This is a genomic window from Cobetia sp. LC6 (assembly GCF_030264805.1).
In the GTDB taxonomy this organism is placed as follows: Bacteria; Pseudomonadota; Gammaproteobacteria; order Pseudomonadales; family Halomonadaceae; genus Cobetia.
In genome coordinates this window covers 57,672-115,342 of the sequence record NZ_JASSPL010000004.1, presented here as the reverse complement: position 1 = coordinate 115,342, position 57,671 = coordinate 57,672, and the positions used below count along the sequence as shown (strand labels likewise).

Sequence of the window (57,671 nt, the reverse complement as noted above, 5' to 3'; positions counted from 1 at the left end):
CCTGCTGCATAACGGTGTCAGCTGGCGTCTGGATTGCCTGGACGACGATCAACATGCCCATGGCGTGGTCAGTCAGGATGGGCAGCAGGCCCTGTTCAGCATCAGCCAACTGGCCATGCCACGCCACGCCGTACCCGCCGCCCAGCCGCTGGCCGGCCTGCAAGCCGACACGGCCTACCGGCTCGAGCTGCTGGAACTGCCGGAGCACCCGGAGCGACGCATGAAGCAGCTGCCCGCCTGGATCAGCCGACAACAGGCCGGCGAGCCGGTAGTAGTCTCCAGTGAGTACCTGATGCGTGAAGGCCTCGCCCTGCCGGTGCTGGACCCCGACCAGGCAATCCTGATTCACCTTCAGGCGGTTACGGCATGACGCGTACCACGCAGGATGTCATTGCGTGCGCCGCGCTCGCTCCCCATTTTCAGCATCAAGGATGAACCCCATGCAACTCGGTGTCTGTTATTACCCGGAACACTGGCCACGTGATCGCTGGCCGCAGGATGCTCGCGACATGATGGAAGCCGGCATTCGTGTCGTGCGCATCGGTGAATTCGCCTGGAGTCGCCTGGAGCCCAGCGCGGGTGACCTGCGCTTCGAGTGGCTGGATGAGGCCGTCGAGATTCTGGCGGCGGCCGGTCTCAAGATCGTGATGGGCACGCCCACGGCGACACCGCCCAAGTGGCTGGTGGATGCTCATCCGGAAATTCTGGCAGTCGATGAGAATGGCGACACACGCGGCTATGGCTCTCGTCGTCACTACTGCTTCTCTTCGCCGACGTTCCGCACCTTGAGCGAGCGCATCGTGCGCCTGATGGGCGAGCGCTACGCCCACCATCCCGCGGTCATCGCCTGGCAGACCGACAACGAGTACGGCTGCCATGACACCATCCTCAGCTACTCCGCAGCCGCCCGCGCCCGCTTCCCGCAATGGCTCGAGGCGCGCTATGGCACGGTCGAGGCCCTCAATGAGGCCTGGGGCACGGTGTTCTGGAGCATGGAAGTCAGCGAATTCTCCCAGGTCGAGGCGCCCGTCGGCACTGTGACCGAGCCGCATCCGGCCATCGTGCTCGATTATCGACGCTTCTGCTCCGACATGGTGGTCGAATACAACCGCCTGCAGGTCGATACCCTGCGCGCCGCGGGTGTCAGCGGCGACATCGTGCACAACTTCATGGGCCTGTTCACCGAATTCGATCACTTCGATGTCGCCCGGGATCTGGATATCGCCAGCTGGGACAGCTATCCGCTGGGCTTTCTGGAGCGCGGTGCCCACGACGACGCCTCCAAGGCCCATTATCGCCAACAAGGTCATCCGGACTTTGCCGGCTTCCATCACGACCTCTACCGCGCCATGTGCAAGGGCCGCTGGTGGGTGATGGAGCAGCAACCGGGCCCGGTCAACTGGGCGATCAGCAACGCCGCGCCCTTGCCCGGCATGGTGCGACTGTGGAGCCACGAAGCCTTCGCGCATGGCGCCGAAGTCGTCTCCTACTTCCGCTGGCGTCAGGCGCCCTTCGCCCAGGAGCAGATGCACGCTGGCCTGCTGCGCCCGGATGGCTCGCCCGCCTCGGCCTGGCCGGAGCTCTTGCAGGTGCGCGATGAACTGGCGACACTCGCGGAACATGACACGACGACTGCCCAGCAGGCGCCCGTCGCACTGATGTTCGATTACGCCTCCATCTGGGCCTGTCAGATCCAGCCCCACGCCGAGAACTTCAACCCGCTCGAGCTGTACCTGAGCTGGTACAGCGCGCTGCGGCGGCTCGGGCTTGATGTCGATATCGTCTCACCGCACGATGCGCTTTCTGGCTATTCACTGATCGTGCTGCCCTGTCAGGTAATTGCCGATGAGGCGCTGGCGGCGCGTCTGAGCACGGCGCGCGATTCAGGCAGTCGCGTGGTGATCGGCGCCCGCTCCGGCTCGCGCACGCCGGAGTTTCAGATACCCGCGCAGCTGGCACCCGGCGCACTCAGCGAGCTGACGGGCGTCACGGTCGATCGAGTCGACGGCCTGCGGCCAGGTGCCGAGCCGGCCGTCACGTTGAGCAATGGTGTACACGGCCATGCCCTGCGCTGGCGCGACCTGCTCGACCATCAGCGCACCAGTGCCCAGGTGGTAACGCGCTTCGAGGATGGCGAACCCGCCATCCTGCATCATCGAGGTGTCAGCTATCTGACCGCCTGGTTGAGTGAAGACAGTCTGGTGGCGATTCTACAGGCGGAGTGTCAGGTCTGCGGCATCACCACTCATGCCCTGCCCGACGGCGTGCGCCTGCGGCGGCGCGGGCCGCTCTGCTTCGCCTTCAACTATGCCCCCGAGCCGCGCTGGTTGCCGGAAGACCTCGTCAATGACAGCGGGCTGCTCACCGGTAGCCGGGTGCTGGCACCCGCTGATGTCTGTATCTGGTTCAGTGACGAAAAGCGCCCCTGAGTGAGGCGGCTCCTGCCCCCTCATTCAACGCGAAGATCGACTTTGCTTGAAAGCAGGACATCTCTCGGATCTCGCGACCGGCAGACTGTTCGATCACTTGTCGCGGCGCCTTCGGGCGCCGTTTTTCAGGGCCCTATTCTGGACATCCATGTCATTGGCCCAGACTTCATGAGTGACTACACTGGCGAGCCGACACAATCCCCGCCCACCGGACGACTGATAGTTCAAGATTGGTTGATTGAAAACAAAGCAAGATAACGGTATATTTTGAATATAAGACGACTCTCTATTCGCTTGACGAGACAGGTGGCATCCAGTCGGTACAGCGCTCACAGACCGCACTTCGCTGCCACTTAAGGCGCATTGTTCTCATGTCAGACAATCTCTAATGTGCTGGATGTCTCTGTATATAAGCCAATAAATAGCAAAAACAACAGGCCACGCACCTGTAAACAGGACAACCGTCGTCAATGGCAGACGACTCACGACTACGATAACGCCAACTACGAGATACCCCCATGAGTATTCTTGCCATTCTGATATCGCTCGGGCTGCTGATGTTCCTGGCCTACCGCGGTATCACCGTTCTCTTGCTTGCCCCTCTGATGGCTGCCCTCGCTGTCGTCCTGTCAGGAGATGCAGCCGCCATGCTGCCCAGCTACACCGTGACTTTCATGAGTCAGCTGGGCGGCTATCTGGCCAAGTTCTTTCCGTTGTTCATCCTCGGTGCCCTGTTCGGACAGCTGATGGCTGATTCCGGGGCTGCGCATGCCATCTCCGAGGGCCTGGTCAAGCGCCTGGGCACACGCCATGTGATCCTGACAGTGGTGCTGGCCTGCGCACTGCTCACCTACGGGGGCGTCTCGCTGTTCGTGGTCGCCTTCGCCGTCTATCCGATTGGCGCTCAACTCTTCCAGCGTACCGGCACACCCAAACGGCTGCTGCCCGCGGCCATCGCCCTCGGCTCCTTCACCTTCACCATGACGGCACTTCCCGGCACGCCGGCCATCCAGAACGCCATCCCGATCCCCTACTTCCAGACCAACAGCTTCGCGGCGCCGGGGCTGGGCATCATCGCGGGCCTGATCATGCTGGGGCTCGGCACCTGGTGGCTCAAGGGACGTGCCAGCAAGGCTCAGGCACAGGGGGAAGGCTACGGAGTCCACAAGGACGAAGCGCTGGAGGAATCCATGGCGCCCACCGCACAGATGGGCATGATCACGGCGCTGATTCCGCTGGTGATGGTCATCGGCCTGAATGCCCTGCTGACCTACCTCATCTTCCCGCGCATCGATTTCTCCTACCTGAGCGAGTCCTTCCCGGAGCTTGACCCGGCGGGTGCCACCGGAATGTGGTCGATCCTGATCGCGCTAGCCTTCGCCTCCACCTGGCTGGTCATTTCACGCTGGAAGCAGTGGGCCGACCTGAAGACCACCGTCAACAATGGCTGCTTTGGCGCCATGCTGCCGGTCTTCAATACCGCCTCAGAGGTGGGATATGGCGCGGTGATCGCGAGCCTGGCCGGCTTCGCGATGGTCAAGGAGGCAGTGCTCGGCCTGTATCCGGCCAACCCGCTGATCTCGGAAGCGGTGGCAGTCAACGTGCTGGCCGGCATCACCGGCTCATCATCCGGCGGCATGAGCATTGCGCTTTCGACTCTGGGCGAGACCTACCGCGAGATGGCCGTCAATGCCGGCATCGACCTGGAGCTGATGCATCGCGTGGCGGCCCTGGCGGCGGGCAGCATGGATACCTTGCCGCACTCCGGCGCGGTCATCACCCTGCTGGCGATCTGCAAGCTGACTCACCGCCAGTCCTATGGCCAGATGTTCATGATGACGGTCGCCTTCCCGATGCTGGCCCTGATTTCCGTCGTCACCCTGGGCAGCCTGGTCGGCAGTTTCTGAGCTACAACAGCTGCTGAACGGTGGCAGCTTCTGGCCATGAGTGGAACAAGGTAACGCCATAGCAAAGACAATAAGGCCACCCATTCGGGTGGCCTTATTGTTGAGCAATCATGCTGGCAAGCAACGTGCTGACATCTCAGTAGACGTGGTGAACCCGCTTCGGGTCCAGCGTCTCATGACGTGCCCGCGTCTTGATCCAGAGCGTCAGATCATCGCGGTCGGTGCCGGGATTCTCGGCGACCCACTCGACGATGCGCGAGGCAATGAATTCGGCATGAAACTCATCATCGAACTGCAGCAGCATGAGGTCCTCGCCCCCCTGGGAGATGCGCAACAATACCTCGCTTGCCGGCAATACATAGAGATTCAACTCATGCAGATATTGCGTCGTGAAGGTCACGCGCCGAAAACGTTCGGGAACATTGCGCCCACTGTTGCTGATATCGTTCATGAAAGCCATGGCTCTCTCCTACAGTAAGGCGCTAATACATTTCGCTCATTCTTGAGCTGACCTTCTTATCATAGCGCAGAAGATATGCTGCGGGCCGATTTACAAGAACATTTTGTTGGAATCTGCAAGTCACTCTCATTAACGCTATATCAGCTGTGTTGTATCAGCTGTGTTGGCGCAGGGCATCACTTTGCAAGGTTAGCTGAACTCGTGTCAGCCAGCCCGCCAGCAGCGCCTGCTTATGCCGACTCATGGTGCGATGTTGCTCGATCACTTCGCATAATCGGTCGCCGGCCACCCGCATCCTGGTGGGACTCTCTCCCCGGGCACAACACTGATAGTCATCCGCCAGCGCATGGATCAATTCGCGCAAGGCATGCAGTACCGGACGTGGCACATCATTGCCCAATTCCCGCCGCACGAAGCCTATGCCGCGTCCGATATCCATCCCCGTCAGCCCCAGCGTTAGTAGCGGCATGCCGATCACTTGCTGCTGTGCAGCATCAGGCTGACCACTTGCACTCTCGCCACTACGGTGCGCTTCCTGTTCACGACTGCGAGTCTGTTCATGACGGGCGAGACGCAACAGCCTGTCTCCCATGCGCCCACCGAACCAGCTGTCTAGGCGCTCGGTGGAGCGTTCCGCCAGCTCGCGAATATCACTCGCCGTGGCGCGAATCAGTTGGCGCTTGTCCCAGCCAGGGCCCGGTACGGGGATCAGGCGGAAACCGATGATGGTCACAATCAGGCCGATCCCGGCCGCCAGGCTCCGATTGAGGGTATAGGCGACATCGAAGGTCATGCCGTTGTCCGGCATCACCAGCAGAATATTGAACACCACGAAGGGCAAGGCGATTCCCGCCAGCGCAGGCACCACGGAGCCCATCAAGCCGAGGAACAGCGGAATACTGAAGATGATCACGAAGGGCACGAAATGCTGGGCGTGACTGAGCATGACATTGCCGAACAGCAACACGCTCGGCACCGCCAGCAGCAAGCCCTTGAGCACCATCGGAATGATCGGAGCTGGATCACCGCGACTGACGAAGATGCCCGAGAACAGCGTGCCAAGCAGCATGGCTACCGCACCGTTGTCCCACGCCGTCGCAAGCCAGAAGATCGCCGTGACACTGAAGATGGCCATCGCGCGCAGCGCATCGATAGCAGCGCGGCCGTGATCGCGGTGCCAACTCATGCTCGGCTGCCGCAGCTGATGACGGCCGGGATGGTTGATGACCTCACGTGCCTGCAGGATGACCAGCGCATGCCCCAGTACCTCACGAAGACTGAACAACAATCTGGCTTCCAGCGCGGTAAGGCTTCGCTGGCCGCGTGACAGGCGCAGACATTCCCCGCGCAGCTCCTTGAGCGTCTTGCGTGCCTGGGCCGTGCCCTGATTGTCGGCCATGCTCTGAAAGGCCGCGCCCAGACGTTGCATCAGATCCTGCGTCGGCTGGCTGAAGCGTTCGGCTTCCTGTCTCCGGGCCTGATTCAGCTCAGGGGTCTGTGCGCTCACCTCGCCATCTTCGCTCCGTGCAGGCACAAAGAACTCAGGATGACGTAGCTGGTGGAGGGCCTTGAGGGTCGCGTAGAGACGCATGCTACGCCGCGTCAGCAGGTGTACACCGCGAATGCGCCCCTTGCCCTGAGGGCCTTCATAGCGCGCTGAATGGGCATCGATCTGGAGATTGTTGAGCGCATCCAGCCCGGTCATCATCTGCTCGAGCATCGCCATGCGTTCCTGATGCTGATCCTGTTGCCGACCTGTGACCCTGCCTCCCTCTGGCGGCATCGAGAACGCCAGCGCCATATAGCGGAAGGTGGCATTCACCGCCGTGTCCGCCAGCTGGCCGAGATGATCACGCACACGAATCGGCCAGACCAGCGCACTCACGACGACAGCACACAGCGCGCCGAGACTCAGCTCACTGAGACGGGCCAGCGCCACCGAGAAGAAGTCATCCGGCGCCGAGGACGTCAGCACCACGATGATCATGCAGGCCACCGCCGCCATCACACAGCCATAGGACAGATTGTTGTGCGTCAGCGAGGCGCCATAAATACACAGCCCGATCCACAGTGTGACCGAGCCCAGCGCCAGCTCGGGCACCTGGGCAAAGCAGCCCATGATCACCACGGCCACACAGGTACCGACGAAGGTACCCGTGACCTGACAGATGCCCTTCTCGACCACCATGCCCGACATCGGCCGTGTCTGCAGAAACGCCGCCGAGATCAGCGCCCAATAGGGTCGATCGAGGTCGAAGAAGAAGGCGGCGTAGAGGGCCAGCGCCATTGCCAGAACCCCCTTGGTGGCGAACTTCAGGGCAAACGGCGAAGGCCTGAGGAAAGCGGCCAGAGCGGGAGACATGGATCAATGCTTCCCGTCTGCGTCTTGGACAGCCTGATCTGTCTCGTCAGGTTCCGCTTTGGCATGACTGGTCTCATCCTTGCCATCTTCGGCAGTGATCAGCCTGACACTCGCCGTCATGCCGGCGGCAAGATTGACACCTGAGGCACGTACCGCCTCGATATCATCGAATTCCACCCGTACCGGAACGCGCTGCGCCAGACGCACCCAACTGAAGGTGGCGCTGACCTGGGGCAGCTGCTGGGCATTGGTCGCGGTATTGTCATCGGCGATGCCCTGACCGATCCCCACGACCCGCCCCTTGAAGTCTTCATTGCCGCTCATCAGCGTGATCTGGACCGGATCGCCCGGACGCACATGCTGCAGCTTGGTCTCCTGGAAGTAGGCGCTCAGGTAGAAGGAGTCTTCCTTGATCAGCGCCATCACCGCCGTGCCTGCCGTGACGTAATTGCCCTGACTGAGGTGCATGTTGAGAATGCTACCGTCGGCGGGTGCCACCAGACGCGTACGATCGAGATCCAGCTGCGCGGATTGCACCGCGGCTTCGGCCTGTTGCACGTCGGCGCGGGCGACTTCGGCTTCCAGACGCGCACTGTCGCGCTCTTCCTCACTGATGGCACGATTGGTCAAGCGACCACGACGATTGGCTTCATGCTCCTTCAGACTCAGGGTCGCCCTGGCACTGGCGAGACTGGCCTTGGCCTTGGCGAGCGCGGCCTCATAACGCGCACGGTCGACCTGAAGGATGACGTCCCCTTCCTTGACGCGCGTGGTATCCGCCACGTTCAGCTCACGCACCCAGCCGGAGACATCCGGGCTCAACGTGATCACCTCGGCGCGCACCCGGGCGTCGCGCGTCCAGGGACTGTACATGTAGGTATTCCACAGCCACACCGCACACCAGGCTGCAGCCGCCACCAGACAGAGAGTGATGATCCATTTGACGGCTTTGTGTCGCAGGTTGCGCATGCGGTTTCCTTGGAGAATAGAGGGGCTGGGGAAAATGGGTGCCACGAAACGGGGCGCGGAAAGATCGGGATCACGAATGGCGTAACGCTGAAGGAATGGCGCACGTCACGTCACGTCACGAGGGCGACCACCGCCGCCAGACAGATGACAAACAGCGAAATATCGAACCAGGCCTCGAACCAGAGCTCGTGATTGGCCAACAGACGATGCAGCAGCGTGCGTATGAGACCCGCCGCCAGCAAGGCGACCAGCGCATAGACCAGCATCGGGCTGATCAGGAATTCCCCGACCACCATTTCATGCAGCGCATTGAAGCCAGGCGCAACATCATTGCCTGCAGCGATTTCCTTCATCGAGATGTCCTAATCCTGTGTTATGCGAGATCTGGCTTGCGTCATGCGAGAGCTTGGTCCCACCTGACAGAATCCCGACTGACATGCGTACAATCATCGTTCAACGATGGTGGCAGCCTCGTGCGCATTCAAGGTCTGCGAGTGGACTGTTCCACCCTGCGGATCTTGAGGGCAGCGTCGTCGCTGAGAATATATGCAGGCTAACATTTTTTGCCGTCGCGCACCGTTGCGTCAGAAGAATCACCCCATTCCTCGCACAGCGGGCGACCAGAATCCGCTCTCCATTTGGCTGAGCGCTAATTGGAACAACCAGCCTGGACGCCAGGTATTCAGGTAGTAGCAGAGTACAAGGTGCCCCGAAACGCAAGACGGCTTACCCAGAAGGCAAGCCATCTTGTTTTTTCCACTCCCTGCTTTCTGAGGATTACTACACTGCGTAGCCGAGCACGCGTGGCAGCCACAGGGCGAGCTCAGGGAACAACATCACCACCGCCAACGCTGCCAGCATCGCCACCACGAAGACCATCGCCCAACCCACCGTCTTCTCCAGCCGTACCCCGGCCACGCTGCTGGTCACCATCAGATTGACTGCCACTGGCGGGGTGAACTGCCCGATCGCGATGTTCATGGCCAGCAGAATCCCGAACCATACCGGATGCCACCCGAAGTGCTGCATCACCGGAATCAGCACCGGCATCAGGATCAGGTAGATGGAGACCGCATCCAGCAGCATCCCGGCGATCAGTACCGCCACCATCACCAGAATCAGCAGCACCGTGCCGCTATCGGACAGCGTGATCAACCACTCGGCGAGATGGCGGAAGGTACCCAGCATGGTGCCGGCCCAGGCGAATATGCCCGCCAGCGCGATGATCAGCATCACCACACCGGAGATGACGGCCGCCTCCCTGAGCAGCTCCCACACCTGAGAGAGCTTGAGCTCGCGAGTGATGAAGAGCCCGACACACAACCCATAGGCAGCTGCGACCACCGCCGCTTCCGTGGGCGTGAAGAGGCCTGAACGCAGCCCGCCGAGGATGATCACCGGCGCCAGCAGGGCCGGGATCGCTGAACGAAACGCCGGACCCAGCGCGATACGCTCTACCTGAGTCGGGTCTTCCCAGCGATAGCGTCGCGAGAGGAACCAGGCCGGCAGCAGCAAGGCCACGCCCACCAGCAAGCCCGGAATCAGGCCCGCGGCAAACAGCGCACGTAGATCCACCCCGGGCACCACGATGGAATAGAGGATCAGCGCGATGGACGGCGGGATCAGGATCGCCGTGGAGGCCGAGGCCGCAATCAGCGTCGCCGAGAACGCCCTGGGGTAGCCCGCCCGAGTCATGCTGGGGATCATCACCATCGCCACCGCGGCCGCATCCGCCGGGCCGGAGCCACTCATGCCGCCCATGATCAGGCATACCAGCACCGCCACCAGTGCGAGCCCCCCGTGACGCGGACCGATCAGCGCCTGGGCAAAGCGCACCAGCCGCGCCGCCACTCCGGCACGCTCGAACACCAGCCCCGTCAGGATGAACAGCGGAATGGCGATCAGCGGATACTTGGCGATGCTGTTGTAGGTATTGGTGCCGAGGGTGGCCAGCATGCTGACCGGCAGCCCCGCGACGATACCCACCGCCCCCGAGAGCCCCAGCGCGAAGGCCACCGGCACGCCGAGTATCAACAGGGCGGCAAAACTGGCGAGCAACCAGAGATCAGGACTCATGATCTGACTCCTTGTGCTCTGACGACGCATTCTGACCGGGCCCCTGCCCAGACCCTTGCGAAAGACGCTCGACACACAGCTGCAACTGACGCCAGGCCATCGCCAGCGCCAATATCGGCAGCCAGATCACGTACCACCAGTTGGGCAGACCCAGCCCCGGTGACAGCGAGTCCCACTGATATTCCTCCAGCGCGAAGGCCCCCCCGAACCACACCACCAGCCCCAGCACGACCAGCACCGCCAGGGTCTGCACGATCACGACCAGTCGCCAGAGCGGCAACGGCAGCACGTCTTCCAGCAATGCGATACGAATATGCGCCTGACGGCGAATCGCCACCGAGGCGCCCGCCAGCGTCAACAACACCAGCAGGAAGACCGAGAATTCCTCGGTAAAGGCAAAGGAGGCATCGGTGGCATAACGCACCACCACATTGGCCAGACTGATGATACCGATCAGTCCCAGCGCCAAGGCCGCCAGCCAGGACTCCGGCCGCACGCGTGGCGGTGGCCTGTCCGTGGGGGCAGGCGCTCCATTGGCGCCGTCTTGCAGAGCTCGTTGCGACGTTTGAGGTGATGCTTGTTGAGAGGATTGTTGCGACTTTTGCGACATGACACGCGATCCACACGAACGCCGAGGCTGTCAGGCCCCGGCGTGGTTCTTCACTCAATAACGCGCATAGACCGCATTATTCCCGATGTCATCTGCTCTATGAGCAGCGGCGATCATGGCCAGGCTCAGCGCGAGGCCTCGACCTCGGCACGTGCCGTCTCGACCAGCGCCTCACCGATCTTCGGTGTCCAGCTTTCGTAGACCGACTGGGTAGCATCCCGGAAGGTCTGCATCGCATCCTCATCCAGCTTGACGACATTCACGCCGCGCGCCTCGATGTCCGCCAGCCGCTGGGCATTACCTTCACGACTCATGGCGATCTCCCAGGCACCCGCTTCCCTGGCGGTCTCGGTCAGCAGCGTGCGCTCCTGTTCACTGAGCGACTTCCACACGCGCTGGTTGGCGGCGAAGATCAGCGGGTCCGCCATGTAGTGCCAGAGCGTCAAGTGACTCTGACCGACCTGATCGATGCGCGCGACATCGAACACCGACAGCGGGTTCTCCTGGCCATCCACCGCGCCGGTGGTCAGTGCCGGCTTGGCATCCGCCCAGCTCATCTGGGTCGGGTTGGCACCCAGCGCCGTGAAGGTGTCCTGGAACAGCGGCGAGCCCACCACACGAATCTTCAGGCCCTTCAAGTCGTCCGGCGAGGTGATCGATTTCGACGAATTGGACACCTCACGGAAGCCGTTCTCGCCCCACGCCAGCGGCTTGATGCCCTTGGACTCGATGGCGGCGAAGACCTGCTTGCCCGACTCGCCCTGGGTCAGGGCATCGATGGCGGCGTGGTCCGGCATCAGGAACGGCAGCGAGAACAGGTTGAGCTCCGGCACCTGGGGCGACCAGTTGATGGTCGAGCCCACCGCGAGATCGATCAGCCCCTGACGCATGGCCGAGAACTCCTTGGTCTGGTCCCCCGCCACCAGCTGAGCATTCGGATAAACGCGCAGGGTGAGCTCGCCACCGGAGCGCTCCTCTACCAGTTCCGCCCACTTCTCGGCCGCCTGGCCCCACGGGAAGGCATCCGACAGCACAGTGGAGACGGACAGCTCTCGCGCCTCGGCATCACTCGCCATCAGCGGTGACAGCAGAGCCAGGCCAAGCACGCCAGCCATTAGGGCGGAGCGACCCGTGGCAGTGACACGCGGGCGCGCGGTCTGGCTTTGAGAAAGAGCTGGAGAATGATCCGAAGTGCAGTGACGCAGATGACGAGGGGCGGGGCCAGCGTTGGCGTGTACAGCGGTCAGGGTCATGAATAACCTCTTGATTATGATGTTGTTGAGTGTGTCCAGAGGCAGATTCGCATCTACTTTGGTCGCTGACCATTCGACCATGCGACAGATCGGCGCTTTTTCGACGCTCAGATGCTGACTCGCTGCATTACCGATTACTGTATATTTATCCACCCTACGGGTTTTTCGAGACCTCTTGCGTACGAAACTCTCGACCATCGGGTGTCATCAGCGCGTGTCGCCAAGGAGTGTATCCAGCGATGCAGAAGGGCCAACCCTCGCGCAGACCCCGCCAGCAGGGAGTTTGACGATATTTCCCCTTTGCATGATGCCGTGCCTTTTACATCGCCAGCGTGTCCCGAGTCGTGTCGGGTCATGATTTCATGAGGGACTGTATATTCATCCACCCTATTACATCCTTGAGACAAATTTCACGATATGTCGTCTTTCAACCACGCAATGGCGCGCCACGGGTCGCAGACACTGGATTCGGTCGGTAGACTGAGCGCCGTTCCCGCAAGGACCAACCACGACTGACCAACATCACGCACGCAAGTGTCGTACCTGACATCTCGTCGGCACCGCTCACACGGTCCCGACCCCGACCGATGAGGCCCCTTCCATGCCGCACCCCCAGCAGGAAGCCGTACCCACTCCCACCTTCGAGACCGAGCCTCTCGACACCACGCGCAAACGACTGCAGCCGACCAGCAGTCTCGGCGCAGCAGTCGTTCTGTGGTCGCTGCTGCTGGGAATGGGGATGCTGATGCTGGCCAACGGGCTACAGGGCAGTCTGCTGGGGATTCGCGCCTCCTCGGAAGGCTTCAGCAACACCATGACGGGCATCATCATGTCGGCCTACTTCGCCGGCTTCCTGCTCGGCTCGACGCTTGCACCACGCAAGCTGCGCCGGGTCGGCCATGTGCGTACCTTCGCGGCGCTGGCCTCCATCACCTCCGTGTGCATCCTGATCCATGCGCTCTATGTGGTGCCCGAGGTGTGGATCGCGATGCGCTTCATCACCGGCTTCGCCTTCGCCGGCCTCTACGTGGTGGCGGAGAGTTGGCTCAACAGCCAGGCGACCAACCAGATGCGTGGCCGTCTGCTGGCCATCTACATGGTGATCACCTATCTGGGCATGGGCGGCGGCCAGTTGCTGCTCAACGTCGCCAACCCGAATACCTATCTGCTGTTCATCCTGGTGTCGGTGATCATGTCGCTGGCGCTGGTGCCGATGCTGCTGTCCGCCTCACCGCAACCGGAAGGCGCTCAGCCGGAGGCCATGGGGCTGGTACGTCTGCTGCGCCTGGCACCGCTGGGCACCCTGGGCGGCTTTGCCACCGGTATCGCCAACGGCACCGTCTTCGGCATGGGCGCAGTGTACGCCGACCGCGCCGGCTTGCCGGTGCAGGAAGTCTCCTGGTTCATGGGCGCCTTCATCCTGGGGGCCGCCCTGCTGCAATGGCCGCTGGGCAAGCTCTCCGACAAGCTGTCGGCCAAGAAGGTGATTCTGGGCTGCAGTCTCGGGGCGATCGCGCTGTCCATCGGTGGCGTGCCGTTCAGTGGCGGTAGCATGATGACCATGGCGCTGCTGGGTGCAGGCCTCGGCGGGCTGATCCTGACCCAGTACTCGCTGTTCCTGGCGGCGGCCAACAATCTGCTGACGACGGCCCAGATAATCTCCGCCAGCGGCACGCTGGTGCTGATGCATGGTGCCGGCGCGATTCTGGGCCCGCTCACCGCGGGGCTACTGATGGAGCGCTTCGGAGCCGTCGGCTTCCTCTATACCCTGACTGCCATCCACGTGCTGATCGTGATTCTCGCCGCCAGTGTCACCAGCAAGCCGCGTCAGGAGCTTGAGGCCGAGGAAGGCGATCACCCCGGCCACTATGTGGTGGCGCCCTCCACCACCAGCCCGCTGAGCGCTGCCTGGGTCGAGGAGGCCATCACCGAGCCGGAAACCGGTCAGCTGGAATTCGACTTCGATGCCGAACCTGAGCCGGAGCCGAGCGAGGAAGAACTTGCCGCCCAGCAACAGGAAGCGGCCTCTGAAGCAGAAGAAGGCGTCGTGCAGCAGGTCGACAATGAGGAAGGCGTGATGAACGACCGCGTCACCGGCATGGAAGACGACTGGCACCTGGATGGCCATATCGACGAGCAGGCACAGCACCTCAGCGAAGAGGAACGTCGCGTCAAGTCAGAGCCGGAGCGCGAGAGCTATTGATCACGTCTGATGGCATGCCGAAATTGACAATAAGATAAGAGCTAAACAAGAACACCGCCCTGAGAGGCGGTGTTCTTGGTTGGGGCGGGCAAAATAGCGGCGGGCGAAACAGAGACAGGAAGTTCAAGGGCAGGCGTAACAGCTAGACGGTTCAGCCGAGGGGGTAAAGACTGGGGAAACGAAGAAGGCTCACAACGATAGAGACTCAGGATAGAGGCTCAGCGACGACGCTTGCCCGCACGCGCCACCAGATGCGGTGCCAATACACCCTGCAACCGGCGCACCGCCTGGGAATGCAGCTGCGAGACACGCGACTCGGTGACATCGAGTACCGCGCCGATCTCCTTGAGGTTGAGCTTCTCCTGATAATAGAGCGCCATCAACAGCTTCTCGCGCTCCGGTAGCCGCGCGATGGCCTCATTCAAGGCGCGGCGCGTATCGGCCTCTTCCAGGGCGTCATGCGGCAAGGCAAACGGCGTGGTGAAGGGCGTCGCCTCGGGCGAGGCATGACCGCCCGCCAGCCCGCCTTCCTCATCCATCATCTCGTCCAGCGACATCACCATGCCGTTGTTGGTATCCAGCAGCAGGCGTCGATAGTCCTCCAGCTCAAGCCCCATGGCGGCGGCGATCTGGGTCTCCTCGGGCGGATAGCCCAGGCTCTGCTCCAACTGCTGGATCACGCTCTCAAGCTCACGCCCGGCCCGGCGCACACTGCGCGGCAACCAGTCACGCGAGCGCAACTCATCAAGCATCGCGCCACGGATGCGCTGACTGGCATATGTGGCAAAACTGGCGCCGTGGCCCTGCTCATAGCGGCCCACGCATTCACACAACCCCAACATGCCGGCCTGAATCAGATCCTCGAGATCGACACTCGCTGGCAAGCGCACCTGCAGCTGCAGCGCGATGCGGCGCACCAGCGGCTGATACTCGGTGTAGATATCCTGCTGGGCCATGCGCCCATTGGCGGTATACATCGGCGTCCTGGTCCTCGCTTGCATCCCTCGGGGTCGTTTGACTCAGGGTCATATCCCCATCCTCGGGACTCCTGTTCCCAGCGTATTGTCGCGCCCCCGCCACAAACCATTCGCTCGAATAGCTACCCTCAGCGACGGCTTTCCTGCCTTACGTCGCAACTCCCCCTTGGGGAGGCGGACATGAAGGCACATAGGAAGAGACAGTGAGAGAAGACGAGACACGCACAAAGCCCGCCAGCCGGTCGACAGAATATCGCAAAGGTGGAGCGAGGACGTCACGAGGAGCGCCCATAAGGAGAGCGCGTAAGGAAAGCCAGTGGGACAGCAAAAATGAGAAAGGTCAAAAGGCTGCAAAAAAATTCTAAAGTTCTGTCGCGCCGCGACGATAACTGAAGCAACGGCACAGGAGTCGTTACTGGCGACACGCCATCTATCTCCCCATTACGACAGGAAGTGACACATGGCTTCAGTGATCAATACCAACACCCTTTCCATGGTGACTCAGCAGAACCTGAATCAGTCCCAGAACGCCCTGAACACCTCCATGGAACGTCTGTCCTCCGGCATGCGTATCAACAGCGCCAAGGACGACGCCGCCGGCCAGGCCATTGCCAACCGCATGGACTCCCAGATCACTGGCCTGTCCCAGGCGCAACGTAACGCCAACGACGGCATCTCTGTCGCCCAGACCGCTGAAGGCGCATTGAATCAGGTCAACGATAACCTGCAGCGAGTCCGTGAGCTGACTGTCCAGGCACAGAACGGCACCAACAATGCCGATGACCTGAGCTCCATCCAAGATGAAATCACCATGCGCCTTGAGGAGATTGATCGTATCTCCGAGCAGACAAGCTTCAATGGTGTAGATGTTTTGAACACCAATGATTCTTTGAGCATTCAAGTAGGTGCCAATGATGGCGAAACAATTGAGATTAATTTACAGAAAACCAATAGCTCTACCCTGGGACTAGATGGCTTTTCTGTTAGTGGAAACTCTCTCAATATAAGCGATGAAATCACACAAGTTACAAATAATGGCGGCACACCTGCTGATGTCAACTTAGATGCTGCGGCCACCTCTTTAGGAGTAGAAGCTGGCTCTCTTAGCTTGCATAACGTAACAGATGCGAACGGCGACGCTACCAGTGAATTTGTAGTAAAATCTGGTGACGACTTTTATGCAGCTTCTGTTAATGATGCCACTGGTGATGTTACATTGAACGTCGCTGACGTTGATTATACTGACGAAGATAATGGAGTAAGCACTGCAAATGCAGTCACCCTTTCGAATCAGCTGGTCAAGGTAGGCGTAGATGATTCTGGAGCTGCAACTGCATACGTCGACATCCAGGGCGGTAGCTATGCAGTCGGCTCAGGCGCGCTTGCCAATGGCGGCGCTACTGCCACAGACTTCGATAATACCGGCACAGACATTGCACTGAGCGGTACAACTCCAACTGCACAGTTCGAAGGAGTATCAACGACCGACCCATTAGAGAAACTTGATGCAGCACTTAAGCAAGTAGACAGCATGCGTTCCGACCTCGGTGCCGTGCAGAACCGTTTCGATTCTGCCATCACCAATCTGGCAACCACTGAAACCAACCTGGCGTCTGCCCAGTCGCGCATCCAGGATGCCGATTACGCAGAAGAAGTGTCCAGCATGACCACTGCACAGATTCTGCAGCAGGCGGGGACTTCCATGCTGACTCAGGCCAACCAGGTGCCGCAGAACGTGCTGTCACTGCTGGGCTGATCTCTGGCTCACATGCTGCATAGGCCTGTCACTCAGCATGAGTGGCAGGCCCGCCGCTGGCAGAAGATAGTGGTCTTGTTGATATTGGCCCTTTTAGTCAACAGCGCTCTTGCATTTCAACCTCCGCCAGCGATATCAATCAGCAGCAAACAAAAAAGGGCAGACGCACCGCGTCTGCCCTTTTTCATTGGAATGCGGGTTTTAATCACACCGCCATATTCATGATTTCCTTGTAGGCGCTGAGCAACTTGTTGCGCACCTGCACGGTCATCTCGAATTCCAGTGAGGCCTTCTGGCCTGCCACCATGACCTGATCGAGGCTGACATCCGGGCTGCCCAGCTCGAAGGCCTTGGCCTGGCCTGCCGCGACCTGCTGTGACTGGCTGACGCGCGCCAGCGAATCCTTGAGCATTCCGGCAAAGCCCTGTGCATCAGTGCCGCTGGCCTCTGACACTGCGCCCACCGACAGAGCGTTGCTTCCCGCCGCCTGCACCGCCATCTGATCGAGCTGCTGCAGACTGCCCATCATCGCGGATGACATCGCCGCGCCGACTGCCTCAATTGCCATCTCGCCTCTCCTTTCTCAACGCGCGCCATTCATCTGCCGCTTTCAGTGGAGCACAGACTATCAGTCAGTCGAGCGGCTGAAAGTGACTAATACCTCTGTTTTGCGACGCTATTCGTCTGATTGGATGTGCGCCCAGCTTCGATAATGGCCAGCCTACGCAAGAAGGCGCTGCGAAACGCGACATTGTTGATCCATCGTTTTCATGTTTCGCCCTGCTTGCTGGAATCACCCGCTGCGACTTCAGACCACGGCGCTTATCGGACATCTGCATGAGTACACCCAGCCAGACAGCGCCCCAGTCGGGCACCTCGACGACGTCACAATCATCAGACAAGCCAGCCAATCCCTTGCTGGCGCGCCTGGCGGCATTGCCACGTCTGCCGCTCATCATGGCAGCTGCCTTCAGCGTGGCCGTCATTGTCGCGTTACTACTATGGGGCGCTGGCACCCAGTGGAGTGTGCTCTATCGTGATCTGCCCGCCAGCGAAGGCGGCGAGATCGTCGCGCAGCTGGAGCAGACCGGCGTGCCCTATCGGCTGAGCAATGAAGGCGCCACTGTCGAGGTACCCAAGGAGGATGTCTATCGCCTGCGTCTGGCACTTGCCCAGCAGGGCCTGCCCAGCCAGGGCGGTTCCGGCTTCGAGCTGATGGATACCCAGGCCTTCGGCATCAGCCAGTTCACCGAACACGTCAATTACCAGCGCGCGCTGTCCGGCGAACTATCGCGCACCATCGCCAGTCTCGAGCCGGTGTCCAGCGCCCGTGTGCACCTGGCGCTGCCGGAGGATTCCATCTTCGTGCGCGAACGTCGCCCAGCGACGGCCTCCGTGGTGGTTGAACTCAAGGGCGGCCAGCAGCTCAAGGCGCGTCAGATCCAGGCCTTCCAGCATCTGGTGGCCGGCAGCGTGCAGGGCCTGGCGAGCGAAGACATCACCGTCGTCGATCAGGACGGCAATCCGCTGTCGCGCCCGGCAGGCGATGCGCTCAACCTCGATGGCAGTGCGCTGGAATATGCCCAGGCACTGGAGCGCCGCTATCAATCGCGCATCAATGCTCTGCTGACGCCGTTGGTGGGACGCGACAACTTCCGCGCCGAGGTCAGCGCCCAGCTCGATTTCTCCCACGCCGAAGAGACCGAAGAGCTCTACACGCCCAATCAGCAGCCGGGCAGCGCAGCGGTGCGCAGTGAACAGCTCAACAACACCGGCGCTGGGGAAATGCTCGGCATCGGCGGCGTGCCGGGTGCACTCTCCAACACGCCCCCGGGAATTGCCGCCTCGCCCATCAATGCCGATGACGCGGTGAATGCTGACGGCACCACACAGACTGACGATGTGGGCAGCGGCCTGAGCAACTATCAGCGCAGCAGTACCATCAACTATGAAGTCAACAAGCGCGTGCGTCATACCCGCGCGCGCCTGGGCCGCCTCGACAATCTCTCGGTGGCGGTGGTGATCAATCACCGTCGCATCATGGACAGTGACGGTAACCTGACCAGCGAACCGCTGGCAGACGACCAGCTGGCACAGATCGATTCGCTGGTGCGCGAGGCGATGGGCTTCAATGCCGAACGTGGCGACAGCCTGAGCGTGATCAATGCGCCCTTCATGACCGCCGAACAGCAGAACGCCGGGCCGCCGCAGCAGTGGTGGGAGAAGTGGCTGAACAATCCCGAGATGCAGGCGCTGTCCATCGAGCTTGGCCGCTACCTGATCATCAGCTTCATCGCTTGGCTGCTGTATCGCAAGTTGCTGCGCCCGCTGTTGCAGCCGCTGCTGCGTCCGCAGGAAGCCTACCAGACCATCGGTCAGCCGCCAGGCACACAGGCAGCCGGCAGCGCCGCGGGTGGCATCGGCGGCATGGAGTCTGGCCTGGCAACAGCCAATGGCGACCTGGGCAGCATGATGGCGAACCAGACAGCTCCGGTCAGTGGCCCGCGTATGCCTACCCCCTATCAGCAGAACCTCAAGGATGCACGTGACATGGCCCGCGATGATCCGCGCATGGTCGCCATGATCCTCAAGAACTGGATGAGTCACCATGAGTAAGACACTGACGAACATGGAACGCAGTGCGGCCCTGATCATGAGCCTCGACGAGGACAGCGCCGCAGAGGTCTTCAAGTTCCTGTCTACCCAGGAGATCCAGCAGCTCAGCGCGACGATGACCAACATGCCGCAAGTCACCCAGGAGCAGATGGCGAAGACGCTGGAGATATTCCACGCCGACAGCGAGCAGTTCAGCGCCGTCAATCTGCTCTCCACCGACCATATCCGCTCGGTGCTGGTGAAGGCGCTGGGTCAGGAGCGCGCCAGCTCCCTGCTGGAAGACATCTACGAGAGCTCCGGTCAGAACAATGGCATCGAGACGTTGAACCTGATGGAACCGCCATTGGTGGCCGAGATGATCCGCGACGAACACCCGCAGATCATCGCCACCATCATGGTGCACCTGGAGCGCCATCAGGCCTCGCAGATTCTCGAGCACTTCTCCGACACCCTGCGCAACGATGTGCTGCTGCGTATCGCCACCTTCAGTGGCGTGCAGCCGGCGGCCCTGCAGGAACTGACCGAAGTGCTGAGCAACATGCTCAGTGGCCAGAACCTCAAGCGCAGCAAGATGGGCGGCATTCGTACCGCGGCCGAGATACTCAACCTGATGCCGGGACAGCAGGAAGAGCAGGTCCTCGAGGCGGTGCGCAACCACGACGAGAGTCTGGCGCAGCAGATCATCGACGAGATGTTCGTGTTCGAGAACCTGGTCGGGCTCGAGGACCGCTCCATCCAGCTACTGCTCAAGGAAATCGACAACGAGACGCTGGTCACGGCGCTAAAGGGCTCCCCCGAGGCGATCATCCAGAAATTCCTGCAGAACATGTCGCAGCGTGCTGCCGAGATGCTGCGTGATGACATGGAGGCGCGTGGTCCGGTGCGTGTCAGCCAGGTCGAGGCCGAACAGAAGAGTATCCTGCAGACGGTACGTCGACTGGCCGACAGCGGCGAGATCGTGATCAACAGCGGTGGCGAGGACTATGTCTAGTTCTGATCCGCATCATGACGCGCCTGCCCCGAGGGCCGAGCACGACGTGGCAGGCAGCCACGACATGCATCAATGGCAGCCGCTGGAACTCGACGCGCTGGATGGCAAGCCCACAGCGTCTCAGTCGGGTGGCGGCTTTCAAGCCGGCATGCCGCACACTGCGGCGCCGGATGTCGGCCTGATTCGGCGCATGGCGCAGCGTGCCCGTTCGACCTTAGAGCAGGAGACGCTAGAGCAGCAACAGGCGGCACGTTATGAAGGCTATGCCGCGGGTGAGAAAGCCGGTTATGAAGCGGGTCTGGCGCGTGCAAGGCAGGAAGCCGCCGAGCAGGCGGCGCGTCAGGCCGAGGCCGCCCAGATGGCTCTCGAACAGCAGGCTGCCCAGCTGGCACCACTGATCGAGAATCTGCAGCAATCACTGGCGTGTCTGGATGAGCAGATCAGCGATGAGCTGGCGGCACTGGCCATCAGCGTCGGTCAGCATCTGGCCCGCGAGGCATTTCGGGCCCACCCGGAGCACATCATCGACAGCGTGCGCAGCCTGCTGGCGGCGGATCCGCCGCTTATCGGCCGTCCGCGCCTGTATCTGAATCCGGACGACCTGCCGCGCGTCGAGCAGGCGATGGGCGAACAACTCACCAGGCTGGGCTGGCAATGTCTGCCGGACGCCAGCCTGAGCCTCGGCGGATGTCGCGCTGAAGCCGACAGCGGCTGTCACGATGCCAGCCTCGAGAGCCGCCTGGAGATGCTGTCACGCCAGCTGCGCCATCGCGGCAGCGCCGACGGCAGCCTGCATGGCAAGGATGAGGCCAGCAGTTCGCGCATCGTGCAACGCCAGTCGTCAGGACATGTATCGCCAGATCAGGCACGCACCGAGCTGGCAGGAGATCGCGCATGAGTGACACGCCATGAGCACCTCTTCCGCACAGCAATGGCGCAGCGCGCTGGGCGCCATTCGTGAGCGCGTTGATAGCCTCGAGCCCCAGCGCAGCAATGGCCGCCTGGTACGCGCGACCGGCCTGGTGCTGGAAGCGGTCGGCCTGCGACTGCCGGTGGGCGCCAGCTGCCTGATCGAGCTGGGCGCGAAGCTGCCGCCGGCCGAGGCCGAGGTGGTCGGCTTCGCCGATCAGACCCTCTACCTGATGCCCATCGACCCACTCAGCGGCGTCGCACCGGGCGCGCGGGTGTTCCCCCTCGGGCATGGCAATGTCGGCGAGCGACGCTATCCGGTCGGCGAAGCGCTGCTCGGGCGAGTCGTCGACGGTGTGGGTCGCCCGCTGGATGGCCTCGGCCCGCTGGAAGATGTCGAACATGCGCCGCTGGAGAGCCCTCCGCTCAATCCGCTGGAGCGCGCGCCCATCGACACGCCGCTGGATGTCGGCATACGTGCCATCAATGCCTTGCTGAGCGTTGGCCGTGGTCAGCGCATGGGGTTGTTCGCCGGTTCTGGCGTCGGCAAGAGTGTGCTGCTGGGCATGATGGCGCGCTTCACCGATGCCGATGTGATCGTGGTCGGCCTGATCGGCGAGCGTGGGCGCGAGGTGCAGGAATTCATCGAGAACATTCTTGGTGAACAAGGCCTCAAGCGCGCCGTGGTCGTGGCCACGCCGGCCGACATGACCCCGTTGCATCGCCTCAAGGGCGCCAGCTACGCGACGCGCATCGCCGAGTCCCTGCGCGACAAGGGCCAGAATGTGCTGCTGATCATGGATTCGCTGACCCGCTACGCGATGGCCCAGCGCGAGATCGCCCTGGCCATCGGCGAGCCACCGGCCACCAAGGGCTATCCGCCCTCGGTATTCGCCAAGCTGCCGGCGCTGGTGGAACGCACCGGCAACGGCCGGCGTGGCGGCGGGTCGATCACCGCCTTCTATACCGTACTGACCGAAGGCGATGACCAGCAGGACCCCATCGCCGACAGTGCCCGCGCGATTCTGGATGGGCATATCGTGCTGTCGCGACGCATTGCGGAAAGCGGCCACTATCCAGCCATCGATATCGAAGCCTCGATCAGCCGCGCCATGTCGGCGGTGGCGCCGGAGCGGCAGCTCACCCGCGCCCGTCGCTTCAAGCAGTTCTATTCCAGTTATCAGCGCAATCAGGACCTGATCGCCATCGGCGCCTACCAGCCCGGCAACGACAAGGTGCTCGACGCCGCGGTGCGCCTGCACGAGCCGATGGGACGTTTCCTGCAACAAGGCACTACACAGCACACAAGTCTTGCCGATAGTACGAACATGCTCGAACAATTGCTGGCTCAGCCATGATGGCCGCCTTCACCTGTCATTGATCGGGAACCCTCACTGAATGGCCATCTCAACGTCACGTTTCGACACCCTGACCCAGCTGAGCGAGCGCCGGCGTGATGGCGCTGCGCGCCAGCTCACCAGCCAGCGTCAGCGTCAGGAAACCGCCGCCCAGCAACTGGTCACCCTCGAGCAGTACCGTCTCGACTACTGCCAACAGATGCAGGCACGCCTGACTCAGGGGCTGGACCCGGCCAGCTGGCACAACTATCAGGCCTTCATCGCCTCGCTGGACAAGGCGATTGCCCAATGTCGCGCTCGGGTGGCCCAGGAACAGACCCAGACGCACCATCAGCATCAGCGGCTGGTGAAGGAACAGCAGACCCACGCGGCCTGGCAGGGCCTGGCGGATCGCGCCAGCCTGAGCGCCGCGCTGCAGGCGCGCACCACTGAGCAACGCCAGAGTGATGAACAAGCCACCCAGGCCTGGTTACGCCGTGCCAATGGCTGAAGACGGCCAGTCAGAGGAGTGACACCATGACGGACACTGCACGCATCTCGATGTTGTCGGCCACCTCGCCAACCAGGGCGCCGACCAGCGCCAAGGCCTCCACTGAGGAGACTCGCTCGCGCGACGACGTCAGCTCGGCTTCCTCTGAGAGCGCCTTCGAGGCACAGCTGTCACGCGCCCAGCGCGAGGATCGCCAGCAGGATAGGCAAGCGATGCAGACGCAGGCGCAAGAGGCACAGCAACAGCGTGTCGAGCGTCGCGAGGCCGCCGAAGACAAGCATGCCCAGCACCTCGAGCAGGCGCAGGCAGCATCATCAGACACCTCACCCACTCAGGGCCCGGCCGGTGCCGCCCTCCAGAGCGGCAACCTCCCGCCTGCCCAGCCCTCATCGGCAAGTCAGACCGCAGGACAGCCCTCAGCGCAGTCACTCGAGGTCTCACGACTGGATAGCAGCGTCGAGCGCGGCATCTCGCGCATGCAACAGCTGCAGCAACTTGCGCAAGGCGGCCAAGGCACCTCCGGCAGTGACGAGGCGGTACTGAACGCGACAACTGCCACAACAGCGGGCAATACAGCGGTCAACACGGCAGGCGACACGGCGCTGCAAGGTGACTGGCTGGCCGCGCTGCGCAATCCTGCAGCGGCGGGACTGGACGGCGCCATTGCGGATCACGCGCCCACCAGCAGGACCTCCCCGGCAGCGGCAGGCAGCCTGAGCGCGGATGCGCCCTCCTCGCTGATGGATGGCGCGCTGGGCCCGCTGACCGAGGAGGCCGTTGAAGGCGTCACCGCCAAGGCCGACGGCGCCCTGCTTGATGCCAACGGCTCACGCGCCGGTGGCGATCCGTCCCAGCTCTCGGGTGCGTCATCTGCTGGCGTGTCAGTCGGCGCACCGAGTTCGGCCGCTGCAGGCAGCGGCACCATGCTCAATGGTTCAGGCATTCCAGCAGCCAATCCAGCGGGCATGGCATCACAGGCGGGAGCCTTGATCCCCGCAAGCGTCGGCACTCAGGCCTGGCAACAGGCACTCAGCGAGCAGGTAGTACGTATGCAGTTGAGCAAATCGCCGCAGGCCGAGATCGCGCTCAATCCAGCCAATCTGGGCAAGCTGACCATTCGCCTCAACATCGGCGAACAGGGCACCAGTGCGCACTTCGTCGCGGGCCACCAGCAGGTTCGCTCGGCGGTCGAGTCATCCCTGGGTGAGCTGCGTCAGGCGCTGGAATCCCGGGGGCACGAGCTGACGGCGATCAGCTTCAGCAGTCAGGACGACATGCAGCAGGACGATGCCCGGGACGAGGCGCCGGGCAACTCGCCCAATCAGGGTCAGTTCGCCCAGCACCTCGAGGGTCAGCCGGCGAGTGGTGCCAGCAAGAGCGCTGACGCCATGGAGGGAAGCCTCGCCGCGAGCAACCTCACAGGCGAGCTCACAAGTGCATCCCAGTTAGCCTGGGGACGGCGTGAATGGCAGGCATGACGGGCCTGGCGCTTGCCAGGTGCTTGTGTCAGCGGCTCCCGTCAGGTGGCTGTCAGATGAGCCCGCCTGGCGCGTCATCATTCAAGTAAGCGCTCGCACGTGGCGTTATTCCGCCGTTCGATCACCACGCCTTCGGTCATACTGGCCCCGCCACCGACTCCAGGGACACCGCACCACGATGTCAACGATTATCACCACCCCCGCCAGTCAGCGTCGCTCCTGGCTGCTGATCGGGGTCATCAGCCTGATGAGTGCCGTGATCGCGGCGCTAGTGGCCGTCTATTTCGCACTGCCGATGCTCAGTGATCAGAAGGCCGCACAGGACGCCGAGCCGGAAGTCGTGGTCGTGCCACCGCCGGTCTTCATGCCGCTGGCGCCCTTCACGGTCAACCTGGAAAGCCCGCGCGGCAATCGCCTGCTCTATATCGGCATCACGCTCAAGATGGCCGATCAGGACGCGGTGGCGCGCGTGGAAGAACTCAAGCCCGAACTCAAGAGCCGTCTGCTGCTGTTGCTGTCGGGCCAGAGCCCGGATGAGCTGATCACCCAGGCCGGCAAGCAGACGCTGCAGAGCACCCTGACCGAGGCGCTTTCGCGCCCCTACAGTGAAGGCGGCCAGCCACTGGCCATCTCCGGCGTGCTGTACAACGACTTCATCGTGCAATAACTGGCCATGGCTCAAGACGATCTGCTGTCACAGGACGAAATCGATGCTCTGCTCTCCGGCGTGAACGGTGACAGCGGTGCAACGGCTGACGCCTCGAGCACGCCCGGCGAAGCGCGCATTCGCCCCTTCGACCCGGCGAGTCAGCACCGCATCATCCGGGATCGCCTGCATGCCCTGGATATCATCAACTCGCGTTTCAGTCGCCAGTTCCGCATGGGGCTGTTCAACCTGATCCGCCGCGGCGCCGATATCACCGCCGGGCCGGTGCAGTTCCTGAGCTACAACGAATTTTCCCGCAACGTGCCGGTGCCGACCAATATCAACCTGTTCACCATGAAGCCGCTGCGCGGTACCTCGATGCTGGTGTTTCCGCCCAGCCTCGTGTTCATGGTGGTCGATAGCCTGTTCGGCGGTGACGGTCGCTTCGTGACCAAGTCAGAGGGCCGCGAATTCACGCGCACCGAACAACGCGTCATCCAGCGCCTGATGCAGCTGGCCTTGAATGCCTACCGCGACGCCTGGTCGGCGGTCTACGCCGTGGAAACCGACTATCTGCGCAGCGAGATGCAGGTCAAGTTCGCCAATATCACCAGCTCTCCCAACGAGATCGTGGTGTGCACCAGCTTCCATCTGGAGGTCGGCAATCACAGCAGCGACTTCCAGATCTGCCTGCCCTACTCGATGATCGAGCCGCACCGCGAGCTGCTCTCGAGCCCGCTGCAGGAAACCAGCGCCGAGGGTGACAGTCGCTGGGGCGAGCGCCTGCGCAAGGAAGTGCGCGCCACCGATGTCGAGCTGCACGCCGACTTTGCCAGCATCACCACCACGCTGGGCGCGCTGGCCGAACTTGCCGTGGGCGATGTGCTGCCCATCGAGAAGCCCGAGCGCGTCAATGCCTACGTCAACAATGTGCCGGTGCTCGAAGCCGGTTTCGGTCGCGCCAATGGCCACCGCGCCCTGCGCGTGACCCGTATCATCAATCATCCGATCAACACTGCCAGCGAGGACAGCGGCGATGAGTGAGCCCAATTCGCCAGACGCGCCCGCGCCCAAGGCCACCCCGAATTCCCCGACATCCGGCACTGACGACCCCTGGGCCGATGCGATGACCGAGCAGATGGGCGACGAGTGGGCCAAGGCGCTGGAAGAACAGCAGAGCGAGGCTGCCCCGCAGGGCGGCGAAATCTTCGAACCCCTCGATGGCAGCGGTGGCGGCGCACGTCCGCGTGAGCTGGACATGATCATGGACATCCCGGTCAAGATGACCGTGGAGCTGGGGCGCACGCGCCTGACCATCAAGCAGCTGCTGGAGCTGTCGCAGGGCTCGGTGATCGAGCTGGATGGCCTGGCCGGTGAGCCGATGGACATCCTGATCAACGGCTACCTGATCGCCCAGGGCGAGGTGGTCGTGGTCGAGGACAAGTACGGTATCCGCATCACGGAAATCATCACCCCCAATGAGCGGGTACAGAAGCTCAACCGCTAAGGCTGTTCCTGTCATGACCTCCGATGCCCCTGACGGCGCGATCTTGCTGCCGGATGCCAGCCCCAATACCAATACCAGCGCCACTACCCAAGCGCCGTCACCGGCCTTTCTCGGTAGCGACGCAAACCTGAATGCCGACACATCCAGCGGCTCACCGCTGGGGGCGGCCAGCCTGGTCAATACCGGGCTGGCGCTTGCCGGCGTGATCGGCGTGATCCTGCTGCTGGCATGGCTGATGAAGACACTCGGGGGTGCCCAGACACTGCGCGGCAATCGCATAGCCCTGCGCCCGCTGGCGCGGCTGGCGCTGGGTCACAAGCAGAGCCTGGTGGTGGTAGCGGTGGGCAACCAGCAATTGCTGCTGGGCGTCGGGCCGGCGGGCATCACCTCCCTCGGTGAGCTGACGGCCGAGAATGGCGGCCTGGTGCCCGCATACGATGGCAGCACTCCGAACAACGCATCGCTGACCTCGCCCACCTCCGCAACCGGCGGGAGCGGTGCCGCGGCCGGCTTTGCCGAGTTGCTGCGCGACCGTCTCGCCAGACGCTCGCCGGCTGCCACGTCCGCCACGATGTCCTCTGAAGCGCCCAAGCGTGACACTCCAGACAAGACAGATGATGCGGAGCCTCGCTCATGACGGGCCTGGTGAGGTTGTCGCCGGGCATGAGAGCAAGAGGACTGAAGACAAGAGAGCTGCTGACAGGGCTGTTGGTCGCATTGTTGACATGCCTGCTGACGAGCCAATCGGCACACGCCGATGTGCTCAGCGGCCTGACCAGCCAGCCACTGCCGGACGGCGGCGAGTCCTGGTCGCTGAATATCCAGACATTGATCCTGCTCAGTGGCCTCGCCCTGCTGCCGGCGGCCTTGCTGATGATGAGTGCCTTTACCCGCATCATCATCGTGCTGGGCCTGCTGCGCACCGCGCTGGGCACCGCGTCTGCGCCGCCCAATCAGGTGCTGGTCGGCATCGCGCTGTTTCTGACCTTCTTCGTGATGTCGCCGGTGCTGGAGCGTATCTACGACGAGGCCTGGCAACCCTATGACAGCCAGGCCATCAGTCTGCAGGAAGCCATCGAACGCGGCGGCGATCCACTGCGCGACTTCATGCTCGGTCAGGTGCGTGAGCCGGATATCGCCCTGTTCGCGCGCCTGGCCAAGGTCGAGGAAATCCAGACCCCGCAGGACGTGCCGTGGCGGGTGCTGCTGCCGGCCTTCGTCACCAGCGAGCTGAAGACGGCCTTCCAAATCGGCTTCAGTCTGTTCGTACCCTTCCTGATCATCGATCTGGTGGTGGCGAGTGTGCTGATGGCGCTGGGGATGATGATGGTGCCACCCGCCACCATCTCGTTGCCCTTCAAGTTGATGCTGTTCGTGATGGTCGATGGCTGGCAGCTGCTGCTGGGGTCGCTGGCCGAGAGCTTCTACTGAGAGAACTTCTTCTTGGAGAACTTCTTCTGGGAGAGCTTCTATTGAGCCAGGCCCTGGCGTCACCCCATTACCGGGCTTTCCAGCCGTGACTCGCGACCGTGCCGCGCCACCGTGCACTGCCAGCCTCGACAGCTCATATCTGCCCACCTGCCCATCGAGAACGCGCCGCCATGACCCCTGAAGTCATCACCAGCCTGGCCTCGCATGCCATGTACATCATCCTGTTGGTGGCAAGCCCACTGCTGGCCAGCGCCCTGTTCATCGGCCTGATCGTCAGCCTGTTCCAGGCCGCAACCCAGATCAACGAGATGACCCTGTCCTTCATCCCCAAGATTCTCGGCGTGTTCGGCACCCTGGTATTGGCCGGCCCCTGGTTGCTGGAGACGCTGATGGACTTCACGCGCAGCGTCTTCACCAGCTTCCCGCACCTAATCGGATGAGCGATGCACCGATGAGCGTCACCGCAAAGCCCGACGCAAGCCCGGCGGGAGGTCGCTCCATTGCCGAATGACCTGCTGTCCCCCGAGCATCTCCAGGCCCTGCTGCTGAGCGTGATGTGGCCCTTCGCGCGCCTGTCCGGCTTCATGATCAGCGCGCCGCTGTTCGGTCACCGCAGCCTGCCAACGCCGGTGCGCCTGTTGATGGCCTTTGGCCTGGCGCTGATCATCGCACCGCTGGTCGAGAGCCCGCCCCCGGTGGATGTGCTCGGCCCGGCCGCCGTCTGGCAGCTGGTATTGCAGATGGGCGTCGGCCTGGCACTGGGACTGGTGATGCGCATCACCTTCGCCATCGTCGAGGCGGCCGGAGAATTCATCGGCTTGCAGATGGGGCTGGCCTTCGCCAGCTTCTTCTCGGCCGACACCGGCACCAATACCCAGGTGCTGTCGCGTCTGCTGGGCATGCTGGCCATGCTGCTGTTTCTGGCCTTCAATGGCCATCTGCTGGTGCTGGAAATCCTGGTCACCCACTTCCACGAGATTCCCCTCGACCTGCGCCGCATGGGGCCCGTCGGGCTGGAGAATCTGCTGCTGTGGAGTGCCAGCCTGTTCAGCGCCGGCCTGCTGCTGGCCTTGCCGCTGGTGGCCTCGCTGCTGGCGATCAACCTCGCGATGGGCGTACTCAATCGCTCGGCGCCGCAGCTGTCGGTGTTCTCGATCGGCTTCCCGCTGACCCTGCTGCTGGGCATCGCGATGCTGTGGCTGATGATGCCGGGCATGACGGACTGGCTGTCGCTGCTGTTCCGTCAGGCGCTGGGCGCCTTCCAGGCCGTGCATGAAGGCCTGGGCACGATGCCATGACATGCAAGCAGTGACCTGAAAAGCAATGACCTGAAAAGCAAAGATCTGAAAAGCAACGACCAGGACGCAAGAGCCGCACCGGATGCCATCGCGAGAGCGAGTATCCAGTGCGGCTTTTTCATCATTCCTCGAACGCAGTCACGCCATCACTCAGCGCAGATAGTCGAACAACGACATGCCCGAGATATCCGAGAACGCCTGCTGTGAGGCCTGCAGTCCCACCTGGGTCAGCGAGTAGTCGGAGATCGCCTCGTTGTAATCCAGATCGATCAGGTCCGAGCGGGTCGAGGCATAGTTGAGCTCACGGTCATCCCCGATGATATCCAGTGAATCCAGCTCGTTGAGCTTGGTGCCGACATCGGCACGCACCGTCAACACATTGTCGAGACTGTTGCTGAACTGGCGACTGGCGGTCGAGATGGCGTTGTTGAAGGCGGCCTGATCGGCCTCGCTCTCGATCGGCGTACTCAGTGCAGTGATCAGCTCATCCAGATTGGCGAACACATCGGCACTGGCCTCACCCTCCTCGACCACCAGCTGCGTTGCCTTGCCTTCTGCCTGAGCTTCAAGCACCTGTTGCTCAGCACCGGACAGCGTCATCGACAGGCCATTGAACGCAAGGGTCATGCCATCGCTGAACGCCACAGGCGATGGCAGCGGCTCACCTTCGTCGTCGAGGATAGGGAGATCATTGCCTTCAGCATCGGTGCCGCTGATCGTGACACCGGCGGCATCAATGCTGACGCTGTAGGCCGCGCCATCGACCCGCGCCGCGGCGTCGACGACCTCCGGCCCCTTGAAGGTGATCGGCAGTGACGACTCGCTCTCGCTGGTCTGGCGGGCCAGCTGCTGATTGCCGGATGCCACGCCGCCAAAGATCTGGCTGCCGGTATGATTGACCTCCATCAGACGCGAGCTGTCGACGCGTTGCTGGCGCTGCTCATCATCGCCGCGATAGCTGCCATCCTCGCCAAAGGGAGCCGTGTCACCGCTCATGCCGCCGAACAGATAGTTGCCATTGCCGTCGGTGCTGTTGGCCAGCCCCAGCAACACTTCGCGACTGCCTTCAATCTCGGTGGCCAGCGCATCGCGGTCGCTGTCACTGAGAGTGCCGTTGCCCGCCTGCACGATCAGACTCTGGACTCGCGTGATGGTGTCGGTGACCTGATTGAGCGCGCTTTCCTCGATGGAGAGGTTGTTGCGCGCCGTGGTGCGGCTGTCACTGAACTGTTCGTTGACGGCCTGGGACTGCGAGATCGTCACCGCCTGGCTGGCCGCACTCGGGTCATCCGAGGGATTGACCACGCGCCTGCCGCTGGCCAGCTGCTCGGACACCTTGGAGAACGCCGCCTGCTGATCCAGCATCGAAGTGACGCCCTGGGCATAGAGGGTTTGGGTACTGATGCGCATCACGGCCTCGTTAGCGGATATTCAGAATGGTATCCAGCACCGTCGACGCGGTCTGGATGACCTGGGCGTTGGCCTGGTAATACTGCTGATAACGGATCAGATCCGCGGCTTCTTCATCCAGATTGACCCCCGAGATCGACTGGTCTGCCGCCGACAGCTGCTCGGTCAGACCTTGCTGAGCTTCCAGATTGACCTGCACCTGACGGGTCTGGTTGCCGACCTGACTGACCAGCGACGCGTAGTGATCATTGAAGCTGCCGGCGCTACCCAGGGCGTCGCTGCTCTGCAGTGACTGCAGGGCGAGAATGTTGCGGTTGTCGAGACTGGCGCCGCTTGAGCCCGCGGCGATCTCGGCGCCTTCGTCGATCGCGACCCCGAAGGTGTCGGCGATATTGCGCGTCGGCTGGATGGTAAAGCTGTCACCGTCCGCCATGCCGGTGGCGGTGAACACCAGGCCGTCCTGGCGCATCACGCCTTCTCTGTCCGGGGTCAGGGTCTGCACGGCGCCGCTGCTGAGGTTCTCCAGCTGGTAGGTGCCGCCGTCAAGACTCAGGCGGTAGTCATCGCCGGTCAGCGCGACGCTGTAGAAGTCGTCACCTTCCTGCTGGGTGGCGGGGGCGAATGTCACCTCAAGGTCCGCTCCGGCGGCATTGCTGCTGACCGGCAGCACCTCCGGATCGCCGAGAGTGAAGAAGTCGCCCCCCGTGTTGCCATTGGCGTCGACACCGTCGGCGTGCTGGGCATTGAAGGTCAACGCCAGACCCGCTGCCAACTGGCCGAGCTGATTCTGAGTCGGCTCGAGGCTGTCGACGCGGAAGCTCAACAGCCCGCCCAGGGTGCCGCCTTCGAGCTGTTCCTCATCGATGGCGCTGGTCACGCCCGGCGCCACGCTGTAGGTAACCATCGAACGACTCATGTCCTGCGGGTCGGGCTCCACGGCCAGTTCATGATTGCTGCTGCCGTTGACCAGCAGCTGGCCATTGCCGAGGCTGACGCTCAGCCGACCATCCTGCTCCTGCACCTCGACGCCGACCAGCGTCTGCAGGTCGGTCACCGCCTGATCGCGCTGGTCCATCAGGCCCAGCGGCTCTTCGCCGGTACGCGCACGCGTCAGGGAAATCTGCTCGTTGAGCGAGGCGATCTGGCTGGTGGCAGTGTTGATGTCGCCGACCACATCGCCGAGCCGTGAATTGACCGCAGCGTCCATGTCATCCAGATAGGCGGAGAAGGCATTGAACTGCCCGGCCAGGCTCTCGGCGCTGCCCAGCAGGCTCTCGCGCGCCGCCGGGTCGCTCGGCTGACTGGCCACGCCTTCGATGGCGCCGAAGAACTCCTGCATCAACGGCGCCAGGCCCGCCTCGTCATCGGCGAGCAGATTGTCGATCTGGCTGATGTTGGCTTCGTGGGTCTCAAGCGCCGTGCTGGCGCTCATGGCGCTGTCCAGCTGCGCCGAGAGATAGCTGTCGGTCTGACGGCTGATCGACGCCACGCTGACACCGCCACCACTGCTGCCACTCAGTTCGACCGTTTCACGGCTATAGCCCGGCGTGTAGACGTTGGCGATGTTGTTGCTGTTGGTGGCAAGCGCCGTCTGGGCGGCTTGCAGACCGCTGACACCGATACTCAACATGCTGCTGGCCATGGCGTTTACCTGAAAGGAACAATGGATAGAGGGGGAGGATTAATGACGCCACATCGCGGCGTACGGATGCTGTAAATATCGGCGCGTCAAACGCCAACTTGAGGCCGTAGGCAGCAATAGTTGCCAGCCATTCATCAACAGGGATTCGTCATCAGCGACTCTAGCGGAACAGCGGCTCTGAACGGCCCATCGCCACCTGAATGGCCCCTGATGCAGTGCCTTCACTGCCAGCACCGATCTCTTTATTCGTCGCAGCCGCCATATCCGACGCAGACGCCACACCCGGCGTAGACGCCGCATCCTTCGCAGACGCCAGCTCGACCAGCGGCTCAGAATCGCGCGCATCGAGGGCAAACAGCGGCGCGGAGGCCTCAAGCAACCCACGCGGGGAGCTTGAGTTGTCGGTAGCGACAGACGATGACGCAGGCACGGTATCGCGTGTCGCCAGGCGGGTCTCCGCTGTCTCGAGAGACCCGCTGGCCTCCAGCGGGCCGACACGGCTCATGATCGAGATCAGCTTGTCGGCATAGTGCGGATCAGTGGCGTAGCCCGCCTCCTGCAAGGCACGCGCGGCACTCTCGGGGTCCGGCGACCGGGTCACGTGGGCATAACGCTGAGCGCCGGTCAGCAGCGCGGCATGATCACGCAGCGCACTGGCCTGATCGGGATAGACGCGGAAGCTGTCCTCGAGACGCATGCGCCGACCATCACGGTATTCGGTGGTCAGCACCGTGGTGCTGTCGCCCTGCCAGCTGCTGCCGGCCTTGATGCCGAACAGATTATGGCTGTCGGTGCCGGCCTCGGTGTGAATGCGTCGCTGACCCCAGCCTGTCTCCAGCGCGGCCTGGGCCAGAATCAATTCTGCAGGCAGCCCGCTTTCACGACTGGCCGCCTGAGCGGCGGGGCCAAATTCCGCCACGAAGCGCTGTACATTCTCCGGCTGACGACGTTGTTGCTCGCTGAGCGCTGCCATGTCGGTCACTGTCTCCGGGCTGACGGTATCAGACACATCATCCTTGCCTGTCGTCGCCATCGGCAGCTCGGCGTAGACGCCTCGCGCCGTGTCGCCGGGCGCCAGCGTATCGAGCATCGCCATGAAGCCGGTGACCTCGTCTGCAGGGTGTGTCTCCACCGCCGCCTGCCAGTCATCTTCGCGAGCCGCGCCCATCTCCGGGGTCAGGCCCACCGCCGACAACCAGCCGTCGGCACCCTGTTCATCAACAGACTTCCCATCGGCTGCTGCGCTTGGGGAGATTACGGTGCTGCTATCCGTGTTCGTGCCCATCCCCGAGCTGGAAGACAACTGCTGAATCAGGATCTTCGACAGACCGACACCGTCGCCGACACTGGCCAGTTGCTGGGAGAGCTGCTGGTCCAGCATCGAGGTCATCATCTCTTGCTGCTGGGAGCCGGTCAGCGCTGAATTCTCGGTCGCCGAGCGCATCTGCTTGAGCATCATGTTGAGCATCAAGGCCTCGAATTGGCGCGCACTCTCTTCCAGCGCTTCCTGCTGGCGTTCACCGCCACTGCTGGCCGCCCCCTTGAGACTCGCCAGTCCCTGGGTGTCGAAGGCCAGACGACCGGCGTCCACGTTGGCACCGCTACCAAGCACACTCATCAGATCACCTCGAGATCAGCACGCAGCGCACCGGCTGCCTTGAGCGCTTCCAGAATCGAGACCAGGTCCTGCGGCGTGGCGCCCAGCGCATTCAGGCCATCGACGACCTCCTGCAGGCTGGCAGTCCCCTCGACCATGCGCAGCGCACCGCCCTGCTGGTTCAGGCTGATATCGGGGTCGTTGACCACTGCCGTCTGTCCCTGGGACAGCGGCGCGGGCTGACTGATCACCGGATTGGCGTCGATCACTACCGACAGGTTGCCGTGGGTGACCGCAGCGCGCGCCAGGCGCACTTCGGAATTCATCACCACCGAGCCGGTCCGTGCATTGACCACCACACGCGCACGCGGCACGCCCAGGGCGACCTCGATGTTCTCGAGCCTGGCGATGAAACCAACACGTTGACTGAGATCACGCGGCGCCTGCACCACGATATCGCGACTGCTGAGCGGCGAGGCCAGCGAGCCCCCGAAGTCGCGGTTGATGGCGCTGGCGACATTCTGGGCATGATTGAAATCGCCCTCGAACAGATCGAGATGGATCATGCCATTTTCATCTCCGAGACGCGTCGGCACGCCGCGTTCCACCGTCGCCCCACTGGGGATGCGACCGGCGGTCAGCTGGTTGACCTGCACGCTGGAACCGCCGGCCTGGGCACCGGCGCCGCCGATGATCAGATTGCCCTGCGCCAGTGCGTAGACCTGACCATCCACGCCCTTGAGCGGCGTCATCAACAGGGTGCCGCCGCGCAGGCTCTTGGCATTGCCCAGCGACGACACCACGACATCGATGGGCTGACCGGAGCTTGCAAAGGCCGGCAGGCTGGCGGTGACCATGACCGCCGCCACGTTCTTGAGCTGCATGTTGGTGCCCGACGGCACCGTCACGCCCAGTTGGGAGAGCATGTTGGTCAGGCTCTGGCCGGTGAACGGCGCCTGGGTGGTCTGATCCCCGCTGCCATCCAGCCCCACCACCAGGCCGTAGCCGACCAGCGGGTTGTCGCGCACGCCGCGCACCTGGGCGAGGTCCTTGATGCGATCGGCCTGCGCCGATTGCAGTGTCAAGGTCAGGCAGCTCACCAGCATCAGACAGGCGGCCAGCGCAGCGCGCCAGCGTGGAGAAGGAAGCATCTCAAGCATCGGATAGCGACTCATGATGGGACAGCGTGGTGAGGAATCGGGACGAGGCATTCAGAACAGGGCAATTCTCTACAGAACATTGCACGGCAATCGCCACGCCAGGCTCAGAACGGCGCCAGATTGAGGAAGAAGCGCTGCATCCAGCCCATGTTCTGCGCCTCGTTGATATAGCCATCACCGACATATTCGATGCGTGCACTGGCCACCTGGGTGGATTGCACCGTATTGGCCGAGGAAATCGTGCGCGGATTGACCACTCCGGAGAAGCGAATCGACTCGGTGCCCTGATTGATCGCGATGCGCTTCTCGCCGCGCACCTCCAGATTGCCGTTGGGTTGCACCTGACTGACCGTCACGGTGATGGTGCCGGTGAAGCTGTTGTTGGCATTCGAGCCACCGCTGCCGGTGAAGTCATTCTCGCCCTCGATATCGGCATCGGTGCCATCCAGCAGGCCCGTCATGAAATCGGGAATGGCGGTCAGCGAGAAACCGAGGCTGCCGTCACGACTGGCATTGCTGGCCGAGCTCTTGCTGGCGCTGACATTCTCGTCGAGCAGGATGGTGATGATGTCGCCGATGGCACGTGGGCGGCGATCCTCGAACAGCGGCTGGTTGCCATACAGCGGCTGGAAGATGGCGCCATTGGCCATCGGTTCCGGGCGCGGCTGCATCGCCGATTCCATTGGTGTGGTATCGACCAGCGGCTCGCTGGGGATATGGGCACACCCGGCGCCTACCAGCGTCACGGCCAGCAATGCCAATCCAGCCAGCGCGCGGCACATGCGATGCCAACCAGGCAACGCCAATCCAAGCATCGCCAAGCCAATCTGGCGTTGGCAAACAGCTGACAGGGATGGCAATGCCACCACCGGGAAATCACGCGAAAGCGACATGCGACAACCCTTACATCTGGACCAGACGCTCCAGCATCTGATCGGTGGTGGTCACGGCCTTGGAATTGATCTCGTAGGCACGCTGGTTCTGGATCATGCCCACCATCTCTTCCACCACGTTGACGTTGGAGGTCTCGACGAAGCCCTGATAGAGAGTGCCCGCACCATTGAAGCCCGGCACGTTGTCACTGCGCGGCCCCGAGGCATCGGTCTCGGAATACAGATTCTCGCCACGACTGAACAGCCCAGCCGGGTTGATGAAGGTAGACAGCTGCAGCTGACCGACCTCGGTGCTGTTGGTGGAGCCGGGCTGGGTGACGCTGACCACGCCATCGGAGGCGATATCGACACTCAGGGCATTGGCCGGAATGACGATCGCCGGGTCCAGCGGGTAGCCACTGGCGGTGACCATCTGGCCGGTGCTGTCGAGCTGGAAGGAGCCATCGCGGGTATAGGCATTGGTGCCATCCGGCAGCATCACCGCGAAGAAGCCCTGACCATTGATCGCGACATCCTTGGAGTTCTCGGTCTGTTCCAGATTGCCCTGGATGTGCAGACGCTCGGTTGCCACGGGGCGCACCCCGGTGCCCACCTGCAGCCCCGAGGGCAGCTCGGTGGTGGCAGAGGATGCAGCGCCGGGCTGGCGCATGTTCTGGTAGAGCAGATCTTCAAACACCGCGCGCGACTGCTTGAAGCCATTGGTCGAGACGTTGGCCAGGTTGTTGGCCGTGACGTCCATCTGCATCTGCTGAGCTTCAAGGCCGCTCTTGGCTGTCCATAGGGCACGAATCATCAGGGGGCTCCGCCGTGATTACGGGATCAGTCGGTACCAAGCAGGCTGTTGCCACGCTCGGCCATGCGCTCTGCCGTGTCGATGCTCTTCATCTGCATCTCGAAACTGCGCGCGTTGTTGATCATGGCGACCATCGCGTCGGTCGCCGAGACGTTGCTGCTCTCCAGGGCGCCGGAGACGACCCGCACCAGCGGGTCGGCCGCCAGCGGTGGCGCGGCCTCCCCTGCCGCCGTCGGCGGCTGACGGAAGTAGCCGTCCTCGCCGCGCACTAGCGCCGGGCTACCGGGAATGGCCTCGGGATTGACCAGCTTGAGCTGGGTCTGCAGCACCATGGTGTCAGGTGCATCCGCCGCCGAGCGTGCACTCACGCTGCCATCGGCGGAGATATGCACGATGGCGTTGAGCGGCAGCTCGATCGGCCCGCCATCGCCCAGCACCGGCAAGCCGCCGGAGGTCAGGACACCATCGGCATCGATCTGCAGCGCACCGTTGCGGGTGTAGAGCTCCTCGCCATTCGCGCCCTGCACGGCCAGCATGCCGGGGCCGTCGAGTGCGACATCCAGCGCGCGATCCGTTGTCTGGATCGTGCCCTGAGCCATCGAGGCTCCCGCGGTGGTCAGCTGACTGGAGACGCGTGTCGCCAGCCCTTCGCCCTGCACATCCACCGCCCGCGACAGTGTCAGCATCTCGCGAAAGCCGGTGGTCGAGAGGTTGGCCAGGTTATGACTGGCGACATCCTGAGCCGCCAGGCTGCGCTGGGCGCCGCTCATGGCGGTGTAGAGCATTCTGTCCATCCGCTATTCCCTCACACCTTGCCGTGTTGCCGTCAGAGCCCGCCTCTCAACGCCCGCTCTTGATGCGCTGGTCCGTCGCCTGAATACTGACGCTCAAGGCGACGCGGTTATCCCCGACATCTCTGCTTTTTCAATGCAGAAGACGCGCCGCGTCACATGCCAGGAGTGGCATTAGCGCATGTTGATGACGCTCTGCTGGACTTCATCCTGGACCTTGATGGTCTGGGCGTTGGACTGATAATTGCGCTGAGCGATGATCAGATCGACCAGCTCAGTGGTCAGGTCGACATTGGAAGCCTCGACGACTCCGGACTGGACCTCACCGAAGACACCCTCGCCCGGCACACCGACCAGCGGAACACCTGAGGAGGCGGTGGCGACCCAGCCGTTGTCGCCATTGGGCTGCAGACCCTGCTCATTGGCGAAGTTGGCCAGCGCAATGGTGCCCAGTGTCTGCTTGAGCTCATTGGAGTAACTGCCGATTACGCGTCCATCTTCCTCGAAGGACACGCCGACAAGACTGCCGGAGGTATAACCATTCTGGGACAGGGTGATGACTTCAAAATCATTGGCATATTGGGTGCTGCCGGTGAAGTCGATACTGAAGCTAAGATCGCTCGCACCATTGGCCAGGGCGTAGGTCTGGGCCGTCTGACTGTAATCAAGCAGCTGACCACCCGTCCCAAAGGTGATCACCTCTGTCTGAGGGTCAAAGTCGACAGAAGGATCAGCGACGCCTTCGTCGATCTGTTCCTGCAATTCCGCAGCCTTGCTGGAAAAGTCCATCACGTGATGGACGTTCCAGGTGTTGTTTTCGGTCTTGGCATAAAAGGACGTCACGACATGCTCATCGCCAAGACTGTCATACACCGTCATCGCCGAAGCGTAGTTGTAGGTCGCGGCATCAGTCGGATCAAAATCGGCAGTGGCCGGCACAGGGTCCGCGGCATCCAGATTGAGCGCGACTTCAGCGCCATAGACCTCGAGAGCAATGTTGTCCTGCGTCGCTTTTGCCGCCAATGGGGCTGTCGGAATCTGCAATACCACGGGTTCCCCGGTGACACCTTCACCGGAATAACCTGTCAACTGGGCACCCTGGGCCGTGACGATATAGCCCTCGGCGTCAATGTTGAGCTGGCCATTGCGTGAATAGACGATCTGACCACTGGTATCCGAGAAACGCAGGAAACCATCTCCGGAAATCGCCAGATCGAGATCGCGTCCGGTGGATTCCAGCGAGCCGGAAGTGAAGTCCTGAGCAACGGATGCCAATTGCACCCCGATCCCCGCCGCCTGTGATCCGGCATAGATGTCGGAGAATTGCGCCTCAGAGGATTTGAAACCCACCGTCTCAGAGTTGGCGATGTTGTTGCCGATCACATCCAGGTTGGTAGAAGCCGCACTCAAGCCGCTCAATGCCTGTGAAAACGCCATGGTCTGTCCCTTTGATCGCGATGAAGATGAAAGCCCGAGACCTGTCAGCGAGCTCGGGGGCGGCCAAACGGCCTGAAACTGGTGGCCCGTCCGGCGGGCTCGCTGGCGTTATCCCGACGCCATGGGCTCAGCTCAAAGCACCTGACGCACGGCGTCCAGACTGACGACACCCAACACCGGACCCAAGTCCAGCTGAGCACCGCTGTCGGTCTGATTGACTCCACTGACCACGCCATAACTCAGCGTCTGCAGGTCGTCATAGCGCTCGCCTGCCCGCTCGGCCGTCACGGCCAGCTGGTAGGAGCCATCGGCGGCTTCAGTGCCATCATCCAGCAAACCGTCCCAGACGAAGCCATGAATACCCGCCTCCAATGCGCCCAACTCGAAGGTCTTGACCACACTGCCATCCGCACCCAGCACCTCGACGCTGGCGTTGTCGACATCGTTGGCCAGTTCAAGGCCGAAGGGTGTCGAGGTCGCGTTGCCCACCAGCACCGCATTGCCGCCGACCAGCACGCCCTGATCGAGCAGACTGGCCGCCTGCAGCGCTTCACTGCTGGAAATCTGCGCCGTGATGCCCTCAAGCGTGGTGTTGAGTTCTTCGATACCACTGACGGTGCTGATCTGGGCCAGCTGTGCGGTCAGGTCGGAATTCGACACCGGGTCCATCGGGTCCTGGTTCTGCATCTGCGCCACCAGCAGGGTCATGAACTGATCATTGAGCTCCTCGGTACTGCTCACCGACTGCGTGCTGTCGGTGACGCCGGAGGTGGTGGTCTGGTTGATGCTGTTGAGCACACTGGTGTCTAGCGTCGCCATGCGGTTACCCGAAATCAGAAGAAGCGGTCATAAGGCCAAGGCCCTGAGCAAGGGTCATTCCCCCAGTGTCAGCGTCTTGCGCAACAGGGACTTGGAGGTATTGAAGACCTCGACATTGGCCTCGTAAGACTTGGAGGCCGCGATCATGTCGACCATCTCGGCGACCGGATCGACATTGGAGAAGGTCACATAGCCCTGCTCGTCGGCGAGGGGATGATCGGGACGATACTCCTGGCGCGCCGGGGCATCGCTCAGCTCCACCGAGCTGACCCTGACACCGCCTACTCCGGCACTGCGCGACGCCATCTGTGTCGCCAGGCCGCCACCGGCCAGGTTGGCCGTCGCAAGCGACGCATTGGCCTGACGCGCGAGGGGCGCGTACTCGAACACCACCTGACGCGCCTGATAGGGCTTGCCGTCCGGGCCCGCCACGCTGTCGGCGTTGGCCATGTTGCTGGCCACGGCATTGATGCGCTGCGACTGGGCCGCCATCGCGGAACCCGCGACGTTGAAGATGCTGAACGCTGCCATCAACTGTTCTCCGATTGCATGGCCAGACGCAGGCCCTGGATCTTGCCGGTCAGAAGCTCAAGACTGGCCTCGTAATGCAGACTGTTGTCCGCGAAATTGACCCGCTCCACATCCATGTCGACGGTATTGCCGTCCAGACTCGGCTGTGTCGGCACGCGATAAAGCAGGTCCGCACCCAGCGACAGCCCGGCCCCGCTGGCTGCCTGGTGGCCTGGCTGGGTCGTGTTCAGCGCAAGCGGCCCTGGCGCGGCATTGCCCGCCGTCGCCTTGGCCAGGGTGGCGGAGAAGTCGATATCGCGCGCCAGATAGCCCGGCGTGTCGGCATTGGCGATATTGGTGGCCAGCACCTGCTGACGCTCGGCACGAAGGCCCAGCGCCTGCTGGTGAAAGCTCATGAGGGAATCAAGTCGGTCAAACATGGAAGTGCCCCGCTGTCGGCACCTCGCCCTGATGTGAGCGAGGGAACATCCATCGATCAGCTCACGCGTAGGGGAGCATGACGGAAAGCAGGACTGAGAATAGTCAGCCAGCGCCAGGATGAAGGTAAGAACAAGCCACTTTATCGCGGCTATTTCTGGCCATGCCGGTGTCGGGGGCGGCTTACAATCTCTCGCGGTACTGATCCAGCACCCTGAACCTACGCCCTGAGCCGAGGAGCGCTTGTTCCCGCCTTCCGCCCCGGACGCCACTCGCGATGAGAGACTGCATGCCGAAAATCTGCGTAGCGAAGGGCCTGTCTGTGGCAAGAGGACTGTCTGTGACTAGAGGACTGGCGGTGACAAGAGGACTGTGGCGCACCATCGCCAGCAGCGGGCTGTTGGCCCTGCTGCCCGTGGCCGCCGTTGCCCATGCCAACACCTCAGACACGGTGAGCTCTGCCATTCAGTCGCCTGCTGCTCAGGCATCAGCAAGAGCCTCAACAACAGCGCCTTCAGCCAAAGACTCGCAGACACGCGCCGTCGAGGCCCTGCGCTGGCAATTGAGCGACTTCTTCACTGCCGAAGACAGCGGTCCCGTCAGGGTGCGCATGCCCGACGAGCCACCACTGGGCGCGCCCAGCGAGGCCTCCGTGCAACTCGAGCTGCGTCGCCTGCCCGCCCGCCTGAAAGACTGCTCGGCGCCCCAGCTGAGCCTCAATGCCGCGCGCAGTGACCGCCATGCACCGGGACTCAAACGTCTGCAGCTGCTGTGCGCCAACGGTCAGCAACACATCGTCAGCGTTCGCATGGAACGCTATGCCTGGCGCCAGAGCACGCCACAACCGCTTGCCAGCGGCACCCCGCTGGCACCCGCGAGATTGACGCCGGTACTGACGCCATTGGGCAAGTTGCGTGGCAATGGCTTCGAGAGCGCTGCGGCACTGTCAGGTTTCGAGGTACGCCGCCGCCTTCGCGCCGGCGAGGTCATCACCCGCAACAGTGTGCGCGCCATCCCGCTGGTAGACTTCGGCGATACCGTGACCTATCAGGTCAGCGGCACAGGCTTCAGCATGCAGCGCAGTGCGCGGGCGCTGGAGACTGGGGGGCTCGATGAGCGAATCCGCATCGAACTCGCTCCGGGCGACTGGGTGCGCGCCCGCATCATCGGGCCACGACTGGTAGCGCCATGATGACTTCAGTTGAGTTGAGATTAGCCGCACCGGGCCAACCCGAGTCATCCTGTTGACTGTGCACGCCCAGCCACGACACGCTGACGCACCGGAGAGACATGCTGACGCTCAAAGGCCGACAAGCTTGGTACTGCAAGCCGCCACCCACACCAGATACCTCATTCCTGAGGGACCATATTGCCTGTGTGGGGTAAAGCTTGGGCTGGCATGGCCGATAGTCGATTCAAGCGCGCAGATGACGCACGCAACCCATCCATGACAGGCTCGTCGTCGAGCCCGGCCCTACGGCCAGAGAGGACAGTCAATGAAGATTGAACATGGCGGCCCGATACAGCGCAGCGACACTCAAGCCCCGCGCGAACTGCGCCCCGAGACGGCCAAGGACACCACCGCCACTACGGCGGCGACCTCCACGGCCGACTCCACTCAGGTCGAGCTTTCCAGCAGCGCGGTCGATGCGAGCCAGGACATCGACCAGGCGCGCGTCGACAGCCTCAAGCAAGCCATCGCCGATGGCAGCATCAAGATCGATGTCGACCGCATCGCACAAGGGCTGATCGATGCCTTCGAAGGTGACGCATGACACTCGATGACGCCTCGACGGCCTTGTTGGGCGAGATCTTTTCCGGCCTCGAGCAGGAGCTGAATGACTTCATCGCCCTGCTCGAGGAAGAACAGCGCCTGCTGGGCCAACGCCTGCCGAGCGCGGCGGACCTTGAGGCCTCGCGCGAAGCCAAGCTGGCCAACGCCGCCCGCCTGGAAGCGCTGGAGATCCGCCGACGTAGCTGGCTGAGCAACGCCGGGCTTACCAATGACCCACTGGAACTGCATACGGTGCTCGCCAGCCAGCCGGTACTGGCCACCCAGTGGTGGCATCTGGTGACGCTGACGCGCCGCGCCCAGGCGCGCAATCGCTTAAATGGTGAACTGATCGGTCAGCGCATGGCACTGCACAGCAAGATTCTCGACAGCCTGCATCAACGCTCCCCCGGCCATTATGGCGCCGATGGACGACCTGCGGTGGGAGCCTCACGCCTGAACGTCTCGGCCTGAACGTCTCGGCCTGAATGTCCTGGCCAGACTGTCCTGGCCTGAGCGTCCTGGCTTGAAGACCCAAGGCGTGAGGCCCGCGGGCTGCACGCCCGACTGTCTTTCCCTTTACTGCCCCGGAAACACGCGAGGCCCGGCATTCTGCCGAGCCTCCAGACACTGCTGCTGCACGCCACTCGCGAGCCAATCAGCCAGTGATCGCCAGCCACTTATCGCCGTCATTCATCATCAGTCATTCAAAACCAGCCCCCTTTCGCTGACAACGCAGCCAGTCACGCGCCTTTCAGACTCTCGACGTCGATCACCAGCTGGATGTCATCCAGATGTGCCGCCGGCTTGAGTACGCCACGCCCATTGCGATAGACCTTCAGCGAGAAAGGCGCCGTAGCCAGCTCTCGGGTGGGCAGGATCAACTTGCCACGCCTCGCCTCGAGCATGGCGCAGCGCTCTTCCAGGCAGAGCATGACCTGCCACTCCCCCGGCGCCCGTGTGAGCGAATAGCGCCAGTGAATCGCCGTGACGCGCGTCCTGTCAGGTGCCATCAGCCCTGAATCACGTACGGCATCTGCCACCGCCAGAGGGCGCATATACCAATGCCCCCGCTGAGCGATGGTCAGCGACTCGACGGACATCATCACCGCAGCGCTGGCCGCCTGCGCCGGCGTGGACAGCGCCGCGGCCCACAGCGCTGCTGCCGTCATCAAGGCCGCCATTGGTGCTGTCCTGCTTCCAGGCTCCACACCCAGCTTCGCTCTCGACACGACTCGCGCTCTGAGCGTCCTCCACCCTGTCGCCACTTGCCTTCTTCTCTGCACCGCTGACTCCTTCAGATCCATCTTGCTGCAGACGCTCGACACACCCCTTGCCGGCGCCTTTCCTGTCGCACGTTTCTGCCTTTGCGGCATGTTGTTGTCTTGCTCATTGGGGAGTCGCGCTGCCCCGGCGTCACGCCGCACGACCCCCGATCATCTGTGTGACCCGCAGCTCGCGGTCATCGGGAATCTCTGCCTGGGACAGCACCGCCAGGCTCTTGAAACGACGACGCAGGAAGCGCCCCACCAAGGGTCGCAGCGCATGCCCGACCACCAATACGCTGGGCTCGCCATTGGCATCCTGCGCGGCGACGGCATTCTCGGCATGCTGCATCAAGGTATCGGCAAGGCCGGGTTCCAGCGCATTGCCACTGCTCAAGGCCTGCATCAGCACCTGCTCGAGCTGTGCCTCCAGACCGATCACGCGCAAGACGCGCTCGGCGCCGAACCAGTACTGGGTGATGGCGCGCCCGAGCGAGACGCGCACCATGGCAGTCAGGTCATTGGGGTCCTTGCTGTGCGGGGCATGCTCTGCAAGCGCCTCGAGGATGGTACGCATGTCACGAATCGAGACCTCCTCATCCAGCAGGTTGTGCAGGATACGCTGCAGGGTGCCCTGACTGATCAAGGCCGGCACCACTTCCTCCACCAGGCCGCCATCCTGCGGGCCCAGCTTCTCGAGCAGCTTGCTGACCTCACTGCGCCCGAGCAGCTGATCGGCATGGCGGGTCATCAGATGATTGAGGTGGGTCGTGATCACGGTCGGAGTATCGACCACCGTGTAGCCATAGACCTGGGCCTGCTCGCGGGTTTCCGGTTCGATCCAGGTGGCGGCCAGGCCGAAGGCCGGCTCGGTGGTGGCCACGCCCGGCAGCTTGCCGGACACCTTGCCCGGATTGATCGCCAACCAGCGGCCCGGATAGGCCTCGCCCCGCCCGACCTCGGCACCCTTGAGACTGATGACATACTGATTGGGCCCAAGCTCGAGGTTGTCGCGAATATGTACCACCGGCGGCAGGAACCCGATCTCCTGGGCGTACTTGCGACGCACCCCCTTGATGCGCGCCAGCAACTCACCGCCCTGACGCATGTCGACCATCGCGATCAGGCGGTGACCGACCTCCATCGCCAGCGGCTCCACCAGTCGCACGTCATCCCAGCTGGCCTCGCTGACCTCCTGCACGGCCGCCGCAGGCGCGGGCGCCGCCTCTTCCTTCGCCTCGCTGCTGATCTCCTTCTCGCGCTGGGAGGCCCACCAACCAAGCCCCGCCAGCAACAAGGTGAAGAGAATGAAGACCATATTGGGCATGCCCGGTACCAGACCCAGCAGCCCCATCACGCCAGCCGCCAACCACAGTACCTGCGAGCTCTTGAACAGCTGGCCGATCATCTGCTGACCGACGTCTTCATTGGTGTTGACCCGCGACACCATCACGCCCGCAGCGGTCGAGATGACCAGCGACGGAATCTGGGCCACCAGGCCATCGCCGATGGTCAGCAGCGTATAGGTGCGCGCCGCATCGGACATGCTCAGGTCGTGCTGACCGACCCCGATGATCAACCCGCCGATGATATTGACCACCATGATCACCAGCCCCGCCACCGCATCGCCCCGCACGAACTTGCTGGCACCGTCCATCGAACCGAAGAAATCGGATTCCTGCGACACTTCCCGGCGACGCTCGCGCGCCTGATCTTCGCCGATCAGGCCGGCGTTGAGGTCGGCATCGATCGCCATCTGCTTGCCGGGCATGGCATCCAGCGTGAAGCGTGCGCCGACCTCGGCAATACGCCCGGCGCCCTTGGTGATGACCATGAAGTTGATGATGACCAGAATCGAGAACACCACCAGGCCAACGGCGAAGTTGCCGCCGACCAGAAACTGACCGAAGGCCTCGATGACCTTGCCCGCCGAGTCACCGCCATTGTGACCCTCCATCAGCACCACCCGCGTCGAGGCGACATTGAGCGACAGGCGCAGCAAGGTCGAGAACAGCAGCACCGCGGGGAAGGCCGAGAAATCCAGTGGCTTCTGCGCAAACATGCTGACCATCAGGATCATGATCGACAGCGCGATATTGAAGGTGAACAGCAGATCGAGAATGAAGGGCGCCAGCGGCAACACCATCATCGACAGGATCATCATGATCAGCAGCGGCCCGGCGAGCACCTTCAGCTGGCTGGAGGTGTTGAGCCCCACGCGGTCAAACAGTGTCAGCAAGGTATTCATGCAAGCAGCTCATCGATCGTGGAGGGCGTTGCGCGTGCGGCGCAGCGGCCCGGGCTTGGGGAGCAGAAATGGCGGTCAGTCATGGGGTTCGGGCAGCAGCATCGGGCAGCAGCACGGTTATCAAGTTCGGGCCTCAACTTCGATCAGCCACATCGGTCATCAACTTCCGACACGAGGATCCGTCGTCGCATCACCGTCTGCCCCTGGCTTGGCGCTGGGCTGGAACACCGCCCCAGCATCAGCGTCATCAGAATCATGATCAGAAGACATTGCGTGAGAGGGCGGCGCGCCTACGGCTGAAACCTCAAGTTCGGCTGCCGCCCCCCCGTCATCACGCTCGGTGCCTGGCGGGCCAGTCCCCTCAGCCGCCCCTTGCGCCTCCTCGGGCACCTGATACTCATCGGGAACGGACAGATCTGGCGGCAGACTCGGGCGCAGGCCACCCTGCTGGCGGGCCCGCTTGAGTCGCATCGCCCAGGCCAGCACCTCGGCGATCACCTGATAGAGCGCAATGGGAATTTCCTGCTCGAGATCGACATGGGTGTGCAGGGCACGCGCCAAGGGCGGCGCACTCAGCATCGGTACCCCGTTCGCCTCGCCCACCTCACGAATGCGCAGCGCCACCTCATCACGCCCCTTGGCCACCACCCGCGGCGCGCGCATGTCACCCTCGTGATAGACCAGCGCCACCGAGTAGTGTGTCGGGTTGTTGACGATGACATCGGCAGTGGGCACGGCGCTCATCATGCGCGCGCGCGCCATGGCCTGTTGCTGCTGACGGATGCGTGCCTTGATCTGCGGGTCTCCATCCGTCTCCTTGTGCTCGCGCTTGATCTCCTCGAGGCTCATGCGCAGCTTCTTGGCGTGACTCCACAACTGATACGGAACATCCATCAGCGTCGGCACGATCAGCATCAATATCGCCAGCGCCGTGCAGCGCGCCACGATCGCCAGCGCATCCGCCATGGCGTTGCCCAGCGGCATCATCATCAACGCCATCAATTCCTGGCGCTGGGCATGCAGATACATCACCACCACGCCACCGACCAGTATCGACTTGGCGATGGTCTTGAGCAGCTCGGCCAGCGCCTGGGAGGAGACCATCCTGCCCAGCCCCTTGACGGGATTGAGCTTGCCCAGCGACGGTGCCAGCGACTTGGTGGAGAACATCCAGCCGCCCAGCAGCACCGGGCCGACCAGCGCCAGCACCATCAGCAGGGCGAACAACGGCAACAGTGCCAGCAAGGCCTCCTGGCCCAGCATCAACGCATTGGCAAGCATCACGCGGCTGTCGAGTGCCTGAGCGCGATCAAAGCCGAACGAGGCACCCAGCACACGCTCCAGGGTATCGCCAAGCGGGCCCGCCAACAGCCACAGACCTGCCGCTCCTCCGCCCAGCAACAGAAAGGTCGCAAGCTCCCGCGAGCGGGGCACCTGCCCTTCCTCGCGGGCCTTCTGTATTCGGTGGGGCGTGGCCTCTTCTGTCTTGTCGTCGCTGCTCTGCTCGTCAGCCACCGGCTACTCCGCTTGCCTGGGATCGCATCTACCTGAACGCCGGGGAGCATGACGCTCGCTCACACTGGCACGCACGGCGAACGCATCATGCCGAGAATGGGGCTCATTGTGGCAAACACAGCAGGGATCAAAGCGCGGAATAGCGCCCAAAAATGCCCTTGCCCGCCTCACGGGACGTGGACGGGCAAGGGCATGACGGTCAGGCCAGGGCATGAAGAACAAGAACCAGCAGGAGCCACTTCAGGGAAGGCGGCTAGAAACCGAGACTATCCAGCAGGTCATCGACCTCGTCCTGACTGGCGACCACCCCCGGCGCATCGGCTCGCACCTGGGGGCCATTGAGCAAGGTGCCAGATAGGGCATCCCCGGCACTGGATGCTGCCCGCTCATCCTGCGCCGAGGCTGAAATCTCCATTGGCGAAAGCCCCTCAGCGGCCGTTGTGGTAGTGGCCTGCCCGGAAGACGCCAGCGCCGAACGTGCATGGCCCTCCGGCACATTGTCGAGCAGCAACTGCAACAGCTGCATCTCGATCTGCTGGATGACATCCATCATGCGCTTGATCACCTGGCCGGTAAGGTCCTGGAAATCCTGAGCCATCATGATCTCGAGCAATTCGCTGTTGGTGGCGCTGGTCTGATCAGGCACCACAGCCAGATAGGCCCGTGTGTCGATCACCAATTCACGCGCCTGATCCAGAGCCACCGGCTCGGCAAACCAGGCGTCCCAGCGACCACTGAGCGACTTCGCCTTACTGGCCAGAGCATCCTGCAGCGGCTGGGCCCGCTCACAGGCGTTGAGAGCACGATCTGCCGCCTGCTCCGTCTTGCTGGCCACGTAATTGAGGCGATCACGAGCATCGGGGATCGCCTCGGCAGCACGTTCGATCTCGCGATCCAGCCCCAGCTCACGCATGTTGTCGCGCAGCATGCGCGTCAGCTGGCCGATACGCCGAATCAGGTCTTCGCTGCTGTCACCCGCCCTGGTGGGGGTGTCTGCCCCATCGCGCGCCATCACACCAGGATCAGCGCCCGAGGATGACTGGGGTTCAGATGATGATTCCAGATGACTCATGACACCCTCCTTGATGTGACCAACCACGCTGAGCGCGCCAGCCTTGCCTGACCAGCGCGGATCGGTCCGCGCACCGGCTAGCGTGGCCCGATGGCTCAGAGGCCGTGTTTCTCGAAGACCTTGCCCAGCTTCTCTTCCAGCACTGCGGCCGTGAAGGGCTTGACCACATAGCCACTGGCACCGGCCTGGGCAGCGGCGATGATGTTTTCCTTCTTGGCCTCAGCGGTGACCATCAGTACCGGCAGCGTGGCCGTGGCGGGATTGGCACGCACGCGCCTGAGCATCTCGAGCCCATCGAGGTTGGGCATGTTCCAGTCGGAGATCACCAGCTCGAAGCTGCCTTGATTAAGGAACTCCAATGCCTGTTGTCCATCTTCGGCTTCCTCCACATTGGTGAAGCCGAGCTCCTTGAGCAGGTTGCGCACGATCCGACGCATGGTGGGGAAGTCGTCGACGACGAGGATTCGCAGGTTCTTGTCGGCCATCAGCGGTCGGGCTCTCTTGAAGAATCACATGAGGAAACGGCTGAAAATTCAAGCCTTGTGAGAGGGTTATCGGCCACCAGCCAGCAGACTTTACCCTCTGCGCCCATCTTCACCTTGTCGGCGACTCACACCCCACTAACACCCGCGCTCCGGCAGATCGAGGCGCTCTAGACGCGTTGCGAACGTCCGGCCAGCTGAACCTGGTGGAGCAGCTGCCCACTGATGCGACTCAACGGCAATATGTTTTCCGCGGCCCCGAGCTCGACGGCTTCCCGCGGCATGCCGTAGACCACACAGCTTTGCTCATCCTGGGCGATGGTGTGGGCGCCGGCTTCGCGCATCTGCAACAACCCCCGCGCGCCGTCGCGACCCATGCCGGTGAGGATCACGCCCACCGCATTGCGACCGGCCACCCGCGCCACGGAATCGAACAGCACATCCACCGACGGGCGGTGACGATTGACCGGCGGACGCTGATCGAGGGTGATCACATAGTTGGCCCCGCTGCGCGACAGCGTCAGGTGGGCGTCGCCAGGCGCGATATAGGCATGCCCGGGCAGGATGCGCTCACCGTGCACGGCTTCCTTGACGGCGATGCGACACAGCCCATTGAGGCGCTCGGCGAACGAGCGTGTGAAGCCCGGCGGCATGTGCTGAGTCACCAGAATGGCCGGCGCATCCGCCGGCAACGACTGCAACACCGCGCGTATCGCCTCGGTCCCACCGGTCGAGGCCCCCACCGCGATCAGCTTCTCGCTCGACAGCAATGGCCGGCGGCTGGCAGCAGCGACGACTGGCCTGTCTGCCAGACTGGATGGACAAGGATGGGACTGAGAAAGGCTGGACTGCACCGAATTTGACAGGGGTGAACTGGACAGGGCCTGACTGGACTGGGTCGAATTGGACAGCACCGTGCCGGCCTGTGCACCACCAGCAGATGGCGGCGTCACGGTGCGACCCGCAGGCCGCACCCGCGCCCGCGCGGCGGCGCGAATCTTGTCGGCAATCGTCTCGGCATACTCGAGCATCCCGCCACGTATTCCCAGGCGCGGCTTGGAGACGAAATCCACCGCGCCCAGCTCCAGCGCACGTAGCGTGATTTCCCCGCCGCGCTCGGTCAGCGAAGACACCATCACTACCGGCATCGGTCGCAGGCGCATCAGGCGCTCGAGGAAGTCCAGCCCATCCATGCGCGGCATTTCCACATCCAGCGTCAGCACATCCGGCTCGTGACGCTTGATCAAGTCTCGCGCGACCAGCGGGTCCGGCGCGGTGGCCACGACCTGCATGTCAGGCTGGGCATTGATGATCTCGGCCATCAACTCACGAATCAGCGCGGAGTCATCGACACACAGCACGCGGATCATGCGCTCCGCCCCTCCCCGGGGCATGCCTGCGCCAGCAGCGGCACTTGAGTTGTAACCTGAGCGTGAACCAGCATTTGATCCTGAGACCGGGCATGACGATGAAGCGGGGGTAGGCATCCAGACACTCCTGGAGAGCGGGTAAGGGAAAGGGAATCATCACCAACCATCACGACGCATCATGCGCCCTCCGTCCGGCGGCGAGACAGGGTATAGACCGTCTGGCCGCGCAGCGTGAAGGCATCATTGAGCCATGAGAAATTCTCGGAATGACCGGCAAACAGCAGTCCATCGGGCTTGAGCATCAGCGCGAAGCGATCCAGCAGGCGTGACTGTGTCTGTTTGTCGAAGTAGATCATCACGTTGCGACAGAAGATGACGTCAAAGCCGCTACCGAGATCCCAGTGGCTGTCCAGCAGGTTCAGGTGGCGAAAGCGCACCAGCTGCCTGATCTCCGGGCGCACCCTCACCAGCCCCTGGCGACTGCCGCTGCCACGCAGCATGAAGCGCTTGCAGCGCTGCTCACCCAGCTTGACGATACGTTCAAACGGGTAGATACCGAGTTCGGCTTCCCGCAGCGCATCCGTGTCGATATCGGTGGCGATCAGCTCGACCTGATTGGCCGCGCCCCCAAGCACCTCGCGCAGCACCATCGCGATGGAATAGGGCTCCTCCCCGGTCGAGGCAGCCGCACACCAGATACGCAACGGTGCTCGCTGCCCCGACGCCTGGCGCTCGCGCAGGAAGTTCTCGAGCATGACGAAGTGATGAGGTTCGCGAAAGAACGCGGTCAGGTTGGTGGTGAGCGCATTGATGAAGGCAGGCCACTCGTCGTGATCACTGCGGCTCAGGGTGGCCTCCAGCATGGTCAGATAGTCATGGAAACGTGTCAGGCCATGCACTCTGAGTCGGCGCGACAGACGGCTGTAGACCATCTCACGCTTGTGACGCGCCAAGACGATTCCGGCGCGCTGATAGATGAGGCGCGCGATGCGCTCGAAGTCGTCATCGGTCATCACCAGGTCCCGTCCGAGGGCATGGGAGGCCGGTGACGAGGTGGAGGAGACGCGTGGCGGCGTGAGGTCTGTCACCGTCGCGGACCCTGTGAGCCGCCAGGCACCTGCGCTCGGGCCGCGGCCTGAGCGTGCACAGAAGAAGACTGCTGGGCTGATGCACCCTCTGGCAGGCGCTCGGGAATCTGCTCCGGACCTTCGCCGCCAAAGCGGAAGACGTTGACCGCATGCGACAGACCCGCGACCGACCGCTCGAGATCCTGCGCCAGATGGGCGCTGCTCATCACACGTTGGGCGTTCTGCTGGGTGGCCTGGTCCATCTCGTTGATGGCGGTGTTGATCTGCTCGATGCCGCCACTCTGCTCACGCGAGGCCGAGGAGATCTCGGCGATCAGGTCATTGACCCGCGAGATGCCGGTCACGATCGCCTCCATGGTGCCGCGCGCCGCCTCGACCTGATCACCGCCATCGCTGATCTCCCGCTGGGTGGTGTCGATCAGGGTCTTGATCTCGCGCGCCGCCTCGGCACTGCGAGAGGCCAGATTGCGCACCTCACCGGCCACCACGGCAAAGCCGCGACCATGTTCACCGGCGCGTGCGGCCTCCACCGAGGCGTTGAGGGCCAGCAGGTTGGTCTGGAAGGCGATCGAGTCGATCACCTTGACGATGTCGGCCATCTTTTCAGAGGTGGCGGTAATCCCCTGCATGCGCTCCACCACCGCCTGCATCGCCTCACCACCTTCATTGGAGGAGCGCGTGGCCTGATCAGCCAGTTGCGAGACCTGGATGGCATTGTCGGCATTCTGGCGCACGGTGCCGGTCATCTGCTCCATGCTGGCCGCCGTCTCCTCAAGCGACGCCGCCTGCTGCTCGACCCGCGCCGAGAATTCCTGATTGCCGTGTGCCATGTCGCCAGCGGCAGGCCTGACCACATTGATACCCGCATTGACCTCGCTGACGATGCCGACCAGCGACTTGCGCATGCTGTCCAGTGCTCGTACCAGGCGTGCCATCTCATCATTGCCCGCCAGCGTCATCGACTGGGAAAGATTGCCCGCGGCGATCTGGCGCGCGAAATCCAGGGTGCTGCGCAGCGGCCGAACCAGACTGCGGTAGGTCAGCAGCGCCAACCACAGCGATGCCACGCCCACACCAGCGAAGGCGGCCCACAATTCCCACTGCAGACGCGCATGACTTGCCTCAAGCGCTTGTTGCCGCTGCTCGAGCGTCGCCAGCTGCGCCGCGGGCAGCTCGGCGGCAAGTTGGGTCAGCACGGCACGCGCATGCGCCTGGCTATCGGCCAGCACCTGCAGCAGCTCGCTGCCCATTATGGCTCCGGCCACCAGCGGCAGTGCGGCCAGCAGCGCGATACGCGGCGCCATGCGCCACTGGGTGAGGCGCTTGAAGGCCCCCGTGAGGCCAGCACGCACGATGTGACCCTTGATCAAGCGATAGTCGCGCTTGCCCTGCTTGAGGCCCGCGTAGACCTGCTCGGCCTGGGCGATCTGCTCGCGACTGGCCTTGACGCGCACCGAGGCAAATCCCATCACCTCGCCCTGCTCGATCAGCGGCGTCACACAGGCGTCGACCCAGTAATAGTCGCCATTCTCGCGTCGATTCTTGACCAGTCCCTGCCAGCTCTCGCCTTGCTTGAGCGTCGACCACAGATTCTCGAAGGCGGCTTCTGGCATGTCGGGGTGGCGCACCAGATTGTGCGGCGCACCGATCAAGGCATCACGCGTGAAGCCACTGACCTCGATGAAGACAGAGTTGGCGTAGGTGATGCGTCCCTTGAGATCGGTACGCGAGATCAGGTAGTCATGCTCACCAATGGGGTATTCCCTTGCCGTCACCGGCTGATTGTTTCGCATTGCCCTTGCTTAGCCTCGTACTCGTCACAGCGTGATCGTCATTGACCCGGCGAGACCACTGACCGGCAGCATGACCGTCATTGCCCGGTACAGCCGCCCACGACCTTGTGGTGCACACCTTATCGGCCGCTGTCGGCAGTTCTTGAACGCAAGAACGCCGCTGACCAGAAGGCTAGCGGCGCTCGAGACGAAACGGGGGTAAATGTTCGCGGGATCAGACGGGCGCACACTGCAGGCAACATGCCGCGCCTTGCGTCTGGTTCATGCCGCGAGACAGCAGGTCATGCCGGCTGCGCCGCGGGCTCCATCAGCGCCATTTCATCACTGGTCATCATGTGCTCGATATCCATTATCAGCAGCATGTGATCATTGACGGTCGCCAGCCCCGCCAGGAAGTCACTGTTCATGCGTGCACCGAATTCCGGCGGCGGCAGCACCTGATCGGCCGCAAGGCTGATCACGTCGGAGACGCCATCGACGACGATGCCGACCACGCGCTCACCGATATTGATCACGATCACCACCGTCTGCGCCGTGTATTCGGCCTGGCCCAGTTGAAACTTCAGCCGCAGATCGACGATCGGCACGATGACGCCACGCAGGTTGGTCACGCCCTTGATGAAGGCCGGTGCATTGGCGATGCGCGTGACGTTCTCGTAACCGCGAATCTCCTGCACCTTGAGGATATCCACGGCGTAGTGCTCCTCGCCGAGGCTGAATACCAGGTATTCGCCGCCGTCACTGGTCTTGGAGGCGTGGTCCTGCGCCAGGCCGACATTGGACGTCTGCGCCGCGGCAACTTGAGTGTGAGACATGCTCATCTCCTGTCTGTGATGGGGTAACGCTTCGCGCCGAGGCGCAAGGGGCGAGGATGCGGCCGGTGAATGGCGATCGCCTCAGCTGACAATGGCGTCCTGGGGCATGGCGGACTCAGTGCCGCCCTCTGCCTGCCTCTGCACCGCTGGCATCTGGTTGGCGAGGCGATGCAGGTCCGAGACATCGAGAATCAGCGATACCCGCCCATCGCCCAGGATCGTCGCCGAAGAGACGCCCGGCACCTTGCGATAATTCCTTTCGAGATTCTTGACCACCACCTGCTGCTGACCGATCAGCTCATCCACCAGCAAGGCGTAGTGGCGCCCCTTGCCCTGCACCACCACCACGATGCCCTGCTCGGGCTGCGTCTGGGCACCGGGTACCGCGAACACCTCATGCAAGGCGACCAGGCTCAGGTATTCATCTCGCACCTTCAGCAAGCGATCATTGCCGACCATGGTGAACAGCATGTCGGTCTGCGGCTGCAACGATTCCACCACCACCGACAGCGGCAGGATGTAGATTTCCTCGCCGACGCGAATGGCCATGCCCTCGAGAATCGCCAGCGTCAGCGGCAGCACGATACGCGTGGTGGTGCCCTGCCCGGTCACGGAGGCAAGCTCCACCTGCCCGCCCAGCGCCTGGATGTTGCGCTTGACCACATCCATGCCGACTCCACGCCCCGAGACGTCACTGACCTGCTCGGCCGTCGAGAAGCCGGGAGCGAAGATCAGCTGCCAGACCTCGTCGTCACTCATGCCATCGCTGACCGCCAGGCCGTTGCTGCGCGCCTTGGCCAGAATGCGCGCACGATCGAGCCCGGCGCCGTCATCCGTTACCTCGATGACGATATTGCCACCCTGATGACGGGCAGACAGCGTCAGGGTGCCGTGGGCGCTCTTGCCGCTTGCCTCACGCACGCCGGGCGATTCGATGCCATGGTCGAGGCTGTTGCGCACCAGATGGGTCAGCGGATCGATGATCCGCTCGATCAGGCTCTTGTCCAGCTCGGTGTCATGCCCCTGACTGACCAGCTCGACCTGCTTGCCCAGCCGCGAGGCAAGGTCGCGAATCAGACGCGGAAACCGCGAGAACACGTAGTCCATCGGCATCATGCGCACCGACATCACCGCTTCCTGCAGATCTCGTGCATTGCGCTGCAGCTGACTGATGCCACTGACCAGTGCTGCCTGATCCGGCGGTGTGGTCGCCGATGCCGTCTGCTCCAGCATCGACTGGGTGATGATCAGCTCACCGACCAGATTGATGATGGTATCGACCTTGTCGACGCCGACGCGGATGGAGCCCTGCTCGGCAGGCGCATCTGTGGTGCGCCGCCCCGATTGACTGCGTCGCTCACCACTCGCCGGGGCAGCGGAAGAGACATCTGCCGAAGAGCCTGTGTCGACTATCGCTTCAGCAGGTGCTGTCTGATCGGCAAGATCGCTTGCCGCATCGGCAGACATGCCATCGGCGACTCCCTCGGCCTGCTCTTTGACCAGCGCTTCAGACAGCGCTTCAACCTGCCCATCAGCGACGCCGTCTCCCATTACGCCATCACCCCCCGCTGATAGAGCAGGTGTCGCGCGCTCGATCAGAATCTGCTCCGGCTCGATAACGAAGCACAGCACCGCTTCGATATCCTCTGCGCTGACCGTGGTACTCACGATGACGCGACATACCTGCTCATCACCGCTGCTGGAGATGACCTCACCTAGGTTGGCCAGTTCTTCGATCAACAGTTCACGCTCGCGGTCGGCGACGAACATCAGAGTGACCGAAAGCAACGGCACACTTGCCTCGACACCGGCCTGTGACTCGACCGTAGGTGGCATTTCCACATCGACGACGGGTCCAGACGCTTCGCCTGACGGCACTGGTGCGCTCGGGGCATCCATCATCGACGACTCCTCGCCCAGCTGCTTGAGCACCGCCACGATATGCGCGTAGGCCTCAGGGTCGGGGGACTGGGCATTGCGATAGGCCGCCAACTGGTCGTCGAGCATGTCCTTTGTCTCCAGAAAGCGATCGATATGCTGAATGCTCAACCGCAACTCGCCACGGCGGGCACGGTCCAGCAGGTTCTCGAGGTGATGGGTGGTGTCCTGCAAGACCGTGAAGCCGAAGGTCGCGGCCCCGCCCTTGATGGAGTGGGCCGCACGAAAGATGGCGTTGAGCTGCTCGGCATCCGGCGCCTCGACATCCAGCGCCAGCAGCAGGCGCTCCATCTCGGCCAGCAGCTCCTGCGCCTCCTCGAAGAAGGTGTCGTAAAACTCACTGATATCCATGCATGTTCTCGCTGGCTGTCATTGCGCTATCACACGGGAAGCGGCGCCGCGTCGGTTCTTACGTCAGCCGCCTTGAGCGCACTCAGCTGTCCAGCCCGGAGGCGCCGGGGCTGTCGATGACTGGACTGCCAGCGACGGGATCCGTCACGCGCACCGGGCTTGCCAGTTGCTCGAGACGCTCGCGCAGGCTGTTGATGTCCTCGGCGGGCTGTGGATTGACGCCGTTGCTGTCGGTGATATCGCGATAGGCCGACTGGCTGAGCACCATCAGGCTGATGCGACGATTGATGGCGGCCTCGGGATTCTGGCTGTCGAGGCTGATGCGCGAGCCCATGCCGACCACGCGCACGATGCGCTCATAGGGCAGCCCACTGTTGCCGAGCACGCGGCGGGCGGCATTGGCGCGATCGGTGGAGAGCTCCCAGTTGCCGTAGCCGCCTTCGCCGACGAAGGGGCGATTGTCGGTATGCCCGGTGATGCTCAGATGATTGGGCAGCCGCTTGAGAATCGGCGCCAGCAAGCCAAGCAGCTGCGAAAGCTGTGGCGAAGGTTGCTTGCTGCCCAACGCGAACATCGGGTGCTGATCGCTATCGGTGATCTGGATACGCAAGCCTTCGGAGGTCAGCTCGATCTGCAGCTGTTCTCGCAGTTCGGCCAGGTCCGCGTCATCGGCCATGCGCTGCGCCATGGTGGTGTCGATCTCGTCGCGAAGGGCGGCCATGCGAGAATCATCGGCCAGCGCCTGAC

At 62.8% G+C, this 57,671-nt stretch carries 52 protein-coding genes (2 of these 52 cut by a window edge); 21 read left to right on the top strand and 31 right to left on the bottom strand.

What is annotated here, in order from left to right:
- From QQF40_RS06965 to QQF40_RS06955, 3 genes are all read left to right on the top strand, one after another.
- Nucleotides 1-370, top strand: the 3' portion of a protein-coding gene (locus tag QQF40_RS06965) for an alpha-galactosidase (protein WP_285460809.1). Its footprint begins 1,853 nt before the window's first position; 370 of the gene's 2,223 nt are visible here — the last part of the coding sequence; its start codon lies off the left edge, out of view; it ends in the stop codon at nt 368-370.
- A gap of 70 nt (nt 371-440) precedes the next feature.
- Nucleotides 441-2,429, top strand: coding sequence for a beta-galactosidase (locus QQF40_RS06960; RefSeq protein ID WP_285460808.1), 1,989 nt, complete (start codon nt 441-443; stop codon nt 2,427-2,429).
- A 518-nt stretch (nt 2,430-2,947) separates the two neighbouring features.
- The gene (locus QQF40_RS06955) at nt 2,948-4,336 is read left to right on the top strand and encodes a GntP family permease (protein WP_285460807.1); all 1,389 of its coding nucleotides are present in this window, start codon (nt 2,948-2,950) and stop codon (nt 4,334-4,336) included.
- A gap of 136 nt (nt 4,337-4,472) precedes the next feature.
- On the opposite strand, the gene QQF40_RS06950 is transcribed toward QQF40_RS06955, so the two are convergent.
- The 7 genes from QQF40_RS06950 to QQF40_RS06920 all read right to left on the bottom strand — a co-directional run bounded on the left by QQF40_RS06950 (nt 4,473) and on the right by QQF40_RS06920 (nt 11,928).
- Complete coding sequence (locus QQF40_RS06950; RefSeq protein ID WP_285460806.1) at nt 4,473-4,796, bottom strand: hypothetical protein; 324 nt, start codon at nt 4,794-4,796, stop codon at nt 4,473-4,475.
- Nucleotides 4,797-4,950: 154 nt separating this feature from the next.
- Entirely contained in the window at nt 4,951-7,158 is a 2,208-nt protein-coding gene (locus tag QQF40_RS06945) for an FUSC family protein (RefSeq protein WP_285460805.1), read from the bottom strand.
- 3 nt (nt 7,159-7,161) lie between these two features.
- Nucleotides 7,162-8,127 (bottom strand): efflux RND transporter periplasmic adaptor subunit, encoded by a 966-nt coding sequence (locus tag QQF40_RS06940; protein WP_285460804.1) that lies wholly within the window; start codon nt 8,125-8,127, stop codon nt 7,162-7,164.
- A 110-nt stretch (nt 8,128-8,237) separates the two neighbouring features.
- The gene (locus tag QQF40_RS06935; protein WP_285460803.1) at nt 8,238-8,480 is read right to left on the bottom strand and encodes a DUF1656 domain-containing protein; all 243 of its coding nucleotides are present in this window, start codon (nt 8,478-8,480) and stop codon (nt 8,238-8,240) included.
- A 427-nt stretch (nt 8,481-8,907) separates the two neighbouring features.
- Nucleotides 8,908-10,203 carry a TRAP transporter large permease gene (locus tag QQF40_RS06930; RefSeq protein WP_285460802.1) on the bottom strand — a complete coding sequence of 432 codons (1,296 nt, stop codon included), beginning with the start codon at nt 10,201-10,203 and terminating at the stop codon, nt 8,908-8,910.
- Complete coding sequence (locus tag QQF40_RS06925; protein ID WP_285460801.1) at nt 10,193-10,699, bottom strand: TRAP transporter small permease; 507 nt, start codon at nt 10,697-10,699, stop codon at nt 10,193-10,195. The genes QQF40_RS06930 and QQF40_RS06925 overlap by 11 nt, the downstream gene beginning before the upstream one ends.
- Before the next feature lie 239 nt (nt 10,700-10,938).
- The gene (locus tag QQF40_RS06920; RefSeq protein WP_285460909.1) at nt 10,939-11,928 is read right to left on the bottom strand and encodes a DctP family TRAP transporter solute-binding subunit; all 990 of its coding nucleotides are present in this window, start codon (nt 11,926-11,928) and stop codon (nt 10,939-10,941) included.
- Nucleotides 11,929-12,667: 739 nt separating this feature from the next.
- Here QQF40_RS06920 and QQF40_RS06915 point away from each other — a divergent pair.
- On the top strand, nt 12,668-14,269 hold the full coding sequence (locus tag QQF40_RS06915; RefSeq protein ID WP_285460800.1) for an MFS transporter: 1,602 nt from the start codon (nt 12,668-12,670) through the stop codon (nt 14,267-14,269).
- 218 nt (nt 14,270-14,487) lie between these two features.
- Here the strand turns inward: QQF40_RS06915 and QQF40_RS06910 are convergent, their stop codons facing one another.
- Nucleotides 14,488-15,246: an RNA polymerase sigma factor FliA gene (locus tag QQF40_RS06910; protein WP_153635806.1), complete on the bottom strand. Its 759-nt coding sequence runs from the start codon at nt 15,244-15,246 to the stop codon at nt 14,488-14,490.
- 460 nt (nt 15,247-15,706) lie between these two features.
- Here QQF40_RS06910 and QQF40_RS06905 point away from each other — a divergent pair, with 460 nt between their 5' ends.
- Complete coding sequence (locus QQF40_RS06905; RefSeq protein ID WP_285460799.1) at nt 15,707-17,002, top strand: FliC/FljB family flagellin; 1,296 nt, start codon at nt 15,707-15,709, stop codon at nt 17,000-17,002.
- Between the two features lie 205 nt (nt 17,003-17,207).
- On the opposite strand, the gene fliE is transcribed toward QQF40_RS06905, so the two are convergent.
- Nucleotides 17,208-17,570, bottom strand: coding sequence for a flagellar hook-basal body complex protein FliE (gene fliE, locus QQF40_RS06900; RefSeq protein WP_285460798.1), 363 nt, complete (start codon nt 17,568-17,570; stop codon nt 17,208-17,210).
- Between the two features lie 269 nt (nt 17,571-17,839).
- Between fliE and fliF the strand changes: the two genes are divergently transcribed.
- From fliF to fliR, 13 genes are all read left to right on the top strand, one after another.
- Nucleotides 17,840-19,618, top strand: coding sequence for a flagellar basal-body MS-ring/collar protein FliF (gene fliF, locus QQF40_RS06895; protein ID WP_285460797.1), 1,779 nt, complete (start codon nt 17,840-17,842; stop codon nt 19,616-19,618).
- Entirely contained in the window at nt 19,611-20,609 is a 999-nt protein-coding gene (fliG, locus tag QQF40_RS06890) for a flagellar motor switch protein FliG (protein WP_285460796.1), read from the top strand. Before fliF ends, fliG begins: the two co-directional genes overlap by 8 nt.
- Before the next feature lie 64 nt (nt 20,610-20,673).
- The gene (locus tag QQF40_RS06885; protein WP_285460795.1) at nt 20,674-21,507 is read left to right on the top strand and encodes a flagellar assembly protein FliH; all 834 of its coding nucleotides are present in this window, start codon (nt 20,674-20,676) and stop codon (nt 21,505-21,507) included.
- Between the two features lie 10 nt (nt 21,508-21,517).
- Nucleotides 21,518-22,876, top strand: a complete 1,359-nt coding sequence (gene fliI, locus QQF40_RS06880; RefSeq protein ID WP_285460794.1) for a flagellar protein export ATPase FliI — start codon at nt 21,518-21,520, stop codon at nt 22,874-22,876.
- 40 nt (nt 22,877-22,916) lie between these two features.
- Nucleotides 22,917-23,366 carry a flagellar export protein FliJ gene (gene fliJ / locus QQF40_RS06875; protein ID WP_285460793.1) on the top strand — a complete coding sequence of 150 codons (450 nt, stop codon included), beginning with the start codon at nt 22,917-22,919 and terminating at the stop codon, nt 23,364-23,366.
- A 26-nt stretch (nt 23,367-23,392) separates the two neighbouring features.
- Entirely contained in the window at nt 23,393-24,844 is a 1,452-nt protein-coding gene (locus QQF40_RS06870) for a flagellar hook-length control protein FliK (protein ID WP_285460792.1), read from the top strand.
- Nucleotides 24,845-25,022: 178 nt separating this feature from the next.
- The gene (gene fliL / locus QQF40_RS06865; protein WP_054556624.1) at nt 25,023-25,511 is read left to right on the top strand and encodes a flagellar basal body-associated protein FliL; all 489 of its coding nucleotides are present in this window, start codon (nt 25,023-25,025) and stop codon (nt 25,509-25,511) included.
- A 6-nt stretch (nt 25,512-25,517) separates the two neighbouring features.
- A complete protein-coding gene (gene fliM, locus QQF40_RS06860) occupies nt 25,518-26,534 on the top strand; it encodes a flagellar motor switch protein FliM (protein WP_107334751.1) in 1,017 nt (338 codons plus the stop codon).
- Nucleotides 26,527-26,997, top strand: a complete 471-nt coding sequence (fliN, locus tag QQF40_RS06855) for a flagellar motor switch protein FliN (protein ID WP_153635814.1) — start codon at nt 26,527-26,529, stop codon at nt 26,995-26,997. Before fliM ends, fliN begins: the two co-directional genes overlap by 8 nt.
- A 13-nt stretch (nt 26,998-27,010) precedes the next feature.
- Nucleotides 27,011-27,634, top strand: coding sequence for a flagellar biosynthetic protein FliO (gene fliO / locus QQF40_RS06850; protein ID WP_153635815.1), 624 nt, complete (start codon nt 27,011-27,013; stop codon nt 27,632-27,634).
- 26 nt (nt 27,635-27,660) lie between these two features.
- Entirely contained in the window at nt 27,661-28,428 is a 768-nt protein-coding gene (gene fliP / locus QQF40_RS06845; protein ID WP_153635816.1) for a flagellar type III secretion system pore protein FliP, read from the top strand.
- A 170-nt stretch (nt 28,429-28,598) separates the two neighbouring features.
- Nucleotides 28,599-28,868, top strand: a complete 270-nt coding sequence (gene fliQ / locus QQF40_RS06840; RefSeq protein WP_153635817.1) for a flagellar biosynthesis protein FliQ — start codon at nt 28,599-28,601, stop codon at nt 28,866-28,868.
- Between the two features lie 60 nt (nt 28,869-28,928).
- Nucleotides 28,929-29,726 carry a flagellar biosynthetic protein FliR gene (gene fliR / locus QQF40_RS06835; protein WP_242007635.1) on the top strand — a complete coding sequence of 266 codons (798 nt, stop codon included), beginning with the start codon at nt 28,929-28,931 and terminating at the stop codon, nt 29,724-29,726.
- 150 nt (nt 29,727-29,876) lie between these two features.
- Here fliR and flgL read toward each other — a convergent pair whose 3' ends face one another.
- The 11 genes from flgL to flgB all read right to left on the bottom strand — a co-directional run bounded on the left by flgL (nt 29,877) and on the right by flgB (nt 41,194).
- A complete protein-coding gene (flgL, locus tag QQF40_RS06830; protein WP_285460791.1) occupies nt 29,877-31,136 on the bottom strand; it encodes a flagellar hook-associated protein FlgL in 1,260 nt (419 codons plus the stop codon).
- Nucleotides 31,137-31,146: 10 nt separating this feature from the next.
- On the bottom strand, nt 31,147-32,778 hold the full coding sequence (gene flgK, locus QQF40_RS06825; protein ID WP_285460790.1) for a flagellar hook-associated protein FlgK: 1,632 nt from the start codon (nt 32,776-32,778) through the stop codon (nt 31,147-31,149).
- Between the two features lie 160 nt (nt 32,779-32,938).
- On the bottom strand, nt 32,939-34,396 hold the full coding sequence (gene flgJ / locus QQF40_RS06820; RefSeq protein WP_285460789.1) for a flagellar assembly peptidoglycan hydrolase FlgJ: 1,458 nt from the start codon (nt 34,394-34,396) through the stop codon (nt 32,939-32,941).
- A complete protein-coding gene (locus QQF40_RS06815) occupies nt 34,396-35,535 on the bottom strand; it encodes a flagellar basal body P-ring protein FlgI (RefSeq protein ID WP_502871422.1) in 1,140 nt (379 codons plus the stop codon). Before QQF40_RS06815 ends, flgJ begins: the two co-directional genes overlap by 1 nt.
- Before the next feature lie 104 nt (nt 35,536-35,639).
- Nucleotides 35,640-36,317 carry a flagellar basal body L-ring protein FlgH gene (locus QQF40_RS06810; protein WP_285460788.1) on the bottom strand — a complete coding sequence of 226 codons (678 nt, stop codon included), beginning with the start codon at nt 36,315-36,317 and terminating at the stop codon, nt 35,640-35,642.
- Between the two features lie 121 nt (nt 36,318-36,438).
- Nucleotides 36,439-37,221 carry a flagellar basal-body rod protein FlgG gene (gene flgG / locus QQF40_RS06805; RefSeq protein ID WP_285460787.1) on the bottom strand — a complete coding sequence of 261 codons (783 nt, stop codon included), beginning with the start codon at nt 37,219-37,221 and terminating at the stop codon, nt 36,439-36,441.
- 26 nt (nt 37,222-37,247) lie between these two features.
- Nucleotides 37,248-38,015, bottom strand: a complete 768-nt coding sequence (locus QQF40_RS06800) for a flagellar basal body rod protein FlgF (protein WP_285460786.1) — start codon at nt 38,013-38,015, stop codon at nt 37,248-37,250.
- Between the two features lie 171 nt (nt 38,016-38,186).
- Nucleotides 38,187-39,449: a flagellar hook protein FlgE gene (gene flgE, locus QQF40_RS06795; RefSeq protein WP_285460785.1), complete on the bottom strand. Its 1,263-nt coding sequence runs from the start codon at nt 39,447-39,449 to the stop codon at nt 38,187-38,189.
- A 132-nt stretch (nt 39,450-39,581) separates the two neighbouring features.
- Complete coding sequence (locus tag QQF40_RS06790; RefSeq protein ID WP_285460784.1) at nt 39,582-40,268, bottom strand: flagellar hook assembly protein FlgD; 687 nt, start codon at nt 40,266-40,268, stop codon at nt 39,582-39,584.
- A 54-nt stretch (nt 40,269-40,322) separates the two neighbouring features.
- On the bottom strand, nt 40,323-40,799 hold the full coding sequence (gene flgC / locus QQF40_RS06785; RefSeq protein ID WP_285460783.1) for a flagellar basal body rod protein FlgC: 477 nt from the start codon (nt 40,797-40,799) through the stop codon (nt 40,323-40,325).
- Entirely contained in the window at nt 40,799-41,194 is a 396-nt protein-coding gene (gene flgB / locus QQF40_RS06780; RefSeq protein ID WP_306424408.1) for a flagellar basal body rod protein FlgB, read from the bottom strand. The genes flgC and flgB overlap by 1 nt, the downstream gene beginning before the upstream one ends.
- A gap of 632 nt (nt 41,195-41,826) precedes the next feature.
- Here flgB and flgA point away from each other — a divergent pair.
- The 3 genes from flgA to QQF40_RS06765 all read left to right on the top strand — a co-directional run bounded on the left by flgA (nt 41,827) and on the right by QQF40_RS06765 (nt 43,461).
- Entirely contained in the window at nt 41,827-42,408 is a 582-nt protein-coding gene (flgA, locus tag QQF40_RS06775; protein WP_285460782.1) for a flagellar basal body P-ring formation chaperone FlgA, read from the top strand.
- A gap of 304 nt (nt 42,409-42,712) precedes the next feature.
- Entirely contained in the window at nt 42,713-42,991 is a 279-nt protein-coding gene (flgM, locus tag QQF40_RS06770; protein ID WP_285460781.1) for a flagellar biosynthesis anti-sigma factor FlgM, read from the top strand.
- The gene (locus QQF40_RS06765) at nt 42,988-43,461 is read left to right on the top strand and encodes a flagella synthesis protein FlgN (RefSeq protein WP_153635829.1); all 474 of its coding nucleotides are present in this window, start codon (nt 42,988-42,990) and stop codon (nt 43,459-43,461) included. The genes flgM and QQF40_RS06765 overlap by 4 nt, the downstream gene beginning before the upstream one ends.
- A 269-nt stretch (nt 43,462-43,730) precedes the next feature.
- Here the strand turns inward: QQF40_RS06765 and QQF40_RS06760 are convergent, their stop codons facing one another.
- The 11 genes from QQF40_RS06760 to motB form a co-directional block, all read right to left on the bottom strand.
- Nucleotides 43,731-44,171, bottom strand: a complete 441-nt coding sequence (locus QQF40_RS06760) for a flagellar protein FlhE (protein WP_172978674.1) — start codon at nt 44,169-44,171, stop codon at nt 43,731-43,733.
- Between the two features lie 232 nt (nt 44,172-44,403).
- Entirely contained in the window at nt 44,404-46,500 is a 2,097-nt protein-coding gene (flhA, locus tag QQF40_RS06755) for a flagellar biosynthesis protein FlhA (protein WP_285460780.1), read from the bottom strand.
- 159 nt (nt 46,501-46,659) lie between these two features.
- Nucleotides 46,660-48,015, bottom strand: coding sequence for a flagellar biosynthesis protein FlhB (flhB, locus tag QQF40_RS06750; protein WP_502871421.1), 1,356 nt, complete (start codon nt 48,013-48,015; stop codon nt 46,660-46,662).
- A gap of 253 nt (nt 48,016-48,268) precedes the next feature.
- The gene (gene cheZ, locus QQF40_RS06745; protein ID WP_285460907.1) at nt 48,269-49,027 is read right to left on the bottom strand and encodes a protein phosphatase CheZ; all 759 of its coding nucleotides are present in this window, start codon (nt 49,025-49,027) and stop codon (nt 48,269-48,271) included.
- Nucleotides 49,028-49,182: 155 nt separating this feature from the next.
- Nucleotides 49,183-49,572, bottom strand: coding sequence for a chemotaxis response regulator CheY (cheY, locus tag QQF40_RS06740; protein WP_131432094.1), 390 nt, complete (start codon nt 49,570-49,572; stop codon nt 49,183-49,185).
- A 167-nt stretch (nt 49,573-49,739) separates the two neighbouring features.
- Nucleotides 49,740-50,939 (bottom strand): protein-glutamate methylesterase/protein-glutamine glutaminase, encoded by a 1,200-nt coding sequence (locus QQF40_RS06735; protein WP_153635833.1) that lies wholly within the window; start codon nt 50,937-50,939, stop codon nt 49,740-49,742.
- A 176-nt stretch (nt 50,940-51,115) separates the two neighbouring features.
- Complete coding sequence (locus tag QQF40_RS06730; RefSeq protein ID WP_153635834.1) at nt 51,116-51,952, bottom strand: CheR family methyltransferase; 837 nt, start codon at nt 51,950-51,952, stop codon at nt 51,116-51,118.
- 71 nt (nt 51,953-52,023) lie between these two features.
- Complete coding sequence (locus tag QQF40_RS06725) at nt 52,024-53,820, bottom strand: methyl-accepting chemotaxis protein (RefSeq protein ID WP_285460779.1); 1,797 nt, start codon at nt 53,818-53,820, stop codon at nt 52,024-52,026.
- Between the two features lie 281 nt (nt 53,821-54,101).
- Nucleotides 54,102-54,635 carry a chemotaxis protein CheW gene (locus tag QQF40_RS06720; protein WP_378080065.1) on the bottom strand — a complete coding sequence of 178 codons (534 nt, stop codon included), beginning with the start codon at nt 54,633-54,635 and terminating at the stop codon, nt 54,102-54,104.
- Between the two features lie 81 nt (nt 54,636-54,716).
- A complete protein-coding gene (gene cheA / locus QQF40_RS06715) occupies nt 54,717-56,924 on the bottom strand; it encodes a chemotaxis protein CheA (RefSeq protein ID WP_285460778.1) in 2,208 nt (735 codons plus the stop codon).
- An 82-nt stretch (nt 56,925-57,006) separates the two neighbouring features.
- Nucleotides 57,007-57,671: the 3' portion of a flagellar motor protein MotB gene (gene motB / locus QQF40_RS06710; RefSeq protein WP_285460777.1), read on the bottom strand. It continues 310 nt past the right edge of the window; 665 of the gene's 975 nt are visible here — the last part of the coding sequence; its start codon lies beyond the right edge, outside the window; its stop codon occupies nt 57,007-57,009.

Coding starts and splice junctions, on each gene's coding strand:
- QQF40_RS06960 (WP_285460808.1), top strand. CDS start 441: ATGCAACTCGGTGTCTGTTATTACCCGGAACACTGGCCACGTGATCGC.
- QQF40_RS06955 (WP_285460807.1), top strand. CDS start 2,948: ATGAGTATTCTTGCCATTCTGATATCGCTCGGGCTGCTGATGTTCCTG.
- QQF40_RS06950 (WP_285460806.1), bottom strand. CDS start 4,796: ATGGCTTTCATGAACGATATCAGCAACAGTGGGCGCAATGTTCCCGAA.
- QQF40_RS06945 (WP_285460805.1), bottom strand. CDS start 7,158: ATGTCTCCCGCTCTGGCCGCTTTCCTCAGGCCTTCGCCGTTTGCCCTG.
- QQF40_RS06940 (WP_285460804.1), bottom strand. CDS start 8,127: ATGCGCAACCTGCGACACAAAGCCGTCAAATGGATCATCACTCTCTGT.
- QQF40_RS06935 (WP_285460803.1), bottom strand. CDS start 8,480: ATGAAGGAAATCGCTGCAGGCAATGATGTTGCGCCTGGCTTCAATGCG.
- QQF40_RS06930 (WP_285460802.1), bottom strand. CDS start 10,203: ATGAGTCCTGATCTCTGGTTGCTCGCCAGTTTTGCCGCCCTGTTGATA.
- QQF40_RS06920 (WP_285460909.1), bottom strand. CDS start 11,928: ATGGCTGGCGTGCTTGGCCTGGCTCTGCTGTCACCGCTGATGGCGAGT.
- QQF40_RS06915 (WP_285460800.1), top strand. CDS start 12,668: ATGCCGCACCCCCAGCAGGAAGCCGTACCCACTCCCACCTTCGAGACC.
- QQF40_RS06910 (WP_153635806.1), bottom strand. CDS start 15,246: ATGTATACCGCCAATGGGCGCATGGCCCAGCAGGATATCTACACCGAG.
- QQF40_RS06905 (WP_285460799.1), top strand. CDS start 15,707: ATGGCTTCAGTGATCAATACCAACACCCTTTCCATGGTGACTCAGCAG.
- fliE (WP_285460798.1), bottom strand. CDS start 17,570: ATGGCAATTGAGGCAGTCGGCGCGGCGATGTCATCCGCGATGATGGGC.
- fliF (WP_285460797.1), top strand. CDS start 17,840: ATGAGTACACCCAGCCAGACAGCGCCCCAGTCGGGCACCTCGACGACG.
- fliG (WP_285460796.1), top strand. CDS start 19,611: ATGAGTAAGACACTGACGAACATGGAACGCAGTGCGGCCCTGATCATG.
- QQF40_RS06885 (WP_285460795.1), top strand. CDS start 20,674: ATGCATCAATGGCAGCCGCTGGAACTCGACGCGCTGGATGGCAAGCCC.
- fliI (WP_285460794.1), top strand. CDS start 21,518: ATGAGCACCTCTTCCGCACAGCAATGGCGCAGCGCGCTGGGCGCCATT.
- fliJ (WP_285460793.1), top strand. CDS start 22,917: ATGGCCATCTCAACGTCACGTTTCGACACCCTGACCCAGCTGAGCGAG.
- QQF40_RS06870 (WP_285460792.1), top strand. CDS start 23,393: ATGACGGACACTGCACGCATCTCGATGTTGTCGGCCACCTCGCCAACC.
- fliL (WP_054556624.1), top strand. CDS start 25,023: ATGTCAACGATTATCACCACCCCCGCCAGTCAGCGTCGCTCCTGGCTG.
- fliM (WP_107334751.1), top strand. CDS start 25,518: ATGGCTCAAGACGATCTGCTGTCACAGGACGAAATCGATGCTCTGCTC.
- fliN (WP_153635814.1), top strand. CDS start 26,527: ATGAGTGAGCCCAATTCGCCAGACGCGCCCGCGCCCAAGGCCACCCCG.
- fliO (WP_153635815.1), top strand. CDS start 27,011: ATGACCTCCGATGCCCCTGACGGCGCGATCTTGCTGCCGGATGCCAGC.
- fliP (WP_153635816.1), top strand. CDS start 27,661: ATGAGAGCAAGAGGACTGAAGACAAGAGAGCTGCTGACAGGGCTGTTG.
- fliQ (WP_153635817.1), top strand. CDS start 28,599: ATGACCCCTGAAGTCATCACCAGCCTGGCCTCGCATGCCATGTACATC.
- flgL (WP_285460791.1), bottom strand. CDS start 31,136: ATGCGCATCAGTACCCAAACCCTCTATGCCCAGGGCGTCACTTCGATG.
- flgK (WP_285460790.1), bottom strand. CDS start 32,778: ATGGCCAGCAGCATGTTGAGTATCGGTGTCAGCGGTCTGCAAGCCGCC.
- flgJ (WP_285460789.1), bottom strand. CDS start 34,396: ATGAGTGTGCTTGGTAGCGGTGCCAACGTGGACGCCGGTCGTCTGGCC.
- QQF40_RS06815 (WP_502871422.1), bottom strand. CDS start 35,535: ATGCTTGAGATGCTTCCTTCTCCACGCTGGCGCGCTGCGCTGGCCGCC.
- QQF40_RS06810 (WP_285460788.1), bottom strand. CDS start 36,317: ATGTGCCGCGCGCTGGCTGGATTGGCATTGCTGGCCGTGACGCTGGTA.
- flgG (WP_285460787.1), bottom strand. CDS start 37,221: ATGATTCGTGCCCTATGGACAGCCAAGAGCGGCCTTGAAGCTCAGCAG.
- QQF40_RS06800 (WP_285460786.1), bottom strand. CDS start 38,015: ATGGACAGAATGCTCTACACCGCCATGAGCGGCGCCCAGCGCAGCCTG.
- flgE (WP_285460785.1), bottom strand. CDS start 39,449: ATGGCGTTTTCACAGGCATTGAGCGGCTTGAGTGCGGCTTCTACCAAC.
- QQF40_RS06790 (WP_285460784.1), bottom strand. CDS start 40,268: ATGGCGACGCTAGACACCAGTGTGCTCAACAGCATCAACCAGACCACC.
- flgC (WP_285460783.1), bottom strand. CDS start 40,799: ATGGCAGCGTTCAGCATCTTCAACGTCGCGGGTTCCGCGATGGCGGCC.
- flgB (WP_306424408.1), bottom strand. CDS start 41,194: ATGAGCTTTCACCAGCAGGCGCTGGGCCTTCGTGCCGAGCGTCAGCAG.
- flgA (WP_285460782.1), top strand. CDS start 41,827: ATGCCCGACGAGCCACCACTGGGCGCGCCCAGCGAGGCCTCCGTGCAA.
- flgM (WP_285460781.1), top strand. CDS start 42,713: ATGAAGATTGAACATGGCGGCCCGATACAGCGCAGCGACACTCAAGCC.
- QQF40_RS06765 (WP_153635829.1), top strand. CDS start 42,988: ATGACACTCGATGACGCCTCGACGGCCTTGTTGGGCGAGATCTTTTCC.
- QQF40_RS06760 (WP_172978674.1), bottom strand. CDS start 44,171: ATGGCGGCCTTGATGACGGCAGCAGCGCTGTGGGCCGCGGCGCTGTCC.
- flhA (WP_285460780.1), bottom strand. CDS start 46,500: ATGAATACCTTGCTGACACTGTTTGACCGCGTGGGGCTCAACACCTCC.
- cheZ (WP_285460907.1), bottom strand. CDS start 49,027: ATGGCGCGCGATGGGGCAGACACCCCCACCAGGGCGGGTGACAGCAGC.
- cheY (WP_131432094.1), bottom strand. CDS start 49,572: ATGGCCGACAAGAACCTGCGAATCCTCGTCGTCGACGACTTCCCCACC.
- QQF40_RS06735 (WP_153635833.1), bottom strand. CDS start 50,939: ATGATCCGCGTGCTGTGTGTCGATGACTCCGCGCTGATTCGTGAGTTG.
- QQF40_RS06730 (WP_153635834.1), bottom strand. CDS start 51,952: ATGACCGATGACGACTTCGAGCGCATCGCGCGCCTCATCTATCAGCGC.
- QQF40_RS06725 (WP_285460779.1), bottom strand. CDS start 53,820: ATGCGAAACAATCAGCCGGTGACGGCAAGGGAATACCCCATTGGTGAG.
- QQF40_RS06720 (WP_378080065.1), bottom strand. CDS start 54,635: ATGTCTCACACTCAAGTTGCCGCGGCGCAGACGTCCAATGTCGGCCTG.
- cheA (WP_285460778.1), bottom strand. CDS start 56,924: ATGGATATCAGTGAGTTTTACGACACCTTCTTCGAGGAGGCGCAGGAG.